This window comes from Bifidobacterium sp. ESL1130 (assembly GCF_058507935.1).
This window is the reverse complement of record NZ_CP196379.1, coordinates 1,844,457-1,901,951: the sequence shown is the minus strand read 5'-3', so window position 1 is coordinate 1,901,951 and position 57,495 is coordinate 1,844,457. Positions and strand designations below refer to the sequence as shown.

Below are 57,495 nucleotides of genomic sequence, written 5' to 3'. Positions count from 1 at the left end.
CATCGCCTGGCGGGTGCGCGGCACGATGCTCGACTTGGCGATCACGCTCAGATAGTGCACCGGCAGGAAGTGGAACGCGCGCCCTTGGCCGGGGGTGGTGGGCGCGGTGATGGTGCAGCTTTCCGCGCACAAGAAGTCCGCGAATCCGATGGCCGCCTGCGCTTCGGACGCCGTGGTTACGTTCGCTTCGCGCCCGGCCCCCGGAGTCCAATAGGTGGGTGCCGGGTCGAGAGATTCGCGCCACTCATTGAGCCCATAGTCGGCAAAACGCTTGTCGTCCGTAGGCAGCATGAGGTGACCGTCGGCTTTGTCGTCAACGAAGCGGCTCAATGTTGCGGGCAGGTCGGCTTTGCTGCATGTCTGGAAGTCCACGTGCACGGCAGGCGCGTTTTTGCGGGCGATTTCCAGAAGCTCATCCTGGGTGTGGCCAGAGAGAGTGGAATCAGGCAAATCGTTGACCGGCACCAGCGGATTGTCGGCCAGCTGGTGGCGTGGACGGCCGCTTTTCTCGGCTAGATAGTTGAGGAATGTTTCGCGATCAGTCATCTCAGGCGTCCTTTCCTTGGGGTGAGGCACTGCCGGTTCCGGTGCTGCTGTTCTGCGTGCTGCCGAGGTTCGGCTTTGAGGCGGTGCTGCCGCTGTTTGCGGTGCCTGCACCGTGGCTGTTGAAAGCCGGTTGGTGATCTGTCTGAGTCGAGGCGGTGCGGTCTGCTTGGGCCTTGCGACTGCTCATCTCCTCGCGCACCACGTCGGCGGTGCGTTTGCCGTAGGTTTCGGCCTCGATGGAACCGAGCGAAACCGGTACGGTGTCTGCGCTGAGCGGACTGGTCTTGTCGTTTCCTTCGCGGCGTTTGGAAACGCTGTTGTCGTATGACCCAAAACCATTGCGACTGGTGCTGTTGCGGCCAGCGTTGCCGGTGTCGGCACTGTTAGCGCTGCCGAAATCGTTGCCGTCGATACTGCCGTTGCCAGCCCTGCGCTCGCTTAACGGTGCGGCATTCGGGTTCTTGGCCAGCACCGCAGCTTGGGTGCGGCTGAACTCCTCGGCCGAGCCCTGCGCCTTCTTGCGCTGGTTGAACCAGGTGCGGAAGTTCTTGGAGTGGGCGGGAGGTTCGGGCAGATCTCGCACCTTGGTCCAGCCGCCGAACACGAACGGCATCCATTCCTCGTGCTTGCCGTTGGAGTCGAAGTTCTTGGCAGTGTCAGGCATACGTGTGGTGTTGCCTGCGGCATCGGTGGCCTTGTGGCCCTTCTTGGCCAGCGCGTTCATGGCCACGTGGTCGAACGTGAGCGCGGTGCGGAACAGCGAGGAATGACCGGTGCCCATACCCACCACCTTCATCACGGTATCGGCGATGAGATCGGCCTGATGGTTGTCGTTCATCTGAATTTCGCGGTGCTTCAAAATAAGCTCGTGCAGCGGAATCTTGACCGGGCAGGTGGCCGTGCATGAGGCGCACAGGCTGCACGCGTACGGCAGGTCGTGGAAGTCCTCGTAGTCGCCCTGCAGAATCGGAGAGAGCACGGCGCCCACGGGGCCGGGGTAGATGGAGCCGTAGCCTTTGCCGCCGATATGGCGGTAGATGGGGCACACGTTGAGGCATGAGGCGCAGCGGATGCACTGCAGGATTGGCTCAAAGTCGGTGCCCAAGGCGTTGCTGCGGCCGTTGTCCACCACGACCACGTAGAAGTCCTCCGGCCCGTCGCTTTCGCCCTCTACCTGCGGTGAGGTGAACGTGCAGTAGGAGGTGAGCTTGGAGCCGACGGCGGAACGAACCAGCAGGTTGTCCATCGTTTCGGCCTCTTTGAGACTGGGAACCATGCGCTCCATGCCCATTACGACCACCTGGGTTTTGGGGATGGCCATGGAAAGATCGGCGTTGCCCTCGTTGGTGACGATGTTGACCATGCCGGTGTCGGCCACGGCGAAGTTGCAGCCGGTGATGCTCATGTCGGCCTCGAGGAAACGTTCGCGCAGCACCTTGCGGGAGAAGCGTGCCTCCTCCTGAGGATCGTTGCTGCCCTCGTAGCCGAGCTTGTCGTGGAACACCTGCTGCACGCGGTCGCGATCCTTGTGGATGGCAGGGAAGACAAGGTGCGTGGGCTCGTCCCAGCCGTCCTCTTCGAGGATGAACTCGGCCAAATCCGTTTCGGTGACGTTGAGCCCCGGCACGGTAAGCAGCGCAGGGTCGAGTCCGATTTCGGAGGTGACCATGGACTTGGATTTGACGACGTGCTTGACCTGCTTTTCGCGCGCCAGGTTCACGATGAAATCGCGTGCTTCCACGTCTGTCTGTGCAAAGAAGACATGCCCGCCACGCTTCTCGACGTTGTCGCTGAACTGTTCGAGATAGTCGGGCAGGTAGCGGATCACCTGCTGGCGAATCTGCTCGCCCAGGTCACGCCAGCCTTCCCAGTTGCCCAGTTCGGCGCGTGCGGTTTCGCGTTTGACCCACTGGGCATCCTGCGCTTTGGCCACGGCGCGCTGGCCGAAGGTGTCCTGTTCGGCTTCTTCCAGACGCTGAGCGAAGGGCAGTTCGCTGCTGCGGATCATGGTGCCGGTTTTCTTGCCGGTGCGCTTGAACATTGTGTCGTTCGAGAATGCTGTCGTGCTCATGCCACTGCCTCCTGTGCTTCCTGCGCGTTGGACTTGGCGAGATATTCGCGGTCGAGTGCATCGCGTTCCTCGGCGCTGATATAGCGCACGCGGCTCATGTCCACGTTGCTGTTGAGCACTTCTGCCAAGTGCATGATGGTAATCGGCTTGCCTTCACGGTTGAAGCGCCCGCCGATGTTCATCAGGCATCCCGGATCGCAGGAGATGAGTACGTCGGCACCGGTGCTTTCCACGTCGGCTACTTTCTCGTCCACCATCTGGCGCGAAATTTCCGGCATCTTCATGGAAAACATGCCGCCGAACCCGCAGCAGTTCTCGATGTGCGGCAGTTGCGCCAGGTTGAGACCCTTGACGTGCTCCATGAGAATGAAGGGGCTTTCGCGCTCGCCCAGCAGGCGGGTCATGTGGCAGGAGCGGTGGTAGGTGGCGTTCACGTTGAGTTCGGCGCCGGCGTCGAGCACGCCCAGCACGCGGTACATGAATTGCGAGAACTCGTAGACCTTGCCGGCCAGCTCATGTGCTTTGGCCTGGTATTCGGGGTCGTCTTTGATGTGGAACTGCAGTTCCTTGAGCATATTGACGCAAGAACCGGCAGGGCCGACGATGTAGTCCGCATCCACGCTCAGCAGGGCGTCGACCTCGTTGTGCATGGTCTGTTTGGATTCCTTGACGTAGCCGCTGTTGTAGGTGATCTGGCCGCAGCAGATCTGCTGCATGGGCATGAACGTCTCGCATCCGAACCGTTCCAGCACCTCGACCATGGCTTTGCCGACGTTCGGAAACATCAGGTCGACCAGGCAGGTTGAGAAAATGACGACTTTCATTTCTGCTCCTTGCGTCTTCGGCGTTGCCGCGCGAGGTGGTGGAGCTGACCCATATCGGTGAGACTGAAAGGCCGAACTGGAAGACGCCATATGCCGCGTAACAAGCCGTTTCATACGACTTCACTACAACCTTAGGGTAAGCCTTTGCGTTGATTGTGCGGCGGCGTGTTGCTCATTTCCGCTAAATGTCAATGTGATATTGATTACATTTTGTGGGGTTGAGCACGCTTGCTGGGGTTAGATGCGCTCCGCTGCCCGTGCGTATACAAATCCGTCGTCGCGGACGCTGACGACAATCACCTCCATGCAGTGTGCGGTTCGGTTGAGCTGGTACACGATGCGAATGCCGTCCGCGCGCAATTTGACCTTAAGGAGCGTGCCACAGCATTGATTGAGCTGACACATATATGGACATTGACGCAGATATCGACAGAAAACGGGCTATTTTTGTCGATATCTGTGTCAATGTTGCCAAGCATGTGCTTGCTGTGCCGGCATGTGGCAAGGAACGCGTGGGCTGTTGCGCAGGCCGGTGTCGGTGCATTTGGCGGGTTGAGTGCTGCGCAGGCGGGGATTGGGTGCGCTTGGTGGGTCGACCGCCGATAGGCGGTGTGTCGGTGCGCCCAGTGGTGTCTGATGCGCTGAGTGAGGGCGGATCGCAGCCCTGCCGGTAGGCATCGCTCTTCGCGCCGTCAATAAGACCGGTCTGCTCCATACAATAGGTGCATGGACGCTTCGCTTGACACTCCGATTTCCTCGCTGCTCACCAACAAACGGCGGGTGAGCGCGCTCAAGGCTTTAGGCATAGTGAGTGTGGGCGATGCGCTTACCTATTATCCGTTCCGTGTCACTGAGCCGGTACCGCTACGTGCAGTGAGGGAAGCGCGTGCTGGGGAGGCTATGGCGTTTGCCGGCGTGACGCAGATGGTGCGCGTGGTGCCGATGGGGGGCAGACGCGGTTTCCGGCTGGAAGCGGTCGTGGGCGATGAGGATTTCGCCGCCTCTCGTCACGTTGCGCCGTCGAGTGCGAGGCTGGTGTTCTTTTCTCATAAAAAGCCGTATATGGACTGGATGAGTGCGCGGCTGCGGGGCGGATCGCATGTGGTGGTGGCCGGCAGCCCCAGTGAGTTCAACGGGCAACTGCAATTCACCCACCCCGAAGTCCTCACCATCGCACCGCATGCTGACGGTGCCGGTGCTTTTGATGGCATACTTGGCAGCGCGGCCAAGGGGCAGGGCACTGTGCAGGGAAATGAATCTGATGCTTTTACGCTCGACTCCGCAGGTGCCATGTCTGCCACGTCCCTGCCGGCCAGCGGTTCGAATCTTAAGTTCGACGCAAACACCGAAGAAGAAGCGCTGGGGCGAGTATGCCGCCCACGCCCGGTCTATCATGCCAACTCCCGCATCTCCAGTGAGCACATTCATGAGTCGATTCTCAGCATGCTTGAAACGGTGCAGGACGCTGATGCCATTGCTGATGTACTGCCGGCTTCAATAATCGATGAACGTCGGATGTTGCACCGTGCCCAAGCCTTCGCGGCTGTGCATAACCCGCAGTCCACCGGCCAGTTCAGAGAAGGTCTTGAGGCCTTGCGCTACGAGGAAGCGTTTGTTTCACAGGTTTCCGTGCTGCAGGCGCGGCTTGCCTCGCGGCAGGCTGACGCGTTTATGTGCGCCAATACCGGCCTGCGGGAGCGTTTCATCGATTCTCTGCCGTTCGCATTGACCGCCGGGCAGCGCGAGGTCATCGATGAGATGGGCGAAGACATGCAGCGCGACTACCCGATGCAGCGGCTGCTGCAAGGCGAGGTGGGTTCCGGCAAAACGGTGGTGGCTCTAGCCGCCATGCTGCAAGCGGTAGGGTCTGGCGGGCAAGCGGTGCTCGTGGCGCCCACCCAGGTGCTGGCCGAACAGCATATGCACACCATCGCCGCGCTGGTGCAAGCGATGGCAGGCAGTGCACACGAGGGCAGCGTGCGCGATGACGGTGAAGATGCCGCAGGCAGCGGCAATGGTGAGCAAGACGTGCCGGTGGTGCTGCTCACCGGAGGCATGAAACTCACCGAACGTCGCCAAGCCTTGGCGCAACTGGCCAGCGGCGAGCCGTGCATAGCCGTCGCCACGCACGCTGCGTTCTCAAAGCATGTGCAGATGCCGAACCTGGCGCTCGCCGTCATCGACGAACAGCACCGGTTTGGTGTGGAGCAACGCGAGGCTCTCAAAGCCAAGGGCGAGAAGACTCCGCACCTGTTGGTCATGACTGCTACCCCCATCCCACGTACCGCTGCAATGACCTGGTTTGGCGATCTCGAGATTTCTTGGCTTACCGAACTGCCCGGGGGACGCAAGCCGATTCGCACAGTGGTGGTGCCCGAGGCGGACAATGCCACTATGGCGCGTATGTTTGCTCATCTTCGTGCGCGCATCAATGCAGGAGAGAGGGCTTACGTGGTCTGCCCGCGCATCGAAACCGATGAGGAACGTGCGGCGCAGGCAGAGGTGGGTGGCAGCACAGGAGTTGGGGCTGCCAGTGTGGCTGACACGAAGCGTGGTCGGCGTGCTTCTGTGCATCGCGATGAGGAAGAGCCTGATTTCGTTGAGGTGGATGCGGACTTGGACGAGGGGGAAGAAAGCGAACCCAAGCCGCCGCTGCACGCGGTCAGTGAGATTGCGGCGCGCTTGTCGTCGCTGCCCCAATTCCAAGGCGTTGCGTTCGATACGCTCACAGGGCGTGACGCCGACGAGGATAAGCAGCGGGTCATGGCCGGTTTTAAGGCCGGCGATACGCAGATTCTGGTTGCCACCACGGTTATTGAGGTTGGTGTGGATGTGCCACAGGCAAGCTGCATTGTCATTTTCGATGCCGACCGGTTCGGCCTTTCGCAACTGCATCAGCTGCGAGGCCGTGTGGGCCGTGGCGGTACCAATGCTTGGGCGTTTTTGGTTTCGCGAGCTGAGCCCGGCAGTATCGCTGAACAACGGCTTGGCGTGATTCGTGATTCGCTCGACGGTGCTCAGATCGCACAGGCCGACTTGGAGTTGCGCGGCGCGGGAGACGTGACCGGAGATAGTCAGTCGGGCGGTAAATCAGGCTTGAAGCTGCTGCGCGTGGTCAAAGACGCAAAGATTATCGCCGACGCGCGTGCTGCGGCAGAAACATTGCTGGAAACCAACCCTGACTTGAACGGTGAACCTGAACTGGCCGGAGCGGTCTTGGACTTCACTCGAGGGGGCGAAACGCAGATTCTCAGCAGCTGATGGAATCCTGTGTGTGCGACCATTGGCCGGGAGAACGGTTACAGTGGCCATATGCGTGTTATTTCCGGCAGATTCAAAGGTTTTGCCTTGCCCCAAGCCAAGCCTGGCACCCGGCCTACCACCGATCGCACCAAAGAAGCGATCTTCTCGCGGCTCGATGCCCGCGGTGCTTTTGACGATACGCGGGTGCTTGACCTGTTTGCGGGCACTGGGGCGCTCGGCGTAGAAGCGCTCTCCCGCGGAGCACGGGAACTGGTGTCGGTGGAAAGTGCCGGTGCGGCAGGGGGAGTGTTGTCTCGCACTCTTTCGTCGTTGCAACACCAGCAATCATGGGAGTCGGGCATGGTGGCGCAAGTGCGCAGGCAGAAGGCTGAACGATTCGCGGAAAGTTACCACGGCCCAGCTTTCGACGTTATTTTCGCCGACCCGCCGTACGCCTTCGAAACTTCGGCATGTGATGCACTCATGGCGGCTCTGGTGGGTGCCGGTGCGGCGGATGGCAACACGATGATGGTCATCGAGCGTTCCACCCGTTCCGCACCGCTCACACCGCCTGAAGGCTGGGAGATAAGCGAGCGGCGCGACTATGGGGAAACCGCCGTGTACTTCATTGAGTGTGCCATACATCACAACACCTCTCGGTGAAAATCGCGGCCTTTTCCTTGCCGGGCGCATGTGCTCTGGTTATGGTGGCACCATGCGCTCCCGGCCACTCGCCGGTCGAAGCGAAGACCATACGTTGCGGTTCGGCCGCGAATAGAGGAGTTATCTATGAACGATTTCGTGAAGGCGCTGGAATCACGCCGCTCGCAGTACGCGTTGAATGCTGAGTCTCGGTTGAGCAACGCGGAGATCACCGACATGGTGAACCGCGTTACCGTAGCTACGCCGAGCGCGTTCAATTCGCAGACCCAGCGCGTGGTGCTGCTCTTCGGTGAGGAAAACCAGAAGCTGTGGGGCATCGTCAAGGATGCGCTCCACAAGGTGGCTGCCAGTGAAGAAGCGTTTGCCAAGACTTCTGCGAAGATCGACTCCTTTGCGGCCGGTCGCGGCACGTTGCTCTTCTTTGATGACGTTGACGGCACGAACAAGCTCGCCGAGCAGTTCCCCAGTTACGCCGAGTCCTTCCCGACCTACGCTGAGCAGTCGTTGGGCATGCTCGAGCTGAGCGTGTGGGCGGCGCTGTCTGAGGCAGGTCTCGGCGCTTCGTTGCAGCACTACAACCCGCTGATCGACGATGCGGTGCGTGACGCGTTCACTCTGCCGGCGAGCTGGAAGCTGGGTGCTCAGATGCCGTTCGGCGGCATCGTCGAGGGTGCTGAGGCTCAGATGCCGGAGCGCGTTGACGTGGCCGAGCGTGTGAAGGTGCGCGGCCTGTAATTAGGCGTATGGCCTGCTGCTTACCGTTGCACGGTTAAGGGTGTCTGCCTGCGGGTAGGCACCCTTTTGTGTTGTGTTGTGTTGTGTTGTTTGGGTATGTTGCGGTGCATTGCGTTGTTGCGGTGCGCGATGTGGTGGTTGTTGCGTTGCGGTGTGGTATTTGGTGTTCTTCCGGCAATTGCGTTTAGAGCCGTCACAACGCATATGAGAGTATGACGGTCATCGGTGGGACCCATCAGTATTGCTGCTGAATCAGCAATCAGAGGCGCTTGGGGTGAGCTCCGGAAACTTCCCAGCCAAGTGCCATCAGTGTTTTACGGTCGGGTTTAGTGAGCTCGCTGCAGTCAAGTCGCTCGATAATGTCTGGACGAATATCGCTGGTATGTTGCAGTGCCTCATCGCGGCGGAACCGATCGACCTTGCCGTGATCGCCGCTGGTCAGCACTTCCGGTACTGCCATACCGCGCCATACTGCCGGTTTGGTGTATTGCCGGTGTTCCAGCAGCGCATTCGCGCCGGTGTATGACTCTTCAACAATTGAGTCCGGATTGCCCATAAACTCAGGGATGAGCCGGGTAATGGCCTCAAGCATGACTGATGTGGCCACTTCGCCGCCGTTGAGCACGTAGTCGCCAATCGAATATTCGCGCACTTCCACGCCCTGAGCTCGGTAATACTGCGGTATGCGGGCGTCGTAGCCTTCGTAGCGGCCGCAGCCGAAGATAAGGTGCTGAGCATGGGACAGTTCGGTGGCGTCGGCTTGGGTGAACACCGGTGCCGAGGGGTTCGGGAAAATAAGCACCGCGTCAGAGGAGGAAACGACGGCAGCGGTTGCGGCAATGCTGGCCGAATTGCCGTCAACGTCTGGTTGCGCATGAAACTCGTGCGCTTCCAGTCCGAGCAGCTCGTCGAGGCATTCGGCCCACACTTCCGGCTTCATCACCATGCCGGCACCACCGCCGACCGGAGTGTCATCGACCGAGTGATGTACGTCGTGAGTCCAGTCGCGCAGATTGTGCGTGGTGACGTTGACCAGCCCGCGCTCTTGCGCTTTGCCGAACAGCCCCAAGCTGAGCGCACCAAAATACTCCGGGAACACGGAAACGATGTCAATGTTCATAGCGCGTGATTCGTGTGTCACTCTGGTCCCCTAAATTGAAAACGATTATATTGCCCAGCAAAGCCTCGGCAGGATAATTGTAAGCAGAGGCTGCACTATGGCGCGCGCAAAGCATAACAAGGGTGTAAGTGACTGAAGTGGCTTTTGCCTTCCCATCAATCACAGCCCGGGAATCAGGCCTCCGGGCGGGTCAAGGGTGAGAGTGCGCGCGTCTAGGTCGATGTCAGGCACGATTTCGTCCACGAAAGGCACCAGGGCGGTGGCTACGCGGCGTCCATTTGCGCTTGCCGCATCTTTGGATTGAGCTGGTGCCGCATCCTCTGCAGGCTGCGCGGGTTCAGGCAGGAAACTGCCGTCTGCTTGCTCAAGCATGGGCTGCGCGAGACGGATTTTGAGCAGTGTTTGTGCAGCGCCGTCAATCACATCAACCACGGTACCCACCGTGCGGCCGGCCGGCGCTCCCACAGCATTATCTTTGGCAAGCACTGCTGTCAGGCCGATAAGGTCCTTAGGGTACCAAGCGTCTTCTTCCTCCAGCTCTTCACGGCTGTCGGCTGGGGTATAGAGCTCGGTACCGTTGAGTGCTTCGGATGCGTCGCGGTTGTTCACGCCGTCCAGCCGCAGTATCCAGCGGTTTTTGAACGTGCGAGACGACGCTACAGTATATTCGTGCTCGCCATCTTTGGAGAAGAGTTGCGCACCTGGCTCGAAGCGGCGTTCCGGGTCGTCGGTGAAGACCTGCACGGTGACCTCGCCCTTAAGGCCTTGTGCGCGGCCGATACGGCAGACCCGCAACAGGTCGAGCTGCTGCGGGTCTGTGCTGCGCTGGGAACTTGCCGCGCTCACCGGCGCACGTCCATGATGTCGACGCGCACCTTGTGGTCGGACAGCGCCTGCACTACAGTGCGAATGGCGTTGGCTGTGCGACCGCTGCGGCCAATCACTCGGCCGATATCTTCGGGGTTGACGCGCACGCGGAGCAGTTCGCCCCGCTCGTTAGTGTGCGACTTCACCGAAACATCATCGGGAAAATCCACGATGTTGGTGATGAGGTGTTCCACAGCTTGCTCGAGCATGACTACTCAGCCTTTTCCTCTTCTGCAGCGGGCTCAGAGGCCTCTTCTGCAGGCTGCTCGGCTTCAGCTGCCTGAGCGGCGGCTTCGGCTTCAGCTTTGGCCTTCGCCTCGGAGTTGGCGGCCTTGAGCTTCTGTGCCTGAGCTTCAACAGCCTCGACGCGAGCGGCGGCATCCGGACCTGCTTCAGCGGTCTTCAGCGTGCCCTCGGCGCCATCGATGCCCTTGAACTTCTGCCAGTCACCGGTGATCTGCAGCAGCTTCTTGACCGGGTCGCTCGGCTGTGCGCCGACGCCCAGCCAGTACTGTGCGCGCTCAGAGTTGATCTGGATGAGTGAAGGCTGCTTGTTCGGGTCGTAGATGCCGATCTCCTCGATCGACTGACCGTCGCGCTTGTTGCGCGAATCGGTGATGACCACGCGGTAGAAGGCATAGAACTTCTTACCCAGGCGCTTCAAACGAATCTTGGTTGCCATAACGGCTCTCCTTGTAAATGCAATGCGACATCCGCCAATGTGTGGGGCACAACGGCTTGCTTCGCGCGTTCCTCGGGTCGAACGGTTTGAGAGGGCCCGCCCAGCCACGAATAACCGTTCCACTATACCGCACAGCGTGGATAGAAAATTCGGTGCAAATTGAGGGGTTGATTGCTGACAATAGCAATGCCTGAGCCGGTTTGCGTAACATAGCAAACGGCTGGCGCGGTTTGTTTGCCGTACCAGCCGATTGTGTGATGAGGCGCTACTGCGCTGCATCATTGCGTTACTTCGCTATTGCGCAACGTATGAGGCGCTTCCCTCATCCCAGGAGAAGGTGAGGCTGCTGCCGGGCAGCTCCAGCGTGACCTGCCGGTAGACCGGCTCGAAACCGCGATGCTCCAGCGTTACGCTAGAGTTCTCGCCGTCGGCTTCGACGTGATACACGTTGTATTTGCCTTCCTCGTATCCGAAGCTGAAACCGTCGTCCTGGTAGTGGTCGGTACTGCCGGCATCGCCGAAGAGACGGAAGGTCATCGCTGTATCCGGTTCGTCGCGCAAATGTTCCACCACCGGTCCCACGGGCAGCATACTGTCCGCTTTGATGAACAATGGCAGTACATTCAGCGGTGCGTCGACCAGAATATCGCGGCCGCCAGTATGGCGCTCGCCGCTCCAATAGTCGATCCATTCACCCTGCGGCAGATAGACCGCACGGGACACCTGGCCTTCGTTCACCACCGGGGCGACGAGTACCTTGTCTCCCACCATGTATTCATCATTGCAGGTGCGTGTACGTGGGTCATCCTCGTAGTTGAGCACGAGCGGGCGCATGATGGGCAGGCCGTCATGCTGTTCGGCGGCGAAGCAGTCGTAGAGGTAAGGGATGAACCGGTAGCGCAGATGCAGGTAGTCGCGGTAGATGTTCAGCACATCCTCACCGAATACCCATGGCTCCTGGTCGCGCACTTGCAATGCTGCATGGTTGCGCAGCATGGGGCTGAAGATGGCGGCCTCAATCCAACGGGTGAGTAGCTCAGCTGTGCAGTCGGCGCTGAATCCACCGATGTCTGCGCCCACGTAGGCGAATCCGGAAAGTCCCATGTTGCTCAGCTGCGGAACGGACATCTGCAAATGCTGCCACAGGCTTTGGTTGTCGCCGGTCCACACGGCGGAATACTTTTGCGTGCCGGCGTAGGCGGCGCGGGTGATGACGTACGGGCGCCGGTCACTCGCGGCGCGGATGCCCTCGTAGGTGGCCTTGGCCATGTTGTGCCCGTACACGTTGTTCATGCGGCGCAGGTCGCTGGGCTGCCCTTCGTCGCTCATCACCACGTCCTCGGGCATGTCGCCGTCGAATGTGGCCGGCTCGTTCATATCGGTCCAGATGCCGGCGGCGCCGGTATCAAGTAGGAACTTGCAGTGTTTGCCCCACCATGTGCGCACGCGTTCGTCGCCGAACGCCGGGAAGGCCGACTTGCCGGGCCAGACGCGGTTGATGTAGATTTCTCCGGTCTCGGGATCAGTGGCGAAGTAGCCTTCCTTGACCCCCTCTTGGTAGATTTCATAGTCTTCGTCCTGTTTGACCCCCGGGTCGAGAATCGGGATGACGCGCACGCCACGGCTTTTAAGGTCGGCAAGGAATCCTTTGGGGTCTTTGAACTTGTCGGTGTCCCAAGTGAAGACACGGTAGCCGTCCATATAGTCGATGTCGAAGTGCACAGCCTCCAACGGCAGGTGGTATTGCGCGAACTTGTCGACGATTTCTTCCACGCGCTCTTGGCTCATCGAGTAGCCCCAGCGTGACTGCTGATAGCCGAGCATCCAACGCTGTGGCAGGGGTGTGCGGCCGGTCAGGTACGTGTAGTTGGAGACCACGGATTTGAGGTCGGCTCCGCCCAGAATGTAATAGTCAAGGTTGCCGTCCACTGCTGAATAGAAGTAGTATCCGTTGTTTTCCTTGCCCAAGTCGAAGTGACTGCGATAGGTGTTGTCGAAGAAGAGGCCATAGGCATGGCCGCGCTTCAACCCCAGCAGGACGGGAATTGACTTATAGAGGTTGGTGAAGCTTTCGATATGCGGGCGCGGCTCGTCGTAGTTCCAGTTGTCGTATTCGTAGCCGCGCTTGTCGAGGAACCCGGTTTTATCACCCAAGCCGTAGAAGTGTTCGTCGGCATCCAGCTGGTTGATGATTTCGTAATATTCGCTTGTTCCGGCACCGACCTCTGAGACCTCATGACCTTCGGCGCGCACAATGCTTTGATGGCCGGCATCGAGCGTCTTGTTGATGGTCTCACCGCGACCTTGCCGATGAGTGAGTACGAGCGGGTTGCCATCCGCGTCGTAAACATCCACGTTGAATCCTGCATCCACATTGACCCGGAGCGCGTCCGTGCGAATTTCGACGTGATCGCCTTGGTCGGTGGTGGTGAACTGGGTGAGTTGGCTTTTATCCCCCTCTATGGCATAGGAGTTGGTGTGACGGCCTCGGTCCTGGAAAACCCGGATGATTTCAGGGGTGAGGATGGTCAGCTCGAGGTTTCCCTCTTCGCAGCTTAGGGAGATGGTTTGGCCGCTGATGGCCTGTTTCAATGTCTGCATGATGGTGTTCTTTCCTATGTGCAGTGTGTGGATGGTCGTGTATTGAAATCGTCGGTGTTATGAACACCGTATCGATTATGGACGGGGGTTCACGCGCGCTGGTGGCTCTGCGCCCTGCGACGCGGATGAGCCGCAGGGCGCAGAGCCAGGCTTTGGTTTACTCCTTGGCAGCGAGTTCCTTGGCCTTCGTGTCCTTGATAATGCCCATGAAAGCACCACCGAGCAACCAGGAGACACCGCCGATGACGAGCATGGTGGGCATGGAGCTGCCGGTGAGCGGGAAGATGATGAAGCTCAGGAGCGAGGCCGCGATTTGCGGCAGGCAGATGAAGATGTTGAACAGGCCCATGTAAGCGCCGTCGTTTTCGCCGTCGGTTTCAGTGGTGAAGATAGCGAACGGTTCGGCGTGCATGGTCAGGTAGCAGATGCCGATCAGGGTGAACGATCCGATGAGCATGTACTGGTTGTGGCAGAACGCCGTCCAAATCATGCCTACGCCGCCGCACAGCAGACCCACGCGGTACCAGAACTTGCGCTTGTACTGGCTGGTGCGCGAGAGCACCAGGAATCCGTAGACGATGCCCACGATGGACTGCACGAAGGTGAGGATGCCGTACCAGTTGCCTGCCGCTTGGAATCCTGCGGAGGAGGAGTCGGAGGTGCCCCACACGTTCTTGGCGATGGCGCCGGTAGCGTAGGTCCACAGGTACTGGATGCCGAAGTAGGCGAAGAACTGGATGACAGCGACCTGCCAGAAGGTGGCCGGAGCCTCCTTGATGAGCGTCCAGTAGGACTTCTTCGGGGTCTTCTTGGACTTCTCATAGTCGAAGTTGTGGTAGTCGGCGTAGGTCTCGGGATCGTATTCCTTGACGGAGAGAATGGTGTAGATCGAGGTGACGAGCAGCACCACCGCAGCGATGTAGAAGGAGAGACGCACGGACATGGGTACGACGCCTTTGCGGTCGACGTTGGCGATGCCCAGCCAGGTGAGCACGAACGGGCAGAGGTTGGCGAGCACACCGCCGAGGTTGCTGAAGGACTGCTGCCAGCTCCAGGCCTTGTCTTTCTGCTTCTCATTGACCATGTCGCCGATGATCATGCGGAATGGCTGCATGCAGGCGTTGTTGGACAAATCCATGAGGGCCACAGCTACCGCGCCAAAGAGCAGCGCTGCGGTGGAACCGAAGCCGAATCCCAGAGATCCCGAGTTGGGCAGCAATACCATGACGATGGCGGCCAGCGGAGATGCGACGAGCAGTATGGGCATGCGGCGGCCGAATCTTGGTGACCAGAAGGAATCGGAGAATTTGCCGAGGATGGGCTGCACGATCATGCCGATGAGCGGAGGCAGAAGGAAGAAGAGGCTGAGCTTGTTGGGGTCAGCACCCAGGGTTTGGAAAATACGGCTCATCTGTGAGGTCTGTAGCGAGAATGCCATATTGACGCCGCAGTAGCCAAAGGTGAGGGCGAACATCATTTTGGAGGTGATGTCAGGTAGGGAATGATGTTTGGCGTGGGTTGTCGCCGATGGTGTATTGGCCACGTTGCTCCTTCGGAAGTGGGTAATGTAAACGTCTACCGTAGACGTTTACAGAGCATTACTGTACTCCTTTTTTGTCGATGCGCAACTCTGCCGCTGTGCTACCGATCCGCGCGTTGACGCCCTGCCATTCGTGAGATAACGACCCTTCACTAGAATGAGCATGAGAAGAGCCGGTTAATGAGGAAACGTTTACTGCAAGGGGATGTGCGGCATGGCAATGCGATCGCGAGTTACGATCAAGGACATCGCCGAGAGGCTGCACCTTTCAACCGCCACCATATCCAGAGCGCTCTCAGGCAGAGGCGAGCACAATGATAAAACGGTGGAACTGGTAAAGCAAACGGCCAAAAGCATGGGATATGTGCGTAACATGGCCGCCTCCGATCTCGTGCAGCGCGAAAGTCATATCATCGCGGTGGTCATGTCGAGTACCAAATCGAACTTCGGCACCAACATTGTGGGTGAGATTGAAGCCAAGGCCGCACAGCACAACTTGGATGTGTTCGTCATTCATGTAGGTAACAATGATTCCCAGGCTCAGCAGCGTGCCATTCGTGCAGCTGTCGAACGTGCGGTGCGTGCGGTGGCGCTGGTCTCTCTGGAACTGGATGAGCAAACCGTACGTATGCTGCACGATTCTGGCATACCGTGCGTGGTGCTGTCTGCCCCAGTGGTGGACAACGCGCTGCCATTCGTTACCTCCGACAATTTTAAGATGGGCTACGAAGCCACCGAATTTCTTGTTTCCCGTGGGCACACGGCGATCGGTCTTGCCGGTATTCCCGACCAAGGCGCGGTACGGCTGCGCGTGGATGGCTACCGGCAATGCATGAAGGACCACGGTCTTGCTGTTGAGGGGCGGTGGATTCAGTACGGCACGTGCGTGTATGAGGACGGTGTGGCGGCGGTCGATGCCTATAGCGGGGCCGGTATGGACGTGACCGCCGTCGTCGGAGCCAGTGATTTGACGGCATTCGGAGCGATGAACCGCGCGTCGGAACTGGGGTTGAATGTGCCTTTGGACTTGAGTGTTATGAGCTTCGACGGCACGGAACTGGTAGATATGGTGCGGCCGAGTCTGACCAGCGTGACCCAAGATTTTGACCGCATGGGCAAAGACGGATGCGACATACTTGCCGCGGGGGAGCAGGGCAATTTCCCGCACTACGTGCCCTTTACCGTCATCGAGCGCGAGTCAACCGCAGTACGTGGCAGGGCGTGAGCGGCGTGTGATATTTGGTGGGCGCCGGCGTTGGAGAGTGCTGTCGTTGTGTCTGCAACGCTTGTCGGCGTGTCGCGCCGAGATTGCTGATTTTGCATATATTTTAAGCATGTGGAAGCAAAAAAAATATTTGCTATTTTCATATACATATTTGCTCTGTGAGAAATATTTTGTTATTCTCTTAACAGCTCCGGCTTGTTGTAGGAGCTGTTCGGATAGCACAAAGTTGTGTTTTGTCTGTCTGAGCCCACACATGAGTGGACCCGACAGCAATGTGGGGTGTACTCACGAAATAAAGGAATAAAAATGAAGACTATGAATATAAAGCATAAGGCTATGGCCTCGCTCGCTATTGTAGTCTCCATGTTCAGCTTCGCTGCTCCGGCGATGGCTAACAATCATGGTGATACTGGCTGGTCGGCGACCACAAGCGGTTGGAATACTGTTGATACTCCGAATCGGCAGAAGCAGGATGCCTCATCTGGGTATATTCGCACGCAGTATGCTAACAAGACTGTTCGTGCATGGATGCTTGGCTATCACAATGAGGATGTATCTTCGGCAACGGTTTATATGACTTCTGGGCAAGCTCGAAAAGTAAGTAATTTTACTTACGAGCGGTACGGGCGAAAGCAAGTTCATATGCGAACCCAAAGTAACAGTGGGAATGGCTACACCGGATATGGTGTGTGGAGCCCCGACTCTGTGTGATGTATCTGGGGTGCGCAGCTATGTTCAATAGCTGCGCACCTTTTATAGAAGAGAGGTGAATGAGGATACATGTGGGCAATGATAAAACGACAGCTTATTCGTAATCTGTTCAGTGTGCGCATACTAATTATCATCGCAGCATCTGCTGTGCTTATTTTCTTTAACCATTGGTCGTACTGGCATGCAGGATTCATGCCGACGGCGAGTGCCCCGACTTTTCTGCGTGAAGTAATGCTATTCAGTCGAGATGGCTCGTCCGGTCCTATATATTTACTGCTGCTGCCATTCTTTGCAGCGCTGATTGGTGGCAGTGTTTTTTCTATTGAGCGTTTTACGGGGCGAATCAATAGTTTGTATACTCGTAAAAGCAGAAACTCAGTGCTTCGAGGATCGATGATCTCTGGCTTTCTGCTTGGTGGCATAGGAGGTACGATGCCTTTGCTGCTGAACTTGCTTGTGGCAGCTGTACGAGATCCGCACATGACATTCATTGATGGAGTTGATTGCGCGCCTGATGCTGCTACGTATATGACAGAAGCTGAGTATAAAGCGGCTGGATGTTATCGATATATTTTGATTGATTCAAAAACGTGGTTATATGATGTATATAAAACTAATCAGGTGCTGCTCATTGTAACTGTACTGCTAATGGTATTCCTTATTTCAGGGCTTTTCGCTACCCTTGCCGTCGGAGTTTCCTTCTTTACCAAAAAGCGGTTTGTGGAGTTGCTGATTCCATTTGTTGTCAGTCTGGTTTGGTGGGCACTGCCGGATATTACGCTTGGGGCTGTTCCCAATGAACTTAGTCATGTTACGTTTTTGAATATCGCTTCTGCACAATCCGCCACGGGAGGCCGCAATTACAGTGCGACTGGTTTTGTGATTACCGTGTTGGGTTTGGCGTTCTTGTCGTGGCTTTGCGTGTTTGTCGAAAGGAAGTGCGATGTCAGTTAGTGAGGTATTGGCACCGCTGCGAAGGTCCTCGAATCTGAAGAAAATCGTGGTTGCCGTGGCGCTGGTATATGCGATTCTGTATTCAGTTGCTTCGTTCTTCTTCTCTCAGCAGTCCGATTTTGCCGGTGACTACGACACGTACATGAGGCAAGCCTCCGTAGTAGGATGGTTGCCGTCCATACTGATACTGCAAGCCGCTGGCAGCACGCAATATCCGGCTTTCGAACGTGTGAGACAGCAACCCAAACGAGAGCTGGCCGTCAATATGGCGTGGGTGCTGGTGGTCTCAGTGCTGCAAGCAGCCCTCGGCGCGGTTCTGTTCGCGGTCATGGAATTTGCCGTGTTCGGCAATCCTGCCGTTGCCAAATGCTGGTCGGTGGTCATAATGGTGTTCGCTCAGCTGGTGATGATGGGTGTTGCCGTGCAGCTGCTCGTGTTGTTATTGGTCAATCTCGGGTTTTCGTTCGGTCAGGTCGTACCGTGGGTCACCATCATTTTTGTGTTGGGAGGCTGGTTTCTGCTGGCATTCCCAGGCACCATGGGACGTTACTTGTACTACTTCTGGTATCCCGTCGGCATGGACTGGAGGCAAGTTCTCTTCGATCAGGTCGTGCCGTTCGTCGGATATGGGCTGCTGATGATTTTGGCAAACCAGACGGCGTTTGAGCGGCTTGACTACATCGACAAAGTCGGGTGATTGCCGTGCATCAAGTTCATCGTGCCTGGCAGCAACTGAGCGGGCGCACCGGTATTCGCTTGCTCATACTCGTTCTGCTGGCGCTGCTGACATTCCAGTTCTACACGGGTGTACTCTCCGGGCAAAACAATGGCGTGTTCATTGGCATGTACCACCTCTCGAAAGATGTCGGAGTACCAGACCTGATGGTCAATGCGGCCGCCATCGGCTTCATGGCCTGCGGCGTCGCGATACCTCTGGAGCAGATGTCAGAGTATTTGAGTGTGCCTGACTACTATGTCTACGTTCGTGCGCGCCGCGGCATCATGCATTTCGTTCGCTATCTCGCGCTGGTGATTGTCTATTGCCTGGTGTTCACCGGGTTGCAGACGGTGATTGCCGTTATGGTTCTTCCAAGTTCGTACACTGCTCGGATATTGGTATCCTCCGTGTGTGCGGCATGGACGCTTCTGGTGCTCATGCTGACTGCCAACGCAGGCTATCTGTTGGGGAATCGAGCCATAGGGTATTTCGTTGCGGCATTGCTCTACGGTTTGCTTCTTGCCGTTCCGAATTTCACCAAATGGTTCGCGTTCGCAACGGTAGGCGCGGTGCCGGCTTGGGTACCGGTACTGGCTGGGGCCACGGTGCTGCTGGTGGTGGGCAATGCAATTGTGTTCAACCGCTATGAAATTGAGTGAGCAGGGATGCGGCGAAGGTAGGCATCTTTACTACGCACCGTCGTTTCCGTGATACAGCATATGCAAACCCGGTATGTGCATTTCATCCCGTGTAGACATGCGTCAACCAGAAAAACAGGAGTCATCCTACAGATGACCAATCGATAAAGGAATTATCATGTACGTTGAAGTCAATAATATTTCGAAAACCATCAAGAAGAAGCCGGTGCTCACCAATGTTTCCGCGAAATTCGAACGCGGTCACATCTATGGCATTGTTGGTCCCAACGGTTCGGGTAAGACCATGCTGCTGAGAGCCATATGCGGGTTCATACAGCTTGATGAAGGCGAGGTTCTCATTGGTGATAAACCAGTAGAATTCAACGAAAAGCTGCCGGATTCTGTTGGAGTAATCATCGAAAATCCCGGTTTCGTCACGTCTGAGACTGCCATGCAGAATCTCGAGTACCTCGCCGGCATCAATAAGGCGTTTGACCAGGCAGAGGTGGAACGGTTGCTGAAGCACTTTGGGTTGCAGGGGCATGAAAACGAGAAAGTCAAGGCATATTCGTTGGGTATGAGGCAAAAGCTAGCCATCGTGCAGGCGCTGATGGAACATCAGAATCTGGTGCTGCTTGATGAGCCTACTAACGGTTTGGATGAGCGTTCCGTAGCCTTGTTCCTCGATGAGATGCGTCATCAGCGAGAATTGGGGCGCACCATCGTCATCGCCTCGCATCACAGTGATGAGCTGAACCAGATTGCCGATTGTCTCTATGCCATGGCTGACGGGCGGCTGAGCGCAAAATCAGTGTGAGACAGTTGCCGGTGGTACATTATCGCCGCCGCACGCGAGCCACCAGCGCCAGATGGTCGGTGCCGGGGACCGATACGGCCATGGCATCTGTGGGAATGAGTGGCGCACTCGCCAAAACATGGTCGAGTTCGAGGCGTGGCCAGCGCAGCCAAGCAGGGAAGCTGGCCACAGTGCGGTGATGTTCGGCCAGTCCGGCATCGGTAAAGCCGGACCGCAGCAGAGCACGGAAACTGGGGTGCGACAGGCTTGAATTGAGGTCGCCCATAATCACCACTGCTGCGGGTACGGCGGTGGCGGCAGCAGCGCTAGTAGAAGTCTTGTTGCGGCTGGCCATGCCGGTATCTCTTGCGGCAACGTCATGTGCTGCGGGTGTGCCGCGGTCAGCGAATGGCTGTTCTGCCAGTGTTCCCAGTGCGCGGATGCCGGCCGACCACTCACGACACCCACGCATGGGGGACTTGGGGTGAGCGCTGACGAAGGTGATGCCTCCAACCTGGGCGTACGGGGCGTCGGCAGCTTCAATATCGACGCTGCGCGCAGCAGAGTCCTCGGGTTTGTCAACAGTCCAAATGCCGTTGAATCCGCCGTTGTCGCTTGCTTGGTGGCGTCCAAGCTGACGGTAGGGCAGCAGCTGCGCCAAGCCAGCATCGTCCAGTGCGCGAACCAGTTCAGGAGTGAGCTCCTGCAACGCCAACACGGCAATGTTTCGTTCCCGAACCTCAGTGACAATCGCCCCCGCATCAGCTTTGCCGAAGCGGCAGTTCAGCGTCATAACGTTGAGCTTGGTAGACAGGCCATTCGCGGTTTTGCAGGCGGTCTTGTTATCGTTATCGCTGTTGGTGCCATTGTTGTTGCTACTACCAGTTGTAGGTACAGTTGCATCTGCAGTTTCAGTTGCGGCCTCGGTACCGTCAGTGTGCGATTGCGCCCCGCTATCTAGCTGTATGCCGCGCCCCGTTGCGCGAGACACCCGCCTGCGATGCCACGGCGAATTTACGAAGGCAATCACCACCATGATGCCCGCGCTGAGCAACGTAGCAAAGGTGCTACCGGTGACAGCGCCCAGCACCAAGCACACCGCCGCCGGAATCCACAGGAACCGCACAAACGAGATGAAATAGGGCAGTGGCGCACGGCCGTCCCAGCCCGCCGGCAGGAAACGTAGCAGCGTCCAAACGGCGAGTAGACCCGTCACGATATTCAAAGCAATCATGACGACTCCGTTTCCGTCAGGCAAAGGATGAGATGACTCATCTCACGGACGAGTACGAATGAGCCAATAAGTAGAAGTAGTAGGTGTTTGAGGTCGTGCGGTGACTGGCGGCATTCATGTGCCAGTCACCGCGGCGAATAAGTGGCAACTGGCACTGGTCAGCCCAGCAGCCCCGACAGTCCACCACCGAAGTTCGGCGGCAAATCAGGCACGCCGTTCTGCGAGCCTTGACCGCCACTCCCTGCTCCCAAAGCCTCCTGGAGCTCAGGTGGCAGACCATTCGGATCCTGCTTTTTGGCGAACGCCGAACCGCCGGACTTGCTGCCGCCCTTGCCGGACAGCTTGTCGCGCAACGCCTTTTCCTCAGCCTCGCGCTTCATTGGATTGCCGGACTTCGACTTGCCCTTCTTGCCTTTTTTGCCCTTCTTGCCGGCTTTGCCTCCGCCCATGGCAGGGCCGCCGAAGCCTGGGATACCGCCCGAAGCCTTGTTGGTCACTCGCTTCATCATCTTGGCTGCCTGCTCAAATCGCTGCAACAGACCGTTGACCGTCGACACGGTGTTTCCTGAACCGTAGGCGATGCGCGCACGGCGGGAACCGTCGATGATGGACGGGTCGCGCCGCTCCTCAGGGGTCATGGAGTGGATAATGGCCTCTGTGCGGTCAATTTCGCTCTCATCAAACTGCTCAAGTTCCTTGCGGTGTGCGGCCATACCTGGGATCATGCCCAGAATGCTCTTCATGGAGCCGAGCTTGCGCACTTGCTGTAGCTGCTCGAGGAAGTCGTCCAGACCGTACGTGCCCTGCGCCATCTTCTTGGCTGATTCGAGCGTCTGCTGCTCGTCGAATTCCTTCTGCGCCTGCTCGATGAGCGTGAGAATATCGCCCATGTCAAGGATTCGAGAAGCCATGCGGTCGGGGTGGAACACCTCGAAGTCCTTCAGGCCTTCGCCGTTGGAAGCGAAGAGAATCGGCTTGCCGGTCACGCTCGCCACAGAGAGTGCTGCGCCGCCTCGTGCATCGCCGTCGAGCTTGGAGAGCACCACGCCGGTGAAGTCCACGCCTTGGTCGAACGCCTGCGCGGTTTTGACAGCATCCTGGCCGATCATGGCGTCGATTACAAAAAGAATTTCGTTGGGGTTGACAGCGTCGCGAATGTTGCGCGCCTGAGCCATGAGCTCTTCGTCTACGCCCAAACGACCCGCAGTATCGATGATGACCGTATCGTACAGCTTCTCATTGGCGAATGCGATGGAGTCCCGTGCCACCTTGACCGGGTCGCCGGACGTGCTGCCCGGAGTTGCTACAGCCTCGCCGCCGGCTGACTGCACGCCGCGCTCGGGAGCATATACCGGCACACCGGCGCGTTCGCCGACCACTTCCAGCTGGGTCACAGCGTTCGGGCGCTGCAAATCGGCAGCAACCAGCAGAGGAGTATGACCCGAATCCTTGAGCCAGTAGCCCAACTTGCCTGCCAACGTGGTCTTACCCGCGCCTTGCAGACCTGCCAGCATAATGACGGTAGGCGGGTTCTTGGCGAAGTTCAACGGGCGATCCACACCGGCGCCCAACACGTTGGTGAGCTCCTCGTTGACGATTTTCACCACCTGCTGGGCGGGATTCAGCGCCTCGGAAACCTCGGTGCCTAACGCGCGCTCGCGGATGGTGGAAGTGAAGGAGCGCACCACGTCGAGCGCCACATCGGCGTCGAGCAGGGCACGGCGAATCTCGCGGATCGTTCCGTCGATGTCCGCCTCGGAAAGTTTGCCCTTGCTCTTCAGGTGTTTGAAGGCATTAGAGAGCTTGTCTGTTAAAGAACTAAATGCTGCCATAATGTCCACAATTCTAGCGGGCGCGCGGGAAAAGTTTAGGAGCCGCTACTTGAGGCTCCACGTGGAACCGTCACGCCCGTCCTCGATGGTGATGCCCTTGGCGGTCAGATAGTCGCGGATGCGGTCTGCCGCCTCGAAATTCTTGGCAGCGCGTGCGGCGGAACGTGCATCGAGCGAATCGTGCACCATGGCGTCGAGCACCTCATGTTCGGTGGCTGCTCCGTCCGCCTGCGCCGAATCGGACTGACCATGCGCCCCCGCTGCCCACGGTTCGGCGAGCGGGTCAAGACCGAGCACATCAAGCATGGCGCGCACGGAAAGCAGTGTGGCGTGCAGCCTACCTTGGACGTCGGTTGTGCTCTTACCTGCCGCCTGTGCTTCGGCAAGCTCGCTCATCTGTGCATTGCCTTCGCGGATGGCGCTAAATATCGCTGCGGTCGCACCAGATATACTGAAATCGTTGTTCATGGAAGTCACGAAGTCCTCGGGCAGCTCCGTGGCACTTACTGCTGCCACCTCGTCGCGAGAAGGCTGGGCGGACAGCGCCTCGCCGGCTCTCGTGGTGAAATTATTGATGCGCTCATATGCCGCCTGCGCTTCGGCCAGAGTCTGGTCACTCCACTCCAGCATCGAACGGTAGTGGACGGTTCCTAACGCGTAACGCACCACCCAAGCTGAGTGTTCCGCCAATACCGCCGGCACGGAGAGCCCGTTGCCCAGCGATTTGCTCATTTTCTCGCCCTTGGCCGTCACCCAAGCCGAGTGCATCCATACGTTTGCGCTGTCCCATCCGGCGGCCAAAGACTGTGCCATTTCGTTCTCGTGGTGCGGGAAGCGCAGGTCGAGCCCGCCGCCGTGAATGTCGAACATGCTTTGGCTCGGTTGTGCAGGGTTGTAGAGGTAGCGGTGACTCATGGCCGAGCACTCGATATGCCAGCCCGGCCGCCCCTCGCCGAACGGGGTTTGCCAGCGTGCGGTCGCCGGGTCGCTGGGCTTGGAGGCCTTCCACAATGCGAAATCGCGCGGATCTCGTTTGCCGTCTACGTTGTCGGCTGGATCTGCGGGGTTGTAGCGGTCGTTTCCTGCTCGATCCACACTCGGGCCCATTTGATCAGTAATCGCAGTGTCAGCGTCTCTGTCGGTGTTAACCTCTGCGTTTGCGTCTGTGCCGGCCGCTGCGCCTGTCTCTGCGGCATCGGTATGCCGCGCCGCTTGAGTCGGGATATTGATGGCGCTCGCATCGCTGCCTTCGGACGGGCGCGCGTCGTGAGTCTCATCGTTCTGTTTCTGCCGCGTCAACTCGCCATAGCGCGGCCAACTGGCTACGTCGAAGAACACGTTCCCGGTCGGCTTGCCATCCGCATCCTTAATAACGTAAGCGTGCCCGTTGTTGATGAGTTGTTCGATGAGCTCCACCATGTCACCGATGTGCCCGGTCGCGCGCGGCTCATAGGTAGGAGCCATCACGCCGAGTGTTTCGTAAGCGTGCGTGAATTCGCGCTCGTAGATGTAGGCGCGCTCCCACCACTGCTGCCCGGCAGCGTGCGCTTTGGTGAGGATTTTGTCGTCAATATCGGTCACATTGCGAATGAAGGTGACCTTGAATCCCAGCTTTTCCAACCAACGGCGAACCACATCGAACGCTACTCCTGCACGGATGTGGCCAATATGCGGTGAGCTCTGCACGGTGGCGCCGCACACGTACATCCCTACCTGCCCTGGCACGATTGGTTCGAACGGCTCTACGCTGTGCGTGGCCGTGTTGTAGACGGCCAGCTTGTCGGCAATCTGTTGGTTTTCAGGAGTTAAGCTCATTGGAGTGCGGTTCTTTGCATCGGAGTTCTCACCCATTGCCTTGGAGGACTCTGCGCTAGAGCCTTCGCGCACATCGTTGCGGTCGCCTGTCGTGGCCAGCTTGCTGCTGTGCTGCTCTGCTGAAGTCATATCACGCCGCCAATCTGGGTAAGGCCTGTGCCGATGTATGTAAATTACTTAAAACCTGAAATCTCGCGGTTCTTAAGCTTGTGTAATGTCCTTTAAGCCTATGATGTTTGTCAGACAATCCACGGCGCGACGCTCCACACACCACGGCCAACGCCTCGTTTTTGTTCCGTGAGTACTTTTCCAAATATCGAGAGCTATGCCCGAATACAAGAATGGCGAAATATCAACGATCTCGGCTTCGAGCAGATATATGACTGTCAGATTTCCAGTTTGAGAGGATATTTTGGGGGTATGGCAGGAGCGAGGTGGGCGGATGGGCGGTTGGGGGTGATTGTCGTGCTTGATCGTGCGCGACTGTAATGGCACTTGAGGGATGTGCGTGGCTGGATTTGTGGTTGAAGTACTGCGACAGTTTTGTAGATGAAAATGACTGTTTGAGTCAATATTGAGTGCATGCACAGGCTATGGCAAGACAAAATGGCATAATGGTGGTATGACGACGGCGAAAGTGCTTATTGTGCAGCATGTGCCTTGGGAGAAACCGGGGAGAATTCTCGATAGTCTCGACGACTACGGGGTGAATTCTCAAACGGTCAACCTGGTACAAGATGAGGCTATGGAAGACAGCGATGTCAACGATTTCTCAGGTTTGGTGCTGATGGGCGGGCCAATGGGGGCTGCCGACACGGAAACCTATCTAGGGTTGAAGACCGAGGCGAAAATGGTGCGCCGGGCGGTAAAGGCTGGTATGCCGGTGCTGGGTGTGTGCTTGGGGCATCAGATTATCGCTACTGCGTTAGGCGCGAAACTGGAACGCGCCAAGCATGCTGAGCTGGGGTTTGCTCCCATCAGTAAGGTGGCGTGCAATGACTACTTTTCGATGTGGAACAAGAAGCTGAATGTCTTGCATTGGCATGGCGATAAGGTTTCACTGCCCGAAGGCGCGCAGCTGCTCGCCAGCTCCGAGCACACGAAGAATCAGGCGTTTTGCTACAAAACAGCCATCGGATTCCAATTTCATATGGAAGTCACGGCAACGTTGCTGGATGAATGGCTTGCTGAGCCGAAGATGACGGAAAACCTCAAGAAATCGCAGATTGCGCAAATTCGTGATGATTTTGCGCGCTATGACTGCGAGGTGCAGCCACTTGCCGAGCAGGTGTTCTCAGCCTTCGCCACGCGCTGCAGTACCTACGCGCAGTCGATGGAATGACTGTGAGGTGGGCGTCAGTGCAGTGTGGGTGCCGGTGAAACCTCACGATGAGACTGTAGTTGTTTTGTCTTTTGATGCTTTGCTGTAGTAGGTGGGCAGCCGTTTGAGGAATTCTTTCAGCCACGCTGTCTCGGCCATGATGGCGGCTTTTTCGTAGTGGAAGATTTCTTGGGTATAGGAATTCGACGCAGCTGCGTTTGAGGTGTTCGAGACGCCCGGAGTGTCTGCGGTGCCCGAATCGTACGAGGCATCAGAAGCGGCTGTTGGAAACCAAGTTTCCATGGCATCGTCAAATGCTTCGAGAAATGCTGTGTTGTTCTGTAGCCGTCTGCGGCAGGCGCGCGTCACGTCTTCTTCGGGGATGTAGGGGATGAAGCACAGCACTGGCATGAGATCGCCGGGTTGGGGTTGTGGATTGTCGAGCTTTTCGTGCACCAATGCCAGAAACTCTTGCCGGCCTTTGTCGGTGATGCGGTAGCGGTATTGCGTTGGCCTGTTTTCGGTTTTGCTGGTGGAATCGAATTGCAGCATCCCGCTTTTACTCAGGTGTTTGAGCTGGTTGTAGATGGATGCGCGGGCCACGCCGGCCCATCTGTCCGCGTTCCAGGCTTTGAGTTCCTTCTCGATTTCATACCCGTACGTTGGCTCGCGGAGCATGACCACTCCAAGGACGAGTAGTTTAGTATCGCGCGCGCCCACACCTGCTCCATCAAATAGGGAAAATGATAGAAAATAATTATAGCTTATCCAGTTGTTGACAAAGGAAGCGTTTTCCTATATAGTAAAATTTACCTATTTAAAAAGGTGAGGATTTCTCATTTGGATGGAGTCCTTTCCACTAGATTTGTTCGGTTCTCGTACCTCGACGGAACGGTCTTAGACCGTTTAATGAAGAAGCAAGGGCAGGTTATATGACGGATAATTCCATATTCGAAGTGCAGAGCCGCTCAATAGATGCCATGATAAGTGGCCTCTATATGAACGGTCAGGTGTGCCAGCTGCCTGAACTGTCCCAGTGAGAAAGAAGGACCATGCTCGGATTGGAACGATATGGCAAGCTCATGAAACTGGACACGATTGACTCTTTATCGGTGTCCACCGGGGACGTGCGACTGATGGTAAAGCAATCCAATCAGCCAGGCATATATCTTCGTTGTTGCGCTTCAGATTGCTTCACGGTAACCGTGAACGACTCGCATGCGCTGACTATAACCCAGAAAACTTCAGCTTGGAAGAAGAAGTCTCAGCAGGAAAAGCCTTCGCTTTCATGGTTGTGGACTACCCCGTCCCTGGTGGTGGCGCTGCCCGCGTTCAAGCCGCTTCATATCTTGAATGTGGAGACGTCTTCAGGAGCTGCCTATGTCGAGGACATTGAAGTTGGCACCTTGCATTGTTCGGTAACGAGCGGATCGCTGCGGATGCGGCGCGTACAGTGCGCAAATGCAGCGATTTCGGGCGTGTCCAGCAGCATCGTTTCCCAATCTCTGCGGGTCCGTGAACGATGCGAACTTTTCGCCTCCTCGGCACGAATATCCTTGCGTGGCAGCCTCACTCCCGCAACCGGGTACCACGTGGAATCGAATAACGGCTCGGTGGCTCTGGGAGCCGAGCGTCTGACCGGTACCGTAACCCGTGATCGGCAGGGCTCGCCCTTCTATTCCATTGTCGGCAATGCTTCGCGGGTGGAAATTCTCTAGGCTGGCCCTATCATCAGGCTGCCGCGTTGTGTCTTCGCCAAGCCCTGCACCCAAGAGCGCAATGCCCTGCTCTGGCGGTAGCATGAACTTATTATGCCTACTTTTGATTTGGGATTCGAACACGTTTCGCTGGAATTCGCTACCAAGACCATCTTCACCGACGTTACCATCGGCGTGAACGAAGGCGATCGCATCGGCATTGTGGGCAAGAACGGTGACGGCAAATCCACGCTGCTGCAGCTGTTTTCCGGCGCTCGCCAGCCAGATAGTGGCAAGGTGAGCCGGCGCGGCGGTCTTACCTTCGGCATGCTTGACCAGCGTGACCCGCTCGACGACAATGCCACGGTACGTGAAGCTGCGCTCGACGGGCGTGAGGACTACGAGTGGGCTGCCGACACGCGTTCGCGTGATGTGGTGGAGGCTCTTCTGGGCGGTCTGAACCTGGAAGTCACAGTCGGCTCGCTGTCCGGAGGCCAACGCCGCCGTGTGGATTTGACCCGGCTGCTGCTTAAGGATTGGGATATTCTGGCACTTGACGAGCCTACGAACCATTTGGACATCGTCACCATCCACTGGCTTGCCGAACACCTGAAAAACCGCTGGGGCAAAGGGCAGGGTGCGCTGCTGCTGGTCACCCACGACCGCTGGTTCCTTGACGAGGTGTGCGAGTCGATGTGGGAAGTGCACGACGGGGTGATCGACCCGTTCGAGGGCGGTTACAGCGCCTACATGCTCCAGCGTGTGGAGCGCGACCGGCAGGCTGACATCCGCGAGGAACGGCGTCGAAACTTGGCTCGCAAGGAGTTGGCTTGGCTTACCCGTGGTGCTCGGGCTCGCGCCACGAAGCAAAAGTTTCACGTGAAACAAGCGCATGCGCTTATCGACGATGTGCCGCCGATGCGCAATACGCTTGAGTTGCAGCAGATGGCGACCTCGAGGTTGGGCAAACAGGTGGTCGATCTGACCGATGTCACCCAGATTTTCGAGCACGAGCAGGGAACAACGGCATCAAGCCAAACGGCTGAGGTATCGGGGAATGGTGTTCAGCACTCTGAACCCGAGTCCGAGAGGGTTTCGCCGTCTCAGGTTGACACGGTGCATGCGCTGTACGAAGAGCCGAAAGTGTACGGTTCGGTGGAGCTGGCAGTGGACGACCTGACCGACGAGCGGATTGTCGAGGCTCGGTCGGGTGCGGGGATTGACGGTCATGGTGCCGACGGCTCTCACGGTGATGCCGACGGGCAGAACGCTGCGGAAGGTGTCGGTTGCGATGCTGCTGACGGTGTTGATGGTACGGACAGTGACGGTGTGAACCACCCCACTTCAGCCGCTCAGCGAGTGACGGTTTCGGGCCGCAAAGTGCTCGACGACGTGACATGGCTTATCGGTCCGGGTGACCGGTTCGGCGTGGTCGGCGCGAACGGTGCTGGCAAGTCAACATTGCTCAGCATTATCGATGGTACGCTGCAGCCCACGGTCGGCCGTGTGAAAATAGGCAAGACCGTCAAGTTTGCCGTGCTTACCCAGCGTCTTGATGAGCTGGAAAAGTTGGGCAAATACAAGATCAAAGAGGTACTCAGCCGTTACAAACCCACATACGAGGTGGGCGGCAAAGAGGTGACGACCGGTCAGCTTATGGAGAGGCTCGGCTTTGAGGCCGCGCAGCTGATGACCCCGATTCGTGACCTTTCCGGCGGTCAGAAGCGCCGCATGCAGCTGCTGCTCATTCTGTTGGACGAACCGAACGTACTCATTCTCGACGAGCCAGGCAACGATTTGGATACCGACATGCTCGCGGTAATGGAGGATCTGCTCGATACCTGGCCCGGCACGCTCATCGTGGTCTCGCACGACCGGTACTTGCTGGAGCGAGTCACTGATCAGCAGTTTGCGCTTATCGGCGGCAAAGTACGCCATTTGCCCGGTGGGGTGGATGATTATCTGGACATGGTGGAGCGCATCCAGCGAGGTGAATCTCTGGACGAGTTGGATGCGCGGCGCGCAGGTCGGCGTGGTGCGGCTGGGGGAAGTGCCGGTACTGGCAAAGCGAAAGACAGCAATGCCGGAAACAGTCGTGCCGGAAACGACAGTACTGATGCTCGCCAAGAGGCGGCCAATGCGGTTTCGGGAAGCAACAACAGTTCGACGGATACTCACGATTCTGGCGGTAGTGCTTCCAATAGCGTAGGTTCGCCGAAACTCACCGGTAAGGCCTTCCATGATGCCACTCGACGTATCTCGGCCATCGAACGCAAACTCGCCAAGATTGAACAGACCAAAGCCGACATTGAATCGCAGATGGCCACGCATGATCCCAGCGACTTTGAGGGATTGGGGCAGCTGAACAGTCGTCTTGCCGAAGCTGCGGACGAGGCGGAAGAATTGGAGATGGAATGGATGGAGTTAAGCGAGCAGATTGAGTAGGTAACTGCGCTGAGTAGGTAGAATTGCGCTGGGCAGGCCGCAGCAATCACACCAACGGGCATCTGGTTCTTGGTTTAGGCAGCGGCGGCGCTACCGTTGCCTAAACCAAACATGCTGAACTACGATGCCAGCCTGACCGTGCAGCAAATCAGCGTCTAGCGTCCTTTTATCGCCGATCCGGCGACCCGCTCGCTCAGTGCGTGAGGCCCGCGCGTCACTGCGACGGCACCGGAACGTACCAGTTCAATAACGCCATACGGCTGCAGCAGCCCTAGCAACGCTTCGATTTTGCCTTCAGCGCCTGTGGCCTCCACCGTGAGTGATTCGGAGTGCACATCCACCACGCGCACACGGAACAGGTTGACGATTTCGAGGATATCCGATCGGTTTGCTGCGGTGGCGGCCACCTTGATGAGCACGAGTTCGCGTTCGACCGCTGTTTCGGCATCCAAATCCACGATTTTCAGCACGTGCAGCAGCTTGTTGAGCTGTTTGATGATCTGCTCAAGCGGGCCTTGTTCCACGTCAGCAGTGACGGTGATACGTGAAATATCGGGCCGTTCGGTGGGGGAGACGGACAGCGAGTTGATGTTGAACGCGCGGCGTGCGAAGAGGCCGGAGACCCGGGCGAGTACGCCGGGACGGTTCTCCACAAGCACCGAAAGGGTATGACGGCGCGAGTTGGGCTGGGACGCGGGGTAATCGGTCATGTCAGGCCTCCTTGGCGGTGGAATCGGTGTTTTGGCTGCCTTCCGAAGCGTGCAGCAGCGGCTGGATGCCGGGCATATAGGTCATCTCATCGTTAGATGTGGCTGCCGGAACCATAGGCCAGACCATCGCGTCTTTCCACACCACGAAGTCGATGAGCACCGGCCGGTCGTTGATGGCGTTGGCCTGCTTAATGGCGGCGACTGCCTCTTCCTTGGTACGGGCTCGCAACCCAACGCATCCATAAGCTTCGGCGAGTTTGACAAAATCAGGGATACCGACCAGCTCGGCACCGTTGTTAACGTTATCGCCGTTTTCAGCGTTACCGGCATTGCTGCCATTATCAGCCGTACTGTTGCTGTCGGTCGTGCCGCGCTTCGCCTGTGCTATGCCGTCGCCCTCCTGCAGATTGGTCTGCGAGTAGTGCTGCTGGTAGAACAACGTCTGCCATTGGCGCACCATGCCGTACACCTCGTTGTCGAGGATGGCGATTTTGACAGGTGTACCGTCTACGGTGGCTGCGGCAAGCTCCTCGGAGGTCATCTGGAAGCTACCGTCGCCGTCGATAAGCCATACGGGCCGTGGCGTATGGCTTTCCTGCGTGCCCACACTGGCGCCAATCGCGGCGGGCAGACCAAAGCCCATAGTGCCCAAACCTCCGGAGGAAAGCCAAGAGTGAGGTTGTTCGAAGTCGATGAGTTGAGCGGCCCACATCTGGTGCTGGCCAACCCCTGAAGCCCAGATGGTGGACGGGTCGGCGAATTGAGAGAGTTGTTCCACAACCCATTGCGGGGCCAGTGTTCCGTCACTCGGGTCGGCGTATGTGGTGGGGTAGTCGCGCTTCCACGAGTTGATGAGCTGCCACCACGCGCTCAGATCTGGCTTGCCGTGCTCGTGCTGTTGGGTTTCGATGGCGGCGATGAGTGCAGTGAGCACTTCCGCCACGTCACCCACGATAGGCACATCTGCTTGGCGGCGCTTGCCGATTTCGGCCGGGTCGATGTCGATGTGGATGACTTTGGCGCTGGGGGCGAACGCGCTGAGCTTGCCGGTGACCCGATCGTCGAACCTGGCGCCGATGGCGACCAGCAGGTCGCACTGCTGCACCGCTCCCGTAGCTGGTACGGTGCCGTGCATGCCCAGCATGCCAAGGTTATGCGGGTCGCTGTCCGGCAGCACGCCGCGTGCCGGCAATGTGCAGGTGACGGGTGCGCCGGTCAGATCGGAGAGTTTCTTGACCAGAGAACCGGCGTCGCTGCGCGCAGCTCCGCCTCCCACGTAGAGTACGGGGCGGAATGAGCGCTCGAACAGTTCGGCGGCGGCGGTGATGGTATTGCCATGGGGCTTGGTGGTGGGGCGGTAGCCGGGCAGAATCATGCGCTGTGGCCATGAGTAGTGCAGTGTGCCGTTCTGTGCGGTTTTGGTAAGGTCGACCACCACTGGTCCGGGGCGTCCGGATTGGGCGATGTAATAGGCTTCCGAGAGCACTCGTGGAATGTCTTTCGCGTCGGTGACCAAGTACGAGTGCTTGGCCACGGGATAGGTGATGCCCACGGTGTCGGCTTCTTGGAAGGCGTCGGTGCCGATGGCGTCGGTGCCTACCTGACCGGTGATGACCACGAGCGGTATGGAGTCCATGTTGGCGTCTGCGATGGGGGTGACCATGTTGGTAGCGCCCGGCCCTGAGGTGACGATGCAGACGCCCACCTGCCCTGTGGACACTGCGTAGCCTTCTGCCGCATGACCTGCCGCTTGCTCATGCCGCATAAGCACAAACCGGAACTTGGTACTGTCGTCAATGGCATGATACACCGGCAGAATCGCGCCGCCGGGAATGCCGAACACACTGCGGACACCGAGATCTTCGAGCGTGCGTACCAGCGCCTGCGCCCCGGTCATGGTTTCGCCGTTTGACCGATCCTCGTCACTCTCCGGCGATGGCCCTTTTGCCATGCTGTTCAGTGCTTGCAATGGTGTTGCTGCCACAATTCCCCCGTTCGCTGCGCCGACGTGTTGGAATCATTGTAAAAGCAACACCCGTATAAGGTGCGTTGGTGTTTCGGATGGTGGAAGGTAATGTCTGTTCGGCTCGGAGAAAGCCAAACGGCCTAAATGCCTGCTGTCAGTTGCGTTGTGTCGAGTCGCGCTTGTCGCTGTGCCTGCCGCCCTTGTTTCCCGTATGTTGTTCTGGGTGCCGGTCGAGTTCGGTCCAAGCCAATTGCGCGGCTTTGAGCTGTGCCTTGCGCTTGCTGGGGCCAGTGGCGGTGCCCAGCACCTCGTCGCTGCCTTCGAGCATGGCCTGAGCGGTGAACTCGGGTGCGTATTCCGGTCCTCCGACCGCCATGCGGTAGTGCGGTTCTCCGAGTCCAAGCTGGTGCGCTTTGACGGTGAATGAGGTCTTCCAATCCAATGCGGGGCCTTCGGTTGCCACCTCGGCGAGTGTGTCGTCGATGAGATTGTGCACCACGCGTCTGGCTTCGTCGATACCGTGCTCCACGAATGTGGCGCCAATGAGCGCTTCGACGATGTCGCACAGAATCGAGCTTTTGTGTGCGCCGTCGTCATCCGCCTCTCCTCGACCCAGCAGAATGTATGGGCTCACCTGGAGTTTGGTGAGTGCGATGTTCGACAGCGATTCCTCCGATACGGCTTTGGCACGCATTTTGGCCAGCTGCCCCTCATTCATGTCGGGGTGAACGCGGTACAAGGTCTCGGTGGAGACGAACTCGAGGACCGCATCGCCGAGGAATTCGAGTCGTTCGTAGTTGGGGGCGCCCTCGTGCTCGTGGGAGAAGGACCGGTGGGTGAGGGCCTGCACCATCAAGTCGGGTTGCAGCGTGGTGCCGAGTCGTTCCAGTAGGGCGTTCGGTGCTGCCGTGTCGGCTTGGGGACGGTCAGGATCGAGGTTTTCGGTCACTTGGCTTTGGTTCTGGCTGGCCTGATTATCAGGCTCTGCTTGGGCTTGCTGATGTTGCTGCTTGAGCTGGGATTCATCGGTCATAGGGACTCCTGTGCGACGCTGTGGCGTTTATATGGTGCGGGTCTGAACGTAGTGGGTGTCAATGCGTGCTCTGGCGCCAGTGTTGGTATCAGTGCTTTGGTGTGACTGCGAGGTCTGGTCGGGAGCGCTCACTGCGGTTGTGTTGATGTTGTCTGCCTTGCGATTCACTGCTCCTCACCCATGGCAAAGGCCCTGCCACCCGTCGATGGCAGGGCCTTTGCAAAGCGATCTGTGCCGCTTGGCTGCACGCTACTTGCTGAGCGTGGAGCTGATGGCTTCGCGGTATACGCGACCGCGGAAAGAACCGCAGCTCGGGCAGGCCATGTGCGACAGCGTCGGGGCGCCGCAGTTGGGGCAAGCGAAGGTGTTCGCCGCCTGTGCCTTCCATGCGGAGCGACGGGTGTGCGTGTTGGCTCGCGAAGTCTTGTACTTTGGCAGTGCCATGATTTCCTCTATTTCGTTCGAACTAGGTGCTTAAGCGTGGTTCATTCTACGGTAAGCCCAGTACAAGAAACGGCATGATAGTGCCATACCTGTAGTTTTGCACGGTTTGCCGGATGCGCGTTTTGGCTGATATCTACTTGTTGGCGGATTCTTGTTTCGCTTCTAATGAACTTTTCAGTCCGGCCAATGCGGAGAACCGGTCGTCGATTTCATCGTGACCGTGATCGGGGTTGTCGTTGAGATTCACGCCGCATTTCGGGCACAGCCCTTTGCAATCTGGCTGGCACAGTACTTGCAACGGCAGGTTTTCGACGAGTGTGTCGCGCAGCAGGGCTTCGAAATCGGCGATGGTGCCTCCTGCGGCCAGCGGATACACGTCAGCCGATTCATCTTCTTCCGCGATGATATCGACCTCTGACTGTTTGGAGTTTTTGCTGTGCTTGCCTTGTTCTTCTGCGCTTTCGTAGGGGAAGAACGTGGTGACGTTCACGCTCCAATCGCGCTGTATGGGATTGAGGCAGCGGGTGCATTCGGCGTGCACCGGCGCGCTGAACGTGCCGTTGAAAATCAGGCCATCCACGATGGAATCGAACGAACCGCTTACTGCGACCTGACTGCCCTCATCAACGCCTACAATGTTGTCGCCGATGCCGCTGGGGGCAGGGAAACTGGTGTCGACGTCCTGGCTCTGGCCCGTACGAGACGCTACTTGAGCCACATCGAAGGCCCACGGGGAATCCTGTGGGCGGCCGGGCTTTGCAGAAGCGTCGTTCGGTTGGTTGTGTGTCATTGTTCCTCCGGCAATACCTGCTGATCATGATTGCTCTTGGCCAACTGGCGCGCGGCGACATCCTCGCGTTCGGCGAGCACGTCAAGTCCGTTCTGCACATCCTGCCCGAGTTTGTTGATCTGTTCCTGCAGGCCATTCATCACTTGTGAGCAGTAGTTGTTGGCGCCTTGGGTGAGCTTGTTGGCCTTATTCTGCGCTTCGGTCAGGATTTTGCGGGCACGCTGCTGAGCCAGTTCGGTGACGCGCTCGTGGCCGGCCAGGAACTGAGCCTGTTCTTCGGCATCCTGCTTGGTCTGCGCGGCGGTGCTTTGTGCACTCGCAATGATGGATTGTGCCTGTGCCTGCGCGTTTTCCAAACGGCGTTCGGCTTCGCGCATCAGTGAGGAGGCGCGCTCAAGCTGAACTGGAAGCATGGTTTTCAGGTCGTGCAGTTGATCGGCGAGTTCGTCACGATCCACGCGCACCGTTCCCGGGGAGAAGATGCTGGTTTTGGCGCCATCGAGCATGGCTTCGAGCTGGTCGATGACGTCATACACCGTGGTGAATTCGTCACGGCTTTTGCGTATCTCCGGGTCTTCGTCCTCGCTCTCGCGCAAATCGGGCAGATCCTGCGAGGAGAATGAAGCCATGTTCGGCGTAGCTTGTGCGGGTTCGGACGCGGGCGCGTACTGCGGCTCTTCCGGGAGTTCCTCCTGGAGCTTTGGCGCACTCGAAGCCTGCTGCTGCTCGGCTTGCGCGGCAGCCTCGGTCTCATTGGCCTGTGCGGTTAACGTTGCCTGCGCGGCCAAAGCTGCTTGTGCTGCCTGGGAAATATTGCCGTCGTTGGTCTCGTCGAGGTCTGTTTCAGTGCCAAAGCTCGTGTCCCCGTACCCGACGGCTTCGGTCTCGCCTGCCGTGGTGTGGTTTTCCGTCGCTCGGTCTGTGCGTTGCCCTGAGGCCATGTTGGAGAGTGTGAAGGTGTCGTCTGTCATGTCGTCGTCCAGTTCCGTTCCTTGATTCGGATTAGCCATGATGCCTCGTTTCTGTGTGTACCTCGTTGTGCAAAGCTTCGATAAGCAGCGGTGCCACGTTGTCGGGCACCATGCCGGTGATATCGCCGCCGTGGCGAGCCACATCCTTCACAATGGAGCTGGAGATGTGTTCAAGAACAGGGTCGGCGGGCAAGAACAAGGTTTCCACGCCGGAAAGTTTACGGTTGACGAGGGCCATGCCTAATTCGGCCTCGTAGTCGCCGTTTTGGCGCAGTCCCTTGACGATGGTGGTGGCGCCCACTTGTGAGCAGTAGTCGGTAATCAAACCGGTGCTGGAGGTGACGGTGATGTTGTTGTATCCGTCTCGTGCCAGAGCTTCTTTGATGATGGACACGCGCGTCTGCGGTGCGAACAGGGGCGTTTTTGCAGCATTGACCGCTACGAGCACGTGCACTTCTCCGAAAATGCGCGCGCTACGCTCGATTACATCCAAATGCCCGGCTGTGACCGGGTCGTAGGAGCCGGGGCACACTGCGATAGTCATACGCACCAGATTAGCGCTTGAGGCTGATAACGACAGGTGGGTAAATGCGTCAAGTAAGATGGAAATGTATGGTAAGAATCGGCGCGTGAAGGAGTACATGATGCTTAGAACCGAGCGGAGTGCGGCGAAGATGTTTGATGACGAGAACGAAGGGGGAGCGGGAATTCCCAATGATCCCAATGCGCCTGGCGAAGGCGGCGGCACCGCAGTATTGGAACGTCCCCAGACCGAGGATCAGCGCCAGCAAGACGGGACCGGGGATGCCGATCGTTTCTCGCACTATGTTTCCAAAGAGAAAATGGCTGAATCACGCCTGACCGGGCGGCCGGTGGTGGCCTTATGCGGCAAGATCTGGGTACCGAAGCACGATCCTTCGAACTATCCGGTATGTCCGGACTGCCAGCGCATCTACGAAGAGATGCAGGGCTGATATTGACTTCGAGCGCATGAAGCAGGTTTACTGGGAAACTACAAACTGAGGGAGGCTTTTATGAGTGATATGGGTGCTACGGCAACGGCTACAGCGAGCGGCAGCACAATGCGTGCCGCCGTATTTGAAGGTCCGGGGCAGATAGCTGTGCGTGACGTGCCCATGCCGGTCATCGAGCAGCCCACCGACGCCATCATCAGAGTGATTCGTGCATGCGTGTGCGGGTCGGACTTATGGTGGTACCGCGGGCTCAACCCACGCCAAACCGTTACCACCACAGGGCATGAGGCCATTGGCATCGTCGAGGAGGTGGGATCTAGCCCCACGTTCCAACAGGGAGTAAACGGTGCGGAGCCCATCCGCCCCGGAGATTTTGTCATCGTCCCCTTCACGACCGGCTGCGGGCATTGCGCCGCATGCCGAGCCGGCTTCGATGGAAGTTGCCTCAACCCAGACAAAGTGGGCAAGAAGGGTTACCAGGCTCAATACCTGCGCTACCCACACGCCGACTGGAGCTTGGTGAAAATCCCCGGGCGGCCGCAGGACTACTCGGAAGAGACCCTCAACTCCCTGCTTGCGCTCTCCGACGTGATGGCCACCGGCTATCATGCCGCTGCCAGTGCCGAAGTGCGGGAAGGCGACACCGTGGTGGTGATGGGAGATGGTGCGGTAGGCCTATGCGGCGTGATTTCAGCAAAGCTGCGCGGTGCCGGGCGCATCATCGCCATGAGTCGTCATGAGGATCGGCAGGCGCTCGCGCGTGAATTCGGAGCTACTGATGTGGTCGCCGAACGCGGCGACGATGCGGTGGAAGCGGTGCGTTGCCTGCTGGGACAGAACAGTGATGGTGTGGGTGCGGCGTTGGAGTGCGTGGGTACCGAGCAGTCGCTTGATACTGCCTCCAAAGTGGTGAGACCTGGTGCTGTGGTGGGTCGGGTGGGGCTGCCGCAGATGGGCAGCACTGATACCACGAGCCTGTTCTGGCGTAATGTCGGGCTGCGCGGCGGCATTGCCAACGTTACTTCTTATGATCGGGAATTGCTGCTGAATGCTGTACTGAATGGGGAAATCAACCCGGGGAAAGTGTTTACGCAGCGCTTCGATTTGGACCATATCGCCGATGCCTACGCTGCGATGGATGAGCGTCGCGCCATCAAGTCGCTCGTGGTGCTCTAACGGCATACAACAGTGGGGATTGTGAAACTTATTGTTCGCAATCCCCACGGTCGCTACCATCGGTGTGCGTCTTTGCCTACCGTACGGTCTGTTTTCAGTTATGCTGAGACGACATCGTCTTGGTATCTATCAGTCCGCTGTGGCCTCGTGGACGGCTTCCTTTGCGTCATCTACTGCTTCACCGCCCTTGTCTTTAGCGGTCTCGGCGGCATCTTTGGCTTTGTCTGCCACATCTTCACCCTTGTCTTTGGCCTTGTCGGCAAAATCGCCGGCCTTGTCCTTGACGTTTGCAGCTGCCTCTTTCGATTTATCGGCTACGTCCTCAGCCGCATCTTTGGCCTTGTCTGCAACCTTACCGGCCACATCCTTGGCTTTCTCGGCTGCGTCGCGGGCGCCGTCCTCGACTTTGTGGGCCAGCTTAGTCGCTTCATTCTTGATGTCCATGATGTGTCCTTTCTCCCTTGGTTACTGACACCTTCAGTGTAGCTCTCAGTGGCTTGCTGGTGCGGGTTTTTACCAGCGGGCAAGCGTACGTGACAGTGGTATAATGTGACGCGTTTCACTTTTTGAGGATGGTGTTGTTGCGGCGACATACTTCGATTATGTGTTGCTTGGTGTGGGTTGTGGTTTAGCTTGCGAATGTGTCTGAAATGTACGCATTCGTGATGGTGAAGCCAGAAATGAGTACGTTTTGGTCGTTTTGCGGGGTTGTGCTTGTTTTGTGTGCGTTATGGTGTTGGTTGTTGCTGGGTGGTGAGGTTCGGATGGTCGCGTGAGCGTGTGGGTTCAGTATCGGTCACGCATATCTGCTGGTATATGGCGCATGATGTCGCCACGGGTGAGGTAGATGTGTGATGCAGGAATTACGGAATCAGGTAAGGATGTACCCCAGGCCTTGTGGCATAAACGGACAAGTTCTGTGCCATCGATGAGTTGCACTCCCGTTTGGCTGGCGAACTCGATGGCATCGGCAGTGAACGAGCTCGTGGTGACGACCATCATTTTCTCAGCATGAACAACTGCATTGGCACCCTGCAATTTTTGTATGATGGGGCGGCCGATATGGTGACGACGAGCGTAGCATTTACATTCCACAATGGTTTTGAGACCATTGGTTTCTGTGAGCATGATATCGAAGCCTCCGTCGCGCACGGGAGAGGTGACTCGAGCACTCTGATACCCTAGACTGCGGAACAGGTCGGCACAGAACTGTTCGAAATCTGTTGGCCGCTCTTGGAATTGTGCAATGATACTGTCTATGGAATTAATGTTGCGTCGTGATTGAATATGATTTGATCTGAACTGCCGCTTGCTCTGTTCTGCCGAGTTATACGGGATGGTCGCGCCATGAGCGCGGAAGTCGTTGACGCAATCGTAGAGTTCGAAGGGGCTTTTGCTTTCTAACTGCCAGGTGTCCAGTTTCAGTGTGCTTTTGGGCTGAATCACCGTCATATCATTCGTTCGTCTGTCGCGGGTTCCGTTGCGTTTGGCTGATTGCCAGTAGGGGTATTGGAGTTGGAATATGCCTATGCTGTAGGTGTTATTGGCATGTTTGACTTTGATGGATCCTGATAGAGTGACTCCGTATTGCTTGCGAATATGATGTTTACGCATCAGTTGCACGACGAATAGGAATGACCATACAACTACTGCGGCAATGATAACCAGCAGACCGAGCTGTATGGCGTACGTGACGTAGATTTGCTCGTCGCTGGTTAATACAGGTATGCTGCTCATGCCATATTCCTATCGATATTCGTTCAATATCTGCTTTCTAGTAGCCTCCGAACATTATAGGGTATGCCGCGTGCTGAGTGGGGCGATGGCGGACACGCAAGCTGTCTCTTGTGTATTACAGAGAGGTGCGGTTTCTCCTTTTGACGGATGGCGGACCCATAGGTATGTTTTCGGACATGTATCGACGGTATTGTGTCGGGATTCTACGTGTTGCTGATGAAGCTGAGAATGTGGATATGTTTTAGTTGGGCAGAGATACAGGTTTTCTTATTGATAGGGAGCAGTGCTAGTTATGAGGAAGGCCCGCACTGTTATAGTGTGGGCCTTCTGATTATGGTTGCCGGCTGGGTTGGTGGTTTATTTGTTCACTCGGCAGTCATGGTTATTTGGTGGTTCGTTTATTGCGTAGGTGGGTGAGCAAGGCTGCCATAGTGAGGAGTCCTAGGGCGATGAGGGTGCCGAGTAGGATTCCAGAGCCGCCGGTGAAGGGCATGCGTTGGACGGTCTTGTTGTACACCACGGTCACGGTCAGAGAGCGGTCGCTGGTGTCCGGGTTGGACGGATCCGTGGCTGTGAACGTGGTGCCGGCTATGTCGGTGGCGCCGTTGTGTTGGATGCCGGTGATCTCGCTGACGACCGGGGTCTTGGCGATATAACCTGACACAGTCGGGCTGTTGACCTTGGGCATGGTGGTGGCCGGGGTGTTGGCACTGCTGGCCTGCCACACGTACTTGCTCCAGTTGGCGGCACCGTCGATGCTGTCGTAAGCGACATTGTGGATTTGGTGTTGTGTCCAGGTGATGGTCTGCACGTTGTCTGCTGGTGGGGTGTCTATTGTGTTGTGGTTGAGTTTGTAGTGGATGGTTCTCACTGTCTTCTTAGTGATGTCTTTCTCAGGGTTGGCCTGCACGTACACGTACTCGTCCTGATCAAGGTTGTTGTCCATGTCGTAGGTGGTGTTCAACTGGAAGGTGATGGTGCGCTTCGCATCGGTGCCGGGGGCAAGCTGAGTCAGGCCTGCGCTCAGTTCTGCTGCATGGGCATGGCCGCCGAGTTGCACACTGTACTTTGAGAGTACGTTGGTTGCGGCGGTGCCGGAGAGTCCGGTGAAGGTTTCTCCTAAACCAGTGTTTTCGGTGCCGTCGGATGGCTGCCAGGAGGTTCCGTTGCTGGGAGTCGCGTCGCAGTCTTTACCACTGGTGGCGTCCGCAGAATTGGCATAGCAGGGCACTTGCACCACATGTACGTTGAGTTTCTGCGTGGCGAGGGTGTAGAAGTAGTACACATCCGTGGTGCCCCAACCGGCGGTGGAGCCGGCTGTTCCGGCTGCGACGATGTCGCCTGCCGTGTTGTAGGTTTTGCCGGTTTCTCCCGGGTAAGGAACGGTGAGGTTGCCTGTGGCCCATACGGTTTTACCACTGGTTTTGTTAGCGAGAGCTGTCAGTCCGGCCACACTGGAGTCCGTGGTGCCGAGGGTGGAGGCTATGGCCTGCCGTTGTGCCGCGGTCAGCGAACCCAAATCAGCGACGGTTAACGGCCGGTAGCCAGCCACATCAGCAGGCGAGGTAGGAGCGGAAGCAGTACCTTTGCCTCCGGTGATGCTGTTCGCCTTACCAGTCGGGTCGTCTGCGGTAGCGGCAACGGGACTCATATTAGCGCCGTCGAGCCCGACATAGTGGGATTTCACCATCGTCTGGCCGGACGCTGCGATGTTGACGGGCTGGGTGCTGCCAGTCAGGGCAGTATCTCCGCTGGGTGTGTTGATAGGAGTTCCGGTATCGTCGAATGACTTGAACGTTATCGTAGAGAGTGTGTACTGATCGGAGAGATTGAACTGGGGAATCATGCCCACGTAGGTCGCGCCTCGGTGCAAAATACCGTTGAAATATGTGATGGTAGCTTGCACGTCGGCATCCACGTTCGCATTGGGTGCTGCTGAAGAGATGCTTTTGCGGATGCTGTCTTCGATTTCTGCGTTGGTGAGTACCGTGTCTGCGAATTTGACGGTGGTGGCGCACCGGTAACTGCCGTCGGATTGACGGGAATACATGGCCACCGTCTTGCCTGTGGCATCGGCTTGTGTTCGCAACGCCACCTGGCTGATGTTATCGCCCGCGTTCGTCCAGTCTATGCTTCTCACCTGTGTGGAAGGCTCGTCGACGATGGGAGTGTTGTATCCAGGGTCGCCCTGGATTTTGTTGTTGCGTGCGGACACGTAGTAGACGCCGAGCTCATATTTGAAGTAGGCCGGTGTGATGCTCTGGTTGTTGGCGTTGATTTGGAAGTTCTGTTTAACGTCGTTTTCTGGCAGGGCGCCGACTTGGCCGCCGTTGCTGTTCATGTACGTCAGGTCGCTGTCAGAGCGGATGTGTTCGTGGTATTTAACGTTGTACACGTTGAATGTTTGTGAGGAGATGTTGTAGTTGAGCTGATCGACGCGCAGATGTATAGCATCTATGAGGTTGCTGAGTGCGTTGATGTGGAACGTGTAGGAGCGAACCGTGCCTGTCAATGTACTGTTGGTGCAGCTGCGGACGGATATGGTGTTGTCGTAGGGCAGTGCGCGCATTGCTGTCGGGTCGGTGGGCCAGTTGAACACCATGAGCACTTGGGCGCTAAACGAGAAGGTTTCAGTACCGACGTCGTGGCTGGTTTGGGTGACGTTTAAGACGAGTGCTTGCAGTGATTCGTCGTATTGGACTGTACCGACTTCATCGCCGCTGCTGGTTTTCAGCACTGCAGGGGTGCCGCCGCTGACGAATTTTGCTTTCGCGCCCGATGGGGCTGTAGTGGTGTGCGAGACAGTGGCAAGGGTGATTGAATTGCCGGCTACTAAAGAACTGGCGTTGACGCTGAACGAGCCGGTAGCGCCAAGGCGTTGGAATTGTTGTGCGAGCACTGTTTGTTCAGCTGGCTGGGCTGTGGTTGTTTCGCCTTTGAGCAAGATGATGTCTGATGTGGTGGCGTTGATGCTAGCGCCGCGTGTGGAGATTGAGGCGGCTGGTTCAGTTCCTAATGTGCCAAGTTTGCTGGGGGGGGGGGTAATGCCGTTGCTATTTTGAGCCGACCCGGCTGCTACTTGAGCTTCGCTGGCAGCGCCGTCTGCATAGGTGGAGGAGCCAGCGGCGAAAGCGGTGAGCAGTGTGGCTGCGGCAGCGATGCCGGCGACCAGGCGCGTGCGAGTGGATTTTGTGGCGCTGTTGGCACGTGTTGCGCTGGTGTGAGGCATACTCATGATGCATCCTTTACTGTGTTCTACATTGATTGCCGGGCTTAGCGCTGAATAACGTGCACTCGTGGAGCCGTGTGGCAATATCTTCATTTATGCGTCTTGCGGGTTCCTGTATCAAACAACATGCGACAGGTTCCGAACTGTAAAATATATTACATATAAATATCGACAACTATCGCATATTTATTGCATAAGGTTGATGATACGGGAATGCCGAGCATGATGTTCAGCATTGTGCAACAACACTACTGAGTGCGCAGCCAGTATTTTGACAGTACTGCTGCCAGTGTTATGAGTGCTGCTGCAAGCAGCATAGGAATGAGGTATGCCCAAGTAGCGCTGCTTCCGGTCAACGGCAGGCTGCTTGCTGTTTTGACATACGTGTATGTAAACCCGCTGGCAGTCTGTGATTCACCGCCACCAAGATTCCATGTCACCGAGACGTTGACTTTGCCGAGCTTGTGAGCCGGAGTCTTGGTCATCCACTGGTTGATGGGCTGTTCGAACGCTGGCTCAGCGCCGGGCAGTGTGCCGAAGGTGACGCGTGTGACTTGCGGGGCAGGCAGGGATAGCTGCGTGGGTTGGGATTGTGTGGTGTTGTGTGACAGCACGGTACCCCATGAATAGGTATTGCCGTTCTTGCCTACTGCTGTATTGCAGTTGCCGCTGGCACTGACTTGCTCGAATGCCACGCCTTCTGGCGCGCTTACTTTGACAGGCTTGCCGTGGTTGGCGGTGCTGTCGTTACCGAGCTGGTTGTATCCGCCCAAGCCCCAAGACCAAGCGGTACCGTCAGACGTGACTGTTACGACGTGGCTTGCACCTGCGCTGACCTGTGTGGGCTTGTCGCTGCTGGGAAGCTCGACTTTGCCTGGAATCATGCGGCTTGCAGTGGTGCCGTCGCCAAGCTGACCGAATTGATTCTTGCCCCATGCCCAGATATTGCCGTCGTTGCCGATGGCTGTGCTGAAGTCATTTCCTGCGCTTACTTGCGTGAGGAAAATGCCGGTCGGCATGGAGACTGATGCGGGTATGTTGCGGTTTACGGTGGTGTCGTCTCCGAGTTGTCCGTACGCATTGGAGCCCCAAGCGTAGGTCGTTCCAGTGTTGCTGATTGCTAGAGAGAAACCGTTGCCTGCGCTTATGCTGACAAATTGCGTACCATCAGGAGCTGCTGTTTTCACGGCCACCGGTTGGGATGTGTTGCTGCCGTCACCGAGCTGACCGGAATCGTTGGAGCCCCAAGCGTAGATGTTACCGTCTGCACCGAGCGCCAAAGCGTGGGAGGAACCGGCGCTGATGTTCTTTGCCTTGATGTCAGAAGGAAGCGTCACTTTGACTGGGGTGTTGCGATTGGTAGGCGTATTTGCGCTGTTGGGTTGCGTATCGGTGTCTGGCACGATGCCGAGCTGCCCACTCTGGTTGGTGCCCCAAGCGTAGATGTTGCCGTCATCGCCGAGCGCCAGAGAGTAGGAGGGGCCTGCGCTCACCTGAGTGAACCGCACTCCTGCCGGGACACGTACTTTCACTGGTTTGTTCATGCCTGAATCTGTGATGGTGGTTCCTGAATCTGCGGTGCTGCCATCTAAGGTGTTGCTATCTACACCGTTGCCGAGCTGCCCGGATTCATTGTTGCCCCATGCCCAAGTTGAACCGTCTGTGCCGAGCGCGAGTGAGTGGTCGGCGCCGTTGCTCACGTGGAAGAACCTGACTGGTGATGAGGGAGTGACGCCTACTGGTGTACCGCCTTGGCTCGATCCCTTGTCTGGTGTGACGGAGAACTTGCTCCAGTGTGCGGTAAGTTTGAGAGTGCGGGTTACGTTTTGTGTGAAATCGTAGGGTGTGCTGTTGATGAACCAGCCGTCGAATACCCAATCTTTGCGAGTTGGAGAGCTAGCAGGCATGGATACCGTGTCGCCCTGAGCGATGGTCTGGCATGTTTTTCCCGGTGCAACGCCAGAGCATGGAGCGGAGCCTTCCGGTAGCTTGCCTCCGGCAGGGTCGAAGGTGACTTCGTAGGCGGGTACGTCCAGATAGTTGTAGATGAGCTTGGCTTGTGGCTTTCCGGTGCCGCCTTGGGTCCAGTCGATGGTCATGGTCACCGGACCGGAGGCATGGGCAGGAGTGACGGTGGTCCACGTGTCGGTGGTGTCGTCGTAAGCGGGAGTGGTGCCTGGAGTGCCGTCGAAGGTGACGGAGATGAGGCGGATGTCGCTTTGAGAGGTCTTGGTGGGGTTGGCGGTGCTCGTGTCTGCTGAAGTTGGGTCGGAAGCGTCCGCTGGTTCCTGAGTAGAATCGTCGTTTTTGGCCTGTCCGCTGCTGTTGGGCTGTGATTCAGCGCTGCTTGGGGGAGTGATGCGGACGGTGTCGCCGCCGGAACTTGAGCCGGTGCGTGTGGAGGTGATGAACCCCTGCGGATCTTCGGGTGTGGTGAACTCTGCTACCGCAGGATGTGTCACCAAAGCCATGGAGAAAGCTGCGATGGCCACTGCTGCGAGTAGGAGACGGTTGGTGCCCCGCTTATCTGCCGTTGCAGCGTGTCGTATTGGTGAAGTCATCGGCACGTCCCCTTCTGTCTGTGTGGCCTCGGCTTGGTCGCAGAGACAAACAATCTGTATTCATTATTATAGTGATTTAGGACACATGCTGGGAGTCTAAATTGGGCTTGATGCAATGAACTGACCGGCATTCCGGTGAGGTTGGAGTAGCGCGCGTAAACGTGAAGAATGATAATCGGCAAATAAAGGTGAATTGTTTAGTTACCTATATAATTTAGTGACTTAAATCACATTGAGATGCACTTGCACAGAGCCGACCGCCGCATCTGCAGCTAGATATGTTGTTGAAATATTCTGTCTATGCAAACTGGAGCAGCCAGCTGTGGCAGAGATGAAATCTTAGGTAAGAAGCCCGGAACGCCAGACTTCAGCGTTCTGGGCTATTGAGCGGAGGATACGAGATTCGAACTCGTGAGGCTGTAACACCAACACGCTTTCCAAGCGTGCGCCATAGACCACTAGGCGAATCCTCCACAGACTGGTCTGTGTTGCCAAGAACACCTGCCCAATCAGCTTGAGTACTGTACCACGTGCCCCCGGACTTCGTTGCTGCGGTGTGGCGCAGGTGTGGTGTGCTCGGGCATGGTGTGGGTGATGAAGGAGTCTGATAAAGCGATGTCGCGGTAGGCAAAGGAACAGATGAAATGTGCGTTCGTCGGTTTGATGTGGATAATGAGAGTGGACGTATATGGTGCATGACGCGGCGACTCTGGCAGTTAAGCTGAGGCATCATTGAGGAAGATTTGCTGATAAGTGGAGGCAATATGGCTGAGACGAACGAGGGAACCAAGGCGGCGTTGAGCGATGCTGAGCTGCCTGATTTGGTGATTGTAGGCGCAGGCCTGTTTGGTCTGACGGTGGCGCAGCAAGCTGCGGAACTTGCCGGTGCGCGCGTACAGATTATCGATGTGCGTGACCATATCGGCGGCAATGCATACTCCTACATGGACGAAGAGACCGGCGCAGAAATTCACCAGTATGGTGCGCATCTGTTCCACACTTCCAATCAGCGGGTGTGGGATTACGTTAACCGTTTCACTGAGTTCACCGACTATCAGCACCGTGTCTATACCACGCATGACGGTGAGGTTTACCCGCTGCCCATCAACCTGGGCACCATTAACCAGTTCTTCCATGCACACTACACTCCTGCCGAAGCCAAGCGTCTTGTCGAGGAGCAGGCGGGTGAGCTGGCGGGCACCGATCCGCAGAATCTCAATGACAAGGGTGTGCAGCTCATCGGCAGGCCGCTCTATGAGGCGTTTATCAAGAATTACACCGCTAAGCAGTGGCAGACGGCTCCTGAGGATCTGCCTGCGGACATCATCAAGCGTTTGCCGGTGCGTTTCAACTACGATAACCATTATTTCAAGGACACTTGGGAGGGGTTGCCGAAGGACGGCTACACCAAGTGGATGGAACGTATGATCGACGATCCGAAGATTTCGGTCAAGTTGGGCGTTGACTTCTTCGATGAGAGCCAGCCGTGGAACAAGAAGGCTTTGGTGGGGCGTGTGCCGGTGGTGTACACCGGGCCGGTTGACCGTTACTTTGACTATGAGCTGGGCGATTTGAAGTGGCGTACCGTGGACTTCAAAGAGCAGCGCTATGACGAAGAGGATCACTTCGGCACAGCGGTGATGAATTACGCAGATTCCGATGTTCCTTATACCCGTGCCATCGAGTTCAAGAATTTCAACCCTGAACGCAAGGATGCTCAGAACCCTAACAAGACCGTTGTGTGGGAGGAGTACAGCCGTTCTGCCGAGCGTGGCGATGAGCCGTACTACCCGGTGAACACGGACGAGGATCGTAGCCTCTATCAGTCCTACAAAGACAAGGCGGCAAGCGAGCCGAAGGTGGTATTTGGCGGACGTTTGGGCACGTATGCCTACTATGACATGCATCAGGTCATCAATTCCGCGTTGGTGGCCTATGAGAAGCAGATTGCGCCGTTGCTGGCGTAGTGTGCTGCAACGTGTTGCTGTGCGCTGAATTGGTATGAGTCCCGCGCTGACCTGTCATGGTTGGTGCGGGACTTTTGTATGGTGACAGATGTGTTGCAAGTCACTGAGTTCACAAATTCTCCACAATCTTTCCATAATCTTCACAGCTTTCCGCGTGAGTCCACACCAAGTTCACAACTGGTCGCATAGACTTATGGACGGAAAAGAAGCGTGTGCTGATTGCGGTGCACAGGATGAGAGGGGCCCTATGGCATCGGTTGGATATGGTGAGACGTGGGCCAAAGCCATCCTTATGGGTGAGCATTCTGTAGTGTACGGTTATCCGGCTGTAGCGGTGCCTATTCGTCAGCTCACCATGCGTGCCTGGGCCAAGCCGGTGGCCGGAGAGCATTGTGGTGAAGGAGGAGTGCTGCGGGCGCTTGACTATTCCGGGCCGCTGCGTCAAGCAGGTGATCGTTTCGGTGGTGTGGTGAGAGCGGTGGATGTGGCTCGCCGATTTGCGGGTAAGCCGGATGCTGAGTTTGACATTATGACCGAATGCAGTTTTCCGGCAGGGCGAGGCATGGGGTCCTCGGCGGCTTCGGCTGGTGCGGTAATTCGTGCCGTGCTTGATTCGTGTGGGGTGCATGCTGGGCGCAGGCAGCTCATGGAACTGACGCAACAGGCGGAAGTCGTGACGCATGGCAATCCGTCGGGTTTGGACACCGTTACCACGTGCTCGCCGGTGCCGGTGTCGTTTACGATGGGCAAGGCTCGGCCGCTGAACCTCAAGGCTGATGCACACTTGGTCATTGCTGATTCCGGTGTTGTTGGCAGTACCCGTGAGGCTGTGAATCTAGTAAGGAAACAGCGCGAACATGATGAGTCTCGCGTGGTGTCCATCATGAACCGTCTGGGCCGGTTGGCGAAAGGTGCGCAGGGGGACTTGGAATGCGGGGATATGCCTGGGCTGGGTGAGCGTATGACTGCGGCGCATGGCCTGCTGTCTCGTTTGGGGGTCAGTCACCCGGTGCTTGATGTTTTGGTCGCGGCCGCTCAAGGTGCTGGTGCGTTGGGGTCTAAGTTGACCGGTGGCGGCTTGGGCGGTTGCATGGTGGCATTGTGTGCGACGCGCCGTGAGGCGAGTGATGTGCGTGAAGCGCTGCTCTGTGCTGGCGCGGTCGATGTGTGGGTGCATAGGTTGCGTGATGCGGCGCTGCCTGATGGGCAGGAACCCAGTGAATTTGCGGGAACGGGGCATGCCATCGGTGAGATGCAGCATACGCATGAGGCTCGTGTAACGGGTGCTCGTAAACCCGGGAAGTCAGGTCTTGTTGGTGCGGGAACCACTGACTCGCTGGTAGCTGTTCCGGTGCGTTAATGCTGATGATAGGCTCAAACATATGACTGACGGCTTATCTATAGCGCGTGCCAATGCGAATATCGCGCTTATCAAATATTGGGGCAAGGCTAATGAACGGCTGATGATTCCGATGGCTTCAAGTCTGTCGTTGACGCTTGAAGGCTTGGAGACTCGTACCAGTGTTGAGTTTGATGAAAGCGCTGGCACGGTTCGCTCTGGCGCGATTGCGGACGAGCTGAGTATTGACGGCAATGTGCAAACAGGGGCTTCGTTGCGGCGAGTCAGTGACTTTCTCGATATTGTGCGCAATATGGCCGGCATTGATGCTCCTGCTCGAGTGGTGTCAACCAATACGGTGCCGTATGGTGCCGGTCTTGCCAGTTCGGCGTCCGCCTTTGCGGCTTTGGCTGCCGCGGCGAGTAAAGCCGCGGGCCTGAATCTGAACAGCCGTGAGTTGTCGCGGCTTGCGCGGCGTGGTTCGGGGTCTGCATGCCGATCGATTTATGGTGGTCTGGTGCAATGGCATGCTGGCACGAACGATGAAACGTCGTATGCGGAGCCAGTTGATTCTGATATGGATTTGGCTATCGTCGTGGTTGAGATCTCGGGGAGGCAAAAACCGATTTCCAGCCGTGAGGCCATGCGACGTACGGTGGCTACGTCCGCGCTGTATGCGGCGTGGATTGAAGAATGTGCTGACGATTTGCATGATGCGTTGGTTGCGGTGCATGCTGGTGATGTGGCAAGGCTCGGGGCGATTGCAGAGGCGAATTCGATGGGAATGCACGCCACTATGATGACTTCGCGACCTGCGGTATTGTATTGGCTGCCTGCCAGTGTGGCGGCATTGCGAGCTGTGGCCGAGGTCCGCGAGTCCGGTCTTGGTGCATGGGCCACGATGGATGCCGGTCCCAATGTCAAGGTGCTGACGGAGGGGCGTGATGCACAAGCGGTTGCGCGGGCATTGCGCGAATGCTTGCCGGAGTGCGCCGTGAGTGTGCATCATGCCGGTGGTGGAGTGCAGTTTGAATAGTTAATTTGCATGTTATGCATTTTAATGGTATAATGAACTTATAAAGAAGGCTGTGCTGAATAATTAGCGTAGCTATGCATTTTTGGTACGCATACGGGAATGGGAGTGATTATGAATGGGGTAGGGCAGGGGTTGGAAACGCTTGTGTCTCGCGATGGCGCGGCACAGGGGCTGCCTGCTGAGACTCTGGCTTCCGCTCCTGGCAAACTGTATCTTGCGGGCGAGTATGCAGTGGTGGAGTCTGGGCATCCGGCGCTGTTGGTCGCCGTCAGCAAGATGCTTACCGTTCAAGTTTCGTTAGTCCGTGACGGGCAGCGTTTTGGTAATGGTGAGGCCGTCGGCCGCATCCATTCTGAGGGTCATCCCGAAGCTTCCGTAACATGGCGAAGGCGTGGAGGCAAGGCTGTTCCCGACTTGGAACAACCGGGCGCAGCGTTCGTTCTAGGGTCGATTCATGCAGTTGAAGAGCTGGCTGTAGCCCAAGGGCGCCCAATGCGAATGTACGATATTTCCATCGAAAGCGAGTTGGATGATATCTCAGGGCGCAAGTATGGTCTAGGCTCCTCGGCTGCTGTCACTGTTGCGGTCACACGGGCATTGGTTCAGTTCTACGGCTTGTCCCTCACCCCTATGCAGCAATACAAATTAGCATTTGCGGCGTCAAGCAGGGCGCAAAAGGTTGGTTCTGGCGGAGACTTGGCAGCCAGCCTGTTCGGAGGCTGCATCAGGTTCACTGCAGTGGAGAGACAGTGGATTACGGCCAGACTGCAGGATACTCCACTCGCAGATGTGATTGACATGCCGTGGCCGGGTTTGAGCGTGGCCAGAGTGGATGCACTCAGTGGGGCGCATACCTTAAGTTTTATGGCCGGTTGGACCGGTAGCCCGGCTTCCACGTCGGCATTGGTGTCTCGAGTGCAAGGCCATAGTGTCGCTGACCATGAGCAACGTTATAACGCGTTCTTAAACAGCAGTGATGAGGTTGTTGACGCTTTGGTGCAAGCATTGTCGGCGGACGATGTGCAAGCCGTAGGCCATTTGATCGCACGCGCCCGAGCTCTGCTGGGCGACTTGTCAGAGTTTTCGGGGACACTCATCGAGACACCTCAGCTGACCAAATTGATTGCAATTGCGCTCGAGCATGGTGCCGCGGCGAAAAGCTCCGGAGCGGGTGGCGGTGATTGTGGCATTGCCATTGTGTCGCAAGGCTCCCAGCGCGAGACAATAGCTCGGCAATGGCAACAGGCCGGCATCGTACCGCTCGAAGTGCACGTGACTGAACCGCTTATGCCGTTGTCGGCTTGGGGAGAGGGGCCGTATGCCACCGGCTCGGGCGCAAATCGCAAGGATGACCATGTGCGCTTGGCTTTGGAACAGCACGAGCACGAGGGGAACAATGCGTTTGACGACATGCGCTTTGTGCACCACAGTTTGGGCAGTATCTCTGCGAGTGCGGTGAGCGCACAGACCTGCGTGTGCACGGCCTCTTGGGATCAGCCTTTTTATATCAATGCCATGACTGGTGGGTCGGCGAGCACCGGCAACATCAACGAAGTATTGGCCCGTGTGGCCGGTGCCACCGGAGTGGCGATAGCTTCAGGCTCTCAACATGCCGCATTGCGGCACCCTGATTTGGTTCCGACGTTTTCGACCATTCGTGACCATACCGACGGCTTTGTATTCGCCAACATCGGTCCCACCGTTTCGCCTCAAGAGGCTCAGGCTGCGGTGGAGATGATTCATGCCGACGCATTGCAAGTGCACATCAACGCCGTGCAAGAGACCGTCATGCCTGAAGGTGCTCGTGATTTTAGTGACTGGCTGGAACGTATCCAAGCCATTGTGAACGCCGTGTCTGTGCCGGTGGTCGTGAAGGAAGTTGGGTTTGGTATGAGTTCCCGTACCGTAAACCGACTTGCTCAGTTGGGAGTGCATACCGTGGATGTCAGTGGCAGGGGAGGCACTGACTTCGCGCGGATTGAAAACGGTCGGCGTCGTCAGCACGAATATGGTTTTATGGCAGGCTGGGGGCAGTCTACGCTGCTGAGTCTGCTTGACGTGACTCGTGAACAGGCGGAAGGCAATGCGCGAGATATGTCAGGTTGCGCTGGGGAAGGGCGTAGCCGGCAGATGTCGATTCTAGCCTCCGGTGGTGTACGCAATCCGCTCGACGTGGTAAAAGCCTTGGCATTGGGGGCTGATGCTGTCGGGGTTTCAGGTCATTTTCTACATGTGTTGAAAGTACAAGGTGAACGAGCCCTGACTGAAGAAGTAGAGCGTTGGAAAGAAGAGATTCAATCGCTGATGGCCTTACTGGGGGCGCCCACCGTAGCCGATTTGCGCCACACGGACTTGCTTATCACTGGTACCAGCGCACAAGAGGCAGAGCTGCTCGGCATTGATCTGCGCGCTTACGCACGTCGTTCGGCCTGCTGACCGCAGCAGCTACAAGGTCAGCACGGCTACCAGAAAGTTCATCAGGCTGGTGGCAATCTCCACCAGACCTACATGAACAGGCTTTAACCGTGCGCCTATTTTCGGTAACACCGCGGCTCTGGCAAGCAGAACCAGAGCCGCGATTCCCCAGGCCGTATGCCCAGCGAATGCAAGAGGCACCAATGCAATGTGATACACCACTGAAAGCGCGTAATATTTAGCGTGCCCGCGCTCGCGAATCATGGTTTTCACGAATAGCACCGAAGCGTATTCGGTGGTAATAAACAGCAAGGCCGTCACCACGGCAGTTTGCGGTATGGATTGTGCCTGTGCGGGAATGCTTGAGAAGTAATGCGCGCCAAGTGTCACCGAGATGCCGCCCAACAGTCCTGCGCATAGGACTGATACCGCATTGCCGAGCAGTGTGCGTTCAGTACGCGTGTAAGCGGTAACGAAGGAGAGCACCGCCAAAAGCATCAATATCGGCAGCCACACTAATAGCGATGGGATAGTGGCCAGTAGAGGGATACCCGTGATGGCAACACCGAGAGCATAGGTTGCTGCAGGAACCAGGTAGAGGTGCAGTCGTGTGCGCGAAGCTTCGCTGAGCGTGCTTGCCTTGATGGGCTTCGTGGTTTTGGTTCGTTTGCGCAGCAAGTGGGACAGCACTGCGAGAAAACGCGCGGTACTGAATTGGAAGCAGTAGCACAGCGTCCACACGGCCAGAAGCCACAGGTTGCGCCAACTCGGTCCGCCGATGAACACGCCGGCCAGAGCAGGCGCCAGCGCCATAAACCAAGCCCCGGGCTGATCCGGTATCCAACGTTTGACGTGTTTTCCGGTTCCGCTCGGGGCTTGCTGTGATGGTGTCGACTGTGTCATGGTGCTGAATTCTAACCGAATTTCAGCGAGACTTCTAGAGTGTCATGCCAAAATATTAGTCGATGAGACCGTAGAGACGGTCGCCGGCATCGCCCAGGCCCGGCACGATGTAACCCTGCTTGTTGAGGCTCTCGTCCACACCGCACACCACGACCTTGAAGTCGATGCTCGGGTCGATGGTCTCTTCAACCTTTTTCAGGCCTTCAGGAGCGGCGATGATGTTGATGGCGGTGATGTCCTTTGCGCCACGCTCCGCCAAATAGTGGGTGGCTGCCACGAGAGTGCCGCCAGTGGCGAGCATCGGGTCGAGCAGGAAGCACTGACGGCCGGTCAGGTCTTCGGGCAGGCGGTTCGCATAGGTGATGATGTCCAGCGTGTCTTCGTCACGCTTCATGCCTAGGAAGCCGACCTCGGCGGTGGGCAGCAGCTTGGTCATGCCGTCGAGCATGCCCAAGCCTGCGCGCAGCACCGGAACCACCATGGGGCGCGGCTTGGCCAGGTGCTTGCCGGTCATGGTGCAAATGGGGGTTTCGATTTCGCGATCCTCGACGTCGAGGTTGCGTGTGGCTTCGTAGGCTTCGAGCGTGACCAGCTCGGAGACCAGCTCGCGGAAAATATTGGACGGGGTGTTCTTGTCGCGCAGTACGGTGAGCTTATGCTCCACCAGCGGGTGTTCTAAAACATGAAGTTGCATGGTTTCAACTCTAGTACCAGCTGTGCCTTTTGTTGGATGACCTCGCTACTAGAGACGAACTGTTGTCACCTTTGGTTTACCGTTAAGGCCGGCAAGAGCGTGCCTTCCTGTCACCGGCCCAGTCGTTTGCTCCCCGCTTGCCGACATCCGCGTCATTTGTGCGATTCAATCTCCGGTTCGGTACTGAATAACAGGATGCCAACACCTCTTCTTACGCCTCCTTTATGGAATCCGTGATATCAGCATGGCGATGGGCTATAAAGCAAACGTCGCCTTGTGTGCATGGACTTCTGTATACTGTTCGAGGTGAAACTGATTCGTCCATTTTTGAAACAGAGAGAACTTTGCCTGTTTCTACGGAAAGAACGATGTGCATCTCTTCGTCTCCGAGGCCGTGCGTGAGTAGATCTTGAAGTTCTTTCGAGTTGTGAACGTTAAGATCTCGTGAAACTTCAGTGCCGTCGATGATGATGGTATCGGTTTGAGCAGCAGAAGCGGTTAATGGGGTGATGGCAAGTACGAGCGCAATGAGCGCTCCTGCCGCGATTGATAATTTCTTGTTCATGGGAATTCCTGACTATGGTTGGAATCTCAAGCACTACTCCCTGAGAAGGTTTGGTTTGTTGGGTTTCATGCCCCAATGCGTGATGCATGTCACCTATTGACGAGCGTAACAGAAGGTTATGGGATGCACAATATATTGCCTCAAGTCATGTAGAGCAGTTGTTTGGTGCGATCGACACCTTGTTGGTGAAACGTCTATCTTTGCAGCAATATCACAAAAGTTTCGTCAGTCTATTGATGAAACTTTATATTTTGGCAAAGTTGTTTCAGTAGATTGACAAAACTTTGTAAAATAGCCTAAACTTTTCAGTAGACTGATGAAACTTTCTGAGGAAGCGAGGCGTATATCCCATGGCATCACCTGAAACCAATATCAAGCGCCCGTATTACAGCAACTGGCTCAACCGTTGGCAAGACAAAAAGGTCATCAAGGTGGTTACCGGCATGCGGCGTAGCGGCAAATCCACCATATTGCAGATGTTCCGCGAAAGCATCGCAGTATCACAGCCGTCCGCCACCATCATCACCATTAACTTCGAAAGCATGGATGCGGACTATCCGACTGATGCCAAAGGGCTGTACTCATATGTTGAGCGTCAGCTGCAGCCGGGACGCAACTATGTGTTCTTGGACGAGGTTCAGCATGTGGATCATTTCGAGAAGGCGGTGGATGCACTCTATGTTCGTCCGGATATTGACCTGTATATCACTGGTTCCAACGCATACCTGCTGTCGAGCGAACTGTCCACGCTGCTTACTGGAAGATACGTGGAGCTGACCATGCATCCGCTCTCATTCGCAGAATACCGGTCTACACGTTCTGCAGAAGAGCCTGTTGACCAGTCATTTAACCGGTACCTAACCTATGGCGGGCTGCCATATACTGTTTTTCTTGACGATGACCAAAGTATTGCCGACTATCTCAGCGGCGTGTTCAATACCATTTTGGTACGTGATATCGCCGTGCGAACGCCGACAATGAATGTTGCCGCATTCATGGAAGTTACCTCGTTCCTGGCGGACAATATCGGCAATATCACGTCCGCAAACGGAATTGCCAAGGCCATGAGTCAGAGTCATCGTATTTCGCAGAACACCGTGCGTGAATATATTGCTGAATTGCAGCGCAATTTCTTGCTGTGGAGAGCCGATCGGTACGACATCAAAGGCAAGGAATATCTTCGTACACTCGAGAAGTATTATCTTGGTGACCTCGGTTTCCGCTTTTGGATGTTGGGGAAGGATGGCGATGACGTGGGACATCGCATCGAGAACGTGGTGTACCTCGAGCTCAAGCGACGGTACCGCACCGTGAATATCGGCAAAGTGGGCAGTGCAGAAGTTGACTTTGTTGCGCAGCGCAACGGTGAGAAGCATTATTTTCAAGTGTCGCAGACGGTATTGGACGAGCGCACGCGAGCTCGTGAACTGGCACCGTTTAACAACATCGACGATCATCATCCTAAAACATTGCTCACCCTTGACCGTATCGGTACTGGTAACTATGAGGGTGTTGCGCACCTCAACGTGCTGGATTGGCTGTTGGACGTTGAGGGTACCGAGAGCGAGTTATGAGCCATGGCTGTGTGCTGTGTACCGCCGGTAATTCACTCGGCCCGGTAATCTCTGAACCTGCAGCACATAAAGTCCATTTTGCTGCATGGCCTGATACTAGACCTAAAAGAAAAAGCACCGAACCGCGAAAGCGCCTGTCGGCGCGGACGCCGCTCGCAGCGGCAAAAAATGAAGCCCGGGGCTTAAGCACGGTCCAGTGCTTTCTCCCAGTATAGCGGCAACGGTGCGTTACACGCCCAGCAAAAGGCAGGAACATATGTGCACTATATGGTGATATGGGTCACTCAATATACCGGTCATTCGAATTCGCGCTCTAGGGAATGCAGGTCGCTGTGCGCGATCTGCTCCAGCCGTCCTGATCTCAGCATGAGCACGCGGGTGGAAGTCTGCGCGGCCAAACGGATGGAATGCGTGGAGACGATAATCAGCCTCCCCTCCTCGCGCAGTGTGGCAAGCAAGTGCTGAAACACGGCGAATTGCGAAGGATCAAGACCATTAGTGGGCTCGTCGAGAATGATGATTTCCGGCTCATGCAGCAGTGTGACCAACAAGTGGAACCTCGCCTTGCTGCCGGTGGACAGCGTGCCGACGGGACTGTCGCGATACTGTTCCAAGCCCAGCAAGGACTCGTACCTGCGCAGTGCGGCCTGCATCGCGCGGCGAGTGAGACCTCTCAACGATGCCACCATGCCGGTCATCTCCGAGACGGTCAAGCGGTCGTACGTAAAGAACGAGCTGCTCATATAGCCGATGCGATCGGTCGGGTACTGTACCGCAAGGCCATCGACACCATACCCGACTGAGCCTCCCTGCGGTTCCAGATTGTTGGTGATGAGGTCAAGCAGCGTGGTCTTGCCTGCGCCGTTCTTGCCCAGCAGGGTAGTGACGTCGCCGCTGTGAAAATTGGTGGAAGCATGGTCGATGATCACCTGCGAACTGGGGTAGGAGAACGTCAGATCCTGCAATGAGATGGTCCATGGCATTTATCGAATCTCCTTGACTGCACAATATGCTCGCACTGCTGCACGTGCGCGGTAGCTGCTGACCGTCGCTGCCGGCAGTACGAGTACGAGCGCCACCACGGAGGGGAGCGCCAGCACTGCGGCGATGACAATGACGAGGTAGGTTCCCGC

At 57.0% G+C, this 57,495-nt stretch carries 49 protein-coding genes, 1 tRNA gene and 1 pseudogene (2 of these 51 running past the window's edge); 20 read left to right on the top strand and 31 right to left on the bottom strand.

Annotated elements, in window-relative coordinates:
• The 3 genes in view from ACSYSO_RS07580 to ACSYSO_RS07570 are tightly spaced (at most 1 nt apart) and all read right to left on the bottom strand, a layout consistent with a single transcriptional unit that may run on beyond the window.
• Positions 1-546, bottom strand: partial view of a LutC/YkgG family protein gene (locus tag ACSYSO_RS07580; RefSeq protein WP_491701761.1) — the 5' portion only. The gene continues 156 nt to the left of window position 1, outside the view; the window shows 546 of its 702 coding nt (coding positions 1-546); the start codon lies at positions 544-546; the stop codon falls past the left edge of the window.
• 1 nt (position 547) lies between these two features.
• Entirely contained in the window at positions 548-2,617 is a 2,070-nt protein-coding gene (locus ACSYSO_RS07575) for a LutB/LldF family L-lactate oxidation iron-sulfur protein (RefSeq protein ID WP_491701760.1), read from the bottom strand.
• A complete protein-coding gene (locus ACSYSO_RS07570) occupies positions 2,614-3,441 on the bottom strand; it encodes a (Fe-S)-binding protein (protein WP_489799360.1) in 828 nt (275 codons plus the stop codon). The genes ACSYSO_RS07575 and ACSYSO_RS07570 overlap by 4 nt, the downstream gene beginning before the upstream one ends.
• A gap of 726 nt (positions 3,442-4,167) precedes the next feature.
• Here ACSYSO_RS07570 and ACSYSO_RS07565 point away from each other — a divergent pair.
• The 3 genes from ACSYSO_RS07565 (at position 4,168) to ACSYSO_RS07555 (ending at position 8,082) form a co-directional block, all read left to right on the top strand.
• Positions 4,168-6,702, top strand: coding sequence for an ATP-dependent DNA helicase RecG (locus ACSYSO_RS07565; protein WP_491701759.1), 2,535 nt, complete (start codon positions 4,168-4,170; stop codon positions 6,700-6,702).
• Between the two features lie 51 nt (positions 6,703-6,753).
• Entirely contained in the window at positions 6,754-7,347 is a 594-nt protein-coding gene (gene rsmD, locus ACSYSO_RS07560) for a 16S rRNA (guanine(966)-N(2))-methyltransferase RsmD (protein ID WP_491701758.1), read from the top strand.
• Positions 7,348-7,473: 126 nt separating this feature from the next.
• Positions 7,474-8,082 (top strand): nitroreductase family protein, encoded by a 609-nt coding sequence (locus ACSYSO_RS07555; protein ID WP_491701757.1) that lies wholly within the window; start codon positions 7,474-7,476, stop codon positions 8,080-8,082.
• Positions 8,083-8,341: 259 nt separating this feature from the next.
• Here ACSYSO_RS07555 and trmD read toward each other — a convergent pair whose 3' ends face one another.
• From trmD to ACSYSO_RS07525, 6 genes are all read right to left on the bottom strand, one after another.
• A complete protein-coding gene (gene trmD / locus ACSYSO_RS07550) occupies positions 8,342-9,202 on the bottom strand; it encodes a tRNA (guanosine(37)-N1)-methyltransferase TrmD (protein WP_491702085.1) in 861 nt (286 codons plus the stop codon).
• A 159-nt stretch (positions 9,203-9,361) separates the two neighbouring features.
• Entirely contained in the window at positions 9,362-10,048 is a 687-nt protein-coding gene (rimM, locus tag ACSYSO_RS07545) for a ribosome maturation factor RimM (RefSeq protein ID WP_489799367.1), read from the bottom strand.
• The gene (locus ACSYSO_RS07540) at positions 10,045-10,278 is read right to left on the bottom strand and encodes an RNA-binding protein (protein WP_489799369.1); all 234 of its coding nucleotides are present in this window, start codon (positions 10,276-10,278) and stop codon (positions 10,045-10,047) included. Before ACSYSO_RS07540 ends, rimM begins: the two co-directional genes overlap by 4 nt.
• Before the next feature lie 2 nt (positions 10,279-10,280).
• A complete protein-coding gene (gene rpsP, locus ACSYSO_RS07535) occupies positions 10,281-10,751 on the bottom strand; it encodes a 30S ribosomal protein S16 (protein ID WP_489799371.1) in 471 nt (156 codons plus the stop codon).
• A 294-nt stretch (positions 10,752-11,045) separates the two neighbouring features.
• Positions 11,046-13,352 carry a glycoside hydrolase family 31 protein gene (locus tag ACSYSO_RS07530; protein ID WP_491701756.1) on the bottom strand — a complete coding sequence of 769 codons (2,307 nt, stop codon included), beginning with the start codon at positions 13,350-13,352 and terminating at the stop codon, positions 11,046-11,048.
• A 157-nt stretch (positions 13,353-13,509) separates the two neighbouring features.
• Positions 13,510-14,895 (bottom strand): SLC45 family MFS transporter, encoded by a 1,386-nt coding sequence (locus ACSYSO_RS07525; RefSeq protein WP_489799375.1) that lies wholly within the window; start codon positions 14,893-14,895, stop codon positions 13,510-13,512.
• A gap of 211 nt (positions 14,896-15,106) precedes the next feature.
• Here ACSYSO_RS07525 and ACSYSO_RS07520 point away from each other — a divergent pair, with 211 nt between their 5' ends.
• From ACSYSO_RS07520 to ACSYSO_RS07495, 6 genes are all read left to right on the top strand, one after another.
• Entirely contained in the window at positions 15,107-16,117 is a 1,011-nt protein-coding gene (locus tag ACSYSO_RS07520) for a LacI family DNA-binding transcriptional regulator (protein ID WP_491701755.1), read from the top strand.
• Between the two features lie 306 nt (positions 16,118-16,423).
• Entirely contained in the window at positions 16,424-16,828 is a 405-nt protein-coding gene (locus tag ACSYSO_RS07515) for a DUF2712 domain-containing protein (protein WP_489799378.1), read from the top strand.
• Positions 16,829-16,906: 78 nt separating this feature from the next.
• On the top strand, positions 16,907-17,782 hold the full coding sequence (locus ACSYSO_RS07510) for a hypothetical protein (protein ID WP_489799380.1): 876 nt from the start codon (positions 16,907-16,909) through the stop codon (positions 17,780-17,782).
• Positions 17,772-18,479, top strand: coding sequence for a hypothetical protein (locus ACSYSO_RS07505; RefSeq protein WP_491701754.1), 708 nt, complete (start codon positions 17,772-17,774; stop codon positions 18,477-18,479). Before ACSYSO_RS07510 ends, ACSYSO_RS07505 begins: the two co-directional genes overlap by 11 nt.
• A gap of 5 nt (positions 18,480-18,484) precedes the next feature.
• Entirely contained in the window at positions 18,485-19,159 is a 675-nt protein-coding gene (locus tag ACSYSO_RS07500) for a hypothetical protein (RefSeq protein WP_491701753.1), read from the top strand.
• A 157-nt stretch (positions 19,160-19,316) separates the two neighbouring features.
• Positions 19,317-19,955, top strand: coding sequence for an ABC transporter ATP-binding protein (locus ACSYSO_RS07495; RefSeq protein ID WP_491701752.1), 639 nt, complete (start codon positions 19,317-19,319; stop codon positions 19,953-19,955).
• A gap of 19 nt (positions 19,956-19,974) precedes the next feature.
• On the opposite strand, the gene ACSYSO_RS07490 is transcribed toward ACSYSO_RS07495, so the two are convergent.
• The 3 genes from ACSYSO_RS07490 to ACSYSO_RS07480 all read right to left on the bottom strand — a co-directional run bounded on the left by ACSYSO_RS07490 (position 19,975) and on the right by ACSYSO_RS07480 (position 24,851).
• The gene (locus ACSYSO_RS07490) at positions 19,975-21,168 is read right to left on the bottom strand and encodes an endonuclease/exonuclease/phosphatase family protein (RefSeq protein ID WP_491701751.1); all 1,194 of its coding nucleotides are present in this window, start codon (positions 21,166-21,168) and stop codon (positions 19,975-19,977) included.
• A gap of 158 nt (positions 21,169-21,326) precedes the next feature.
• A complete protein-coding gene (gene ffh / locus ACSYSO_RS07485; RefSeq protein WP_489799390.1) occupies positions 21,327-23,000 on the bottom strand; it encodes a signal recognition particle protein in 1,674 nt (557 codons plus the stop codon).
• Positions 23,001-23,045: 45 nt separating this feature from the next.
• Positions 23,046-24,851 carry a cysteine--tRNA ligase gene (locus ACSYSO_RS07480; protein WP_491702084.1) on the bottom strand — a complete coding sequence of 602 codons (1,806 nt, stop codon included), beginning with the start codon at positions 24,849-24,851 and terminating at the stop codon, positions 23,046-23,048.
• 586 nt (positions 24,852-25,437) lie between these two features.
• Here ACSYSO_RS07480 and ACSYSO_RS07475 point away from each other — a divergent pair.
• The gene (locus tag ACSYSO_RS07475) at positions 25,438-26,157 is read left to right on the top strand and encodes a type 1 glutamine amidotransferase (RefSeq protein ID WP_491701750.1); all 720 of its coding nucleotides are present in this window, start codon (positions 25,438-25,440) and stop codon (positions 26,155-26,157) included.
• A 42-nt stretch (positions 26,158-26,199) separates the two neighbouring features.
• On the opposite strand, the gene ACSYSO_RS07470 is transcribed toward ACSYSO_RS07475, so the two are convergent.
• Positions 26,200-26,814 carry a PadR family transcriptional regulator gene (locus ACSYSO_RS07470; RefSeq protein WP_491701749.1) on the bottom strand — a complete coding sequence of 205 codons (615 nt, stop codon included), beginning with the start codon at positions 26,812-26,814 and terminating at the stop codon, positions 26,200-26,202.
• Positions 26,815-27,188: 374 nt separating this feature from the next.
• Here ACSYSO_RS07470 and ACSYSO_RS07465 point away from each other — a divergent pair, with 374 nt between their 5' ends.
• From ACSYSO_RS07465 to ACSYSO_RS07455, 3 genes and pseudogenes are all read left to right on the top strand, one after another.
• Entirely contained in the window at positions 27,189-27,854 is a 666-nt protein-coding gene (locus ACSYSO_RS07465; RefSeq protein WP_491701748.1) for a DUF4097 family beta strand repeat-containing protein, read from the top strand.
• A gap of 93 nt (positions 27,855-27,947) precedes the next feature.
• Positions 27,948-29,820, top strand: a pseudogene (locus tag ACSYSO_RS07460) (ABC-F family ATP-binding cassette domain-containing protein); the annotation flags it as partial.
• Positions 29,802-30,278, top strand: coding sequence for a hypothetical protein (locus tag ACSYSO_RS07455; protein ID WP_491702083.1), 477 nt, complete (start codon positions 29,802-29,804; stop codon positions 30,276-30,278). The pseudogene ACSYSO_RS07460 and the gene ACSYSO_RS07455, both read left to right, overlap by 19 nt.
• A gap of 155 nt (positions 30,279-30,433) precedes the next feature.
• Here the strand turns inward: ACSYSO_RS07455 and ilvN are convergent, their stop codons facing one another.
• The 8 genes from ilvN to coaD form a co-directional block, all read right to left on the bottom strand.
• Positions 30,434-30,988: an acetolactate synthase small subunit gene (gene ilvN, locus ACSYSO_RS07450; RefSeq protein WP_489799402.1), complete on the bottom strand. Its 555-nt coding sequence runs from the start codon at positions 30,986-30,988 to the stop codon at positions 30,434-30,436.
• Position 30,989: 1 nt separating this feature from the next.
• Entirely contained in the window at positions 30,990-32,939 is a 1,950-nt protein-coding gene (locus ACSYSO_RS07445; protein WP_491701747.1) for an acetolactate synthase large subunit, read from the bottom strand.
• Positions 32,940-33,108: 169 nt separating this feature from the next.
• Positions 33,109-33,987: a ribonuclease III gene (gene rnc, locus ACSYSO_RS07440; protein ID WP_491701746.1), complete on the bottom strand. Its 879-nt coding sequence runs from the start codon at positions 33,985-33,987 to the stop codon at positions 33,109-33,111.
• 27 nt (positions 33,988-34,014) lie between these two features.
• Positions 34,015-34,155: a hypothetical protein gene (locus tag ACSYSO_RS07435; protein WP_489799406.1), complete on the bottom strand. Its 141-nt coding sequence runs from the start codon at positions 34,153-34,155 to the stop codon at positions 34,015-34,017.
• Positions 34,156-34,236: 81 nt separating this feature from the next.
• A complete protein-coding gene (rpmF, locus tag ACSYSO_RS07430; protein WP_489799408.1) occupies positions 34,237-34,431 on the bottom strand; it encodes a 50S ribosomal protein L32 in 195 nt (64 codons plus the stop codon).
• A gap of 133 nt (positions 34,432-34,564) precedes the next feature.
• On the bottom strand, positions 34,565-35,221 hold the full coding sequence (locus ACSYSO_RS07425; RefSeq protein ID WP_491701745.1) for a YceD family protein: 657 nt from the start codon (positions 35,219-35,221) through the stop codon (positions 34,565-34,567).
• Positions 35,218-36,009 carry an ATP synthase subunit B family protein gene (locus tag ACSYSO_RS07420; protein ID WP_491702082.1) on the bottom strand — a complete coding sequence of 264 codons (792 nt, stop codon included), beginning with the start codon at positions 36,007-36,009 and terminating at the stop codon, positions 35,218-35,220. Before ACSYSO_RS07420 ends, ACSYSO_RS07425 begins: the two co-directional genes overlap by 4 nt.
• Before the next feature lie 214 nt (positions 36,010-36,223).
• The gene (coaD, locus tag ACSYSO_RS07415) at positions 36,224-36,736 is read right to left on the bottom strand and encodes a pantetheine-phosphate adenylyltransferase (RefSeq protein WP_491701744.1); all 513 of its coding nucleotides are present in this window, start codon (positions 36,734-36,736) and stop codon (positions 36,224-36,226) included.
• Between the two features lie 130 nt (positions 36,737-36,866).
• On the opposite strand from coaD, the gene ACSYSO_RS07410 reads away from it, so the two are divergent.
• Positions 36,867-37,166, top strand: coding sequence for a DUF3039 domain-containing protein (locus tag ACSYSO_RS07410; protein WP_489799585.1), 300 nt, complete (start codon positions 36,867-36,869; stop codon positions 37,164-37,166).
• A 108-nt stretch (positions 37,167-37,274) separates the two neighbouring features.
• On the top strand, positions 37,275-38,342 hold the full coding sequence (locus ACSYSO_RS07405) for a zinc-dependent alcohol dehydrogenase family protein (RefSeq protein WP_491702081.1): 1,068 nt from the start codon (positions 37,275-37,277) through the stop codon (positions 38,340-38,342).
• 129 nt (positions 38,343-38,471) lie between these two features.
• On the opposite strand, the gene ACSYSO_RS07400 is transcribed toward ACSYSO_RS07405, so the two are convergent.
• The 5 genes from ACSYSO_RS07400 to ACSYSO_RS07380 all read right to left on the bottom strand — a co-directional run bounded on the left by ACSYSO_RS07400 (position 38,472) and on the right by ACSYSO_RS07380 (position 46,342).
• Positions 38,472-38,786 (bottom strand): hypothetical protein, encoded by a 315-nt coding sequence (locus tag ACSYSO_RS07400; protein ID WP_491701743.1) that lies wholly within the window; start codon positions 38,784-38,786, stop codon positions 38,472-38,474.
• Positions 38,787-39,128: 342 nt separating this feature from the next.
• Positions 39,129-40,079, bottom strand: coding sequence for a restriction endonuclease (locus ACSYSO_RS07395; protein ID WP_491701742.1), 951 nt, complete (start codon positions 40,077-40,079; stop codon positions 39,129-39,131).
• A gap of 382 nt (positions 40,080-40,461) precedes the next feature.
• On the bottom strand, positions 40,462-43,314 hold the full coding sequence (locus tag ACSYSO_RS07390) for a mucin-binding protein (RefSeq protein WP_491701741.1): 2,853 nt from the start codon (positions 43,312-43,314) through the stop codon (positions 40,462-40,464).
• Between the two features lie 242 nt (positions 43,315-43,556).
• The gene (locus ACSYSO_RS07385; RefSeq protein ID WP_491701740.1) at positions 43,557-45,869 is read right to left on the bottom strand and encodes an RCC1 domain-containing protein; all 2,313 of its coding nucleotides are present in this window, start codon (positions 45,867-45,869) and stop codon (positions 43,557-43,559) included.
• Between the two features lie 388 nt (positions 45,870-46,257).
• A tRNA-Ser gene (locus ACSYSO_RS07380) sits at positions 46,258-46,342 on the bottom strand.
• A 291-nt stretch (positions 46,343-46,633) separates the two neighbouring features.
• Here ACSYSO_RS07380 and glf point away from each other — a divergent pair.
• The 4 genes from glf (at position 46,634) to fni (ending at position 52,647) form a co-directional block, all read left to right on the top strand.
• Positions 46,634-47,836: a UDP-galactopyranose mutase gene (gene glf / locus ACSYSO_RS07375; RefSeq protein ID WP_489799420.1), complete on the top strand. Its 1,203-nt coding sequence runs from the start codon at positions 46,634-46,636 to the stop codon at positions 47,834-47,836.
• Between the two features lie 247 nt (positions 47,837-48,083).
• Positions 48,084-49,196 carry a mevalonate kinase gene (gene mvk, locus ACSYSO_RS07370; protein WP_491701739.1) on the top strand — a complete coding sequence of 371 codons (1,113 nt, stop codon included), beginning with the start codon at positions 48,084-48,086 and terminating at the stop codon, positions 49,194-49,196.
• A 22-nt stretch (positions 49,197-49,218) separates the two neighbouring features.
• Entirely contained in the window at positions 49,219-50,211 is a 993-nt protein-coding gene (mvaD, locus tag ACSYSO_RS07365) for a diphosphomevalonate decarboxylase (RefSeq protein WP_491701738.1), read from the top strand.
• 111 nt (positions 50,212-50,322) lie between these two features.
• Positions 50,323-52,647 (top strand): type 2 isopentenyl-diphosphate Delta-isomerase, encoded by a 2,325-nt coding sequence (gene fni, locus ACSYSO_RS07360; RefSeq protein WP_491701737.1) that lies wholly within the window; start codon positions 50,323-50,325, stop codon positions 52,645-52,647.
• Positions 52,648-52,656: 9 nt separating this feature from the next.
• Here fni and ACSYSO_RS07355 read toward each other — a convergent pair whose 3' ends face one another.
• From ACSYSO_RS07355 to ACSYSO_RS07345, 3 genes are all read right to left on the bottom strand, one after another.
• A complete protein-coding gene (locus ACSYSO_RS07355; RefSeq protein ID WP_489799427.1) occupies positions 52,657-53,529 on the bottom strand; it encodes a YwiC-like family protein in 873 nt (290 codons plus the stop codon).
• A gap of 55 nt (positions 53,530-53,584) precedes the next feature.
• Entirely contained in the window at positions 53,585-54,223 is a 639-nt protein-coding gene (gene upp / locus ACSYSO_RS07350; RefSeq protein ID WP_489799429.1) for a uracil phosphoribosyltransferase, read from the bottom strand.
• Between the two features lie 211 nt (positions 54,224-54,434).
• The gene (locus ACSYSO_RS07345; protein ID WP_489799431.1) at positions 54,435-54,788 is read right to left on the bottom strand and encodes a hypothetical protein; all 354 of its coding nucleotides are present in this window, start codon (positions 54,786-54,788) and stop codon (positions 54,435-54,437) included.
• A 350-nt stretch (positions 54,789-55,138) separates the two neighbouring features.
• Between ACSYSO_RS07345 and ACSYSO_RS07340 the strand changes: the two genes are divergently transcribed.
• On the top strand, positions 55,139-56,362 hold the full coding sequence (locus ACSYSO_RS07340) for an ATP-binding protein (RefSeq protein ID WP_489799433.1): 1,224 nt from the start codon (positions 55,139-55,141) through the stop codon (positions 56,360-56,362).
• Between the two features lie 296 nt (positions 56,363-56,658).
• Here the strand turns inward: ACSYSO_RS07340 and ACSYSO_RS07335 are convergent, their stop codons facing one another.
• Complete coding sequence (locus ACSYSO_RS07335) at positions 56,659-57,345, bottom strand: ABC transporter ATP-binding protein (RefSeq protein ID WP_489799435.1); 687 nt, start codon at positions 57,343-57,345, stop codon at positions 56,659-56,661.
• Positions 57,346-57,495, bottom strand: the 3' end of a protein-coding gene (locus tag ACSYSO_RS07330; protein WP_491701736.1) for a hypothetical protein. It continues 678 nt past the right edge of the window; the window shows 150 of its 828 coding nt (coding positions 679-828); the start codon falls outside the window, past its right edge — the gene reads right to left on this strand; it ends in the stop codon at positions 57,346-57,348.

What these genes read in the sequence shown, in the direction of transcription:
- ACSYSO_RS07400 (WP_491701743.1), bottom strand. Translation starts at nt 38,786, where the DNA reads ATGGACATCAAGAATGAAGCGACTAAGCTGGCCCACAAAGTCGAGGAC.
- ACSYSO_RS07540 (WP_489799369.1), bottom strand. Translation starts at nt 10,278, where the DNA reads ATGCTCGAGCAAGCTGTGGAACACCTCATCACCAACATCGTGGATTTT.
- upp (WP_489799429.1), bottom strand. Translation starts at nt 54,223, where the DNA reads ATGCAACTTCATGTTTTAGAACACCCGCTGGTGGAGCATAAGCTCACC.
- ACSYSO_RS07355 (WP_489799427.1), bottom strand. Translation starts at nt 53,529, where the DNA reads ATGACACAGTCGACACCATCACAGCAAGCCCCGAGCGGAACCGGAAAA.
- rsmD (WP_491701758.1), top strand. Translation starts at nt 6,754, where the DNA reads ATGCGTGTTATTTCCGGCAGATTCAAAGGTTTTGCCTTGCCCCAAGCC.
- mvaD (WP_491701738.1), top strand. Translation starts at nt 49,219, where the DNA reads ATGACTGACGGCTTATCTATAGCGCGTGCCAATGCGAATATCGCGCTT.
- ACSYSO_RS07345 (WP_489799431.1), bottom strand. Translation starts at nt 54,788, where the DNA reads ATGAACAAGAAATTATCAATCGCGGCAGGAGCGCTCATTGCGCTCGTA.
- mvk (WP_491701739.1), top strand. Translation starts at nt 48,084, where the DNA reads ATGGCATCGGTTGGATATGGTGAGACGTGGGCCAAAGCCATCCTTATG.
- ACSYSO_RS07570 (WP_489799360.1), bottom strand. Translation starts at nt 3,441, where the DNA reads ATGAAAGTCGTCATTTTCTCAACCTGCCTGGTCGACCTGATGTTTCCG.
- ACSYSO_RS07520 (WP_491701755.1), top strand. Translation starts at nt 15,107, where the DNA reads ATGGCAATGCGATCGCGAGTTACGATCAAGGACATCGCCGAGAGGCTG.
- coaD (WP_491701744.1), bottom strand. Translation starts at nt 36,736, where the DNA reads ATGACTATCGCAGTGTGCCCCGGCTCCTACGACCCGGTCACAGCCGGG.
- trmD (WP_491702085.1), bottom strand. Translation starts at nt 9,202, where the DNA reads ATGAACATTGACATCGTTTCCGTGTTCCCGGAGTATTTTGGTGCGCTC.
- ACSYSO_RS07530 (WP_491701756.1), bottom strand. Translation starts at nt 13,352, where the DNA reads ATGCAGACATTGAAACAGGCCATCAGCGGCCAAACCATCTCCCTAAGC.
- ACSYSO_RS07515 (WP_489799378.1), top strand. Translation starts at nt 16,424, where the DNA reads ATGAAGACTATGAATATAAAGCATAAGGCTATGGCCTCGCTCGCTATT.
- ACSYSO_RS07565 (WP_491701759.1), top strand. Translation starts at nt 4,168, where the DNA reads ATGGACGCTTCGCTTGACACTCCGATTTCCTCGCTGCTCACCAACAAA.
- ACSYSO_RS07575 (WP_491701760.1), bottom strand. Translation starts at nt 2,617, where the DNA reads ATGAGCACGACAGCATTCTCGAACGACACAATGTTCAAGCGCACCGGC.
- ACSYSO_RS07425 (WP_491701745.1), bottom strand. Translation starts at nt 35,221, where the DNA reads ATGACACACAACCAACCGAACGACGCTTCTGCAAAGCCCGGCCGCCCA.
- rpmF (WP_489799408.1), bottom strand. Translation starts at nt 34,431, where the DNA reads ATGGCACTGCCAAAGTACAAGACTTCGCGAGCCAACACGCACACCCGT.
- ACSYSO_RS07410 (WP_489799585.1), top strand. Translation starts at nt 36,867, where the DNA reads ATGTTTGATGACGAGAACGAAGGGGGAGCGGGAATTCCCAATGATCCC.
- glf (WP_489799420.1), top strand. Translation starts at nt 46,634, where the DNA reads ATGGCTGAGACGAACGAGGGAACCAAGGCGGCGTTGAGCGATGCTGAG.
- ACSYSO_RS07470 (WP_491701749.1), bottom strand. Translation starts at nt 26,814, where the DNA reads ATGCTCCGCGAGCCAACGTACGGGTATGAAATCGAGAAGGAACTCAAA.
- ACSYSO_RS07445 (WP_491701747.1), bottom strand. Translation starts at nt 32,939, where the DNA reads ATGGCAAAAGGGCCATCGCCGGAGAGTGACGAGGATCGGTCAAACGGC.
- rnc (WP_491701746.1), bottom strand. Translation starts at nt 33,987, where the DNA reads ATGACCGATGAATCCCAGCTCAAGCAGCAACATCAGCAAGCCCAAGCA.
- ACSYSO_RS07510 (WP_489799380.1), top strand. Translation starts at nt 16,907, where the DNA reads ATGATAAAACGACAGCTTATTCGTAATCTGTTCAGTGTGCGCATACTA.
- ACSYSO_RS07390 (WP_491701741.1), bottom strand. Translation starts at nt 43,314, where the DNA reads ATGAGTATGCCTCACACCAGCGCAACACGTGCCAACAGCGCCACAAAA.
- ACSYSO_RS07505 (WP_491701754.1), top strand. Translation starts at nt 17,772, where the DNA reads ATGTCAGTTAGTGAGGTATTGGCACCGCTGCGAAGGTCCTCGAATCTG.
- ACSYSO_RS07555 (WP_491701757.1), top strand. Translation starts at nt 7,474, where the DNA reads ATGAACGATTTCGTGAAGGCGCTGGAATCACGCCGCTCGCAGTACGCG.
- fni (WP_491701737.1), top strand. Translation starts at nt 50,323, where the DNA reads ATGAATGGGGTAGGGCAGGGGTTGGAAACGCTTGTGTCTCGCGATGGC.
- ACSYSO_RS07480 (WP_491702084.1), bottom strand. Translation starts at nt 24,851, where the DNA reads ATGGGTGAGAACTCCGATGCAAAGAACCGCACTCCAATGAGCTTAACT.
- ilvN (WP_489799402.1), bottom strand. Translation starts at nt 30,988, where the DNA reads ATGACCGATTACCCCGCGTCCCAGCCCAACTCGCGCCGTCATACCCTT.
- ACSYSO_RS07395 (WP_491701742.1), bottom strand. Translation starts at nt 40,079, where the DNA reads ATGAGCAGCATACCTGTATTAACCAGCGACGAGCAAATCTACGTCACG.
- ACSYSO_RS07340 (WP_489799433.1), top strand. Translation starts at nt 55,139, where the DNA reads ATGGCATCACCTGAAACCAATATCAAGCGCCCGTATTACAGCAACTGG.
- ACSYSO_RS07475 (WP_491701750.1), top strand. Translation starts at nt 25,438, where the DNA reads ATGACGACGGCGAAAGTGCTTATTGTGCAGCATGTGCCTTGGGAGAAA.
- ffh (WP_489799390.1), bottom strand. Translation starts at nt 23,000, where the DNA reads ATGGCAGCATTTAGTTCTTTAACAGACAAGCTCTCTAATGCCTTCAAA.
- ACSYSO_RS07405 (WP_491702081.1), top strand. Translation starts at nt 37,275, where the DNA reads ATGCGTGCCGCCGTATTTGAAGGTCCGGGGCAGATAGCTGTGCGTGAC.
- ACSYSO_RS07455 (WP_491702083.1), top strand. Translation starts at nt 29,802, where the DNA reads ATGGTGGAGCGCATCCAGCGAGGTGAATCTCTGGACGAGTTGGATGCG.
- ACSYSO_RS07385 (WP_491701740.1), bottom strand. Translation starts at nt 45,869, where the DNA reads ATGACTTCACCAATACGACACGCTGCAACGGCAGATAAGCGGGGCACC.
- rpsP (WP_489799371.1), bottom strand. Translation starts at nt 10,751, where the DNA reads ATGGCAACCAAGATTCGTTTGAAGCGCCTGGGTAAGAAGTTCTATGCC.
- ACSYSO_RS07335 (WP_489799435.1), bottom strand. Translation starts at nt 57,345, where the DNA reads ATGCCATGGACCATCTCATTGCAGGATCTGACGTTCTCCTACCCCAGT.
- ACSYSO_RS07490 (WP_491701751.1), bottom strand. Translation starts at nt 21,168, where the DNA reads ATGATTGCTTTGAATATCGTGACGGGTCTACTCGCCGTTTGGACGCTG.
- ACSYSO_RS07465 (WP_491701748.1), top strand. Translation starts at nt 27,189, where the DNA reads ATGCTCGGATTGGAACGATATGGCAAGCTCATGAAACTGGACACGATT.
- ACSYSO_RS07495 (WP_491701752.1), top strand. Translation starts at nt 19,317, where the DNA reads ATGTACGTTGAAGTCAATAATATTTCGAAAACCATCAAGAAGAAGCCG.